At 67.2% G+C, this 50,466-nt stretch carries 61 protein-coding genes (1 of these 61 only partly in view); 31 read left to right on the top strand and 30 right to left on the bottom strand.

Going from position 1 to position 50,466, the window contains the following annotated elements; all coding sequences use genetic code 11:
• The 3 genes from D3261_RS06785 to D3261_RS06775 form a co-directional block, all read right to left on the bottom strand.
• Positions 1-230: DUF6691 family protein (locus tag D3261_RS06785; RefSeq protein WP_342764743.1), on the bottom strand; the 230-nt coding region annotated here is incomplete at its 3' end.
• Positions 227-733, bottom strand: coding sequence for a YeeE/YedE family protein (locus D3261_RS06780; RefSeq protein ID WP_120070621.1), 507 nt, complete (start codon positions 731-733; stop codon positions 227-229). The genes D3261_RS06780 and D3261_RS06785, both read right to left, overlap by 4 nt.
• Positions 734-736: 3 nt before the next feature.
• Positions 737-1,924 carry an MBL fold metallo-hydrolase gene (locus tag D3261_RS06775; RefSeq protein WP_120070619.1) on the bottom strand — a complete coding sequence of 396 codons (1,188 nt, stop codon included), beginning with the start codon at positions 1,922-1,924 and terminating at the stop codon, positions 737-739.
• A gap of 204 nt (positions 1,925-2,128) precedes the next feature.
• On the opposite strand from D3261_RS06775, the gene D3261_RS06770 reads away from it, so the two are divergent.
• The 6 genes from D3261_RS06770 (at position 2,129) to D3261_RS06745 (ending at position 6,063) form a co-directional block, all read left to right on the top strand.
• On the top strand, positions 2,129-2,374 hold the full coding sequence (locus D3261_RS06770) for a sulfurtransferase TusA family protein (RefSeq protein WP_120070616.1): 246 nt from the start codon (positions 2,129-2,131) through the stop codon (positions 2,372-2,374).
• A gap of 19 nt (positions 2,375-2,393) precedes the next feature.
• Complete coding sequence (locus D3261_RS06765; protein ID WP_120070614.1) at positions 2,394-2,960, top strand: DsrE/DsrF/DrsH-like family protein; 567 nt, start codon at positions 2,394-2,396, stop codon at positions 2,958-2,960.
• Positions 2,961-3,042: 82 nt separating this feature from the next.
• Complete coding sequence (locus tag D3261_RS06760) at positions 3,043-3,480, top strand: DUF302 domain-containing protein (RefSeq protein ID WP_120070611.1); 438 nt, start codon at positions 3,043-3,045, stop codon at positions 3,478-3,480.
• Between the two features lie 140 nt (positions 3,481-3,620).
• On the top strand, positions 3,621-4,772 hold the full coding sequence (locus D3261_RS06755) for a rhodanese-like domain-containing protein (protein ID WP_120070608.1): 1,152 nt from the start codon (positions 3,621-3,623) through the stop codon (positions 4,770-4,772).
• A gap of 94 nt (positions 4,773-4,866) precedes the next feature.
• Positions 4,867-5,505 (top strand): NAD(P)-dependent oxidoreductase, encoded by a 639-nt coding sequence (locus tag D3261_RS06750; protein ID WP_120070606.1) that lies wholly within the window; start codon positions 4,867-4,869, stop codon positions 5,503-5,505.
• 69 nt (positions 5,506-5,574) lie between these two features.
• Positions 5,575-6,063, top strand: coding sequence for a DUF6653 family protein (locus tag D3261_RS06745; RefSeq protein ID WP_233553916.1), 489 nt, complete (start codon positions 5,575-5,577; stop codon positions 6,061-6,063).
• A gap of 117 nt (positions 6,064-6,180) precedes the next feature.
• Here D3261_RS06745 and D3261_RS06740 read toward each other — a convergent pair whose 3' ends face one another.
• From D3261_RS06740 to D3261_RS06685, 13 genes are all read right to left on the bottom strand, one after another.
• Positions 6,181-6,639 (bottom strand): universal stress protein, encoded by a 459-nt coding sequence (locus D3261_RS06740; protein WP_120070603.1) that lies wholly within the window; start codon positions 6,637-6,639, stop codon positions 6,181-6,183.
• A 55-nt stretch (positions 6,640-6,694) separates the two neighbouring features.
• Complete coding sequence (locus tag D3261_RS06735) at positions 6,695-7,924, bottom strand: putative manganese transporter (protein ID WP_120070600.1); 1,230 nt, start codon at positions 7,922-7,924, stop codon at positions 6,695-6,697.
• A 234-nt stretch (positions 7,925-8,158) separates the two neighbouring features.
• On the bottom strand, positions 8,159-9,379 hold the full coding sequence (locus D3261_RS06730; protein ID WP_233553915.1) for a hypothetical protein: 1,221 nt from the start codon (positions 9,377-9,379) through the stop codon (positions 8,159-8,161).
• Between the two features lie 6 nt (positions 9,380-9,385).
• Positions 9,386-9,922 carry a hypothetical protein gene (locus D3261_RS20660; protein WP_233553914.1) on the bottom strand — a complete coding sequence of 179 codons (537 nt, stop codon included), beginning with the start codon at positions 9,920-9,922 and terminating at the stop codon, positions 9,386-9,388.
• Positions 9,915-10,676: an ABC transporter ATP-binding protein gene (locus tag D3261_RS06725; protein WP_120070598.1), complete on the bottom strand. Its 762-nt coding sequence runs from the start codon at positions 10,674-10,676 to the stop codon at positions 9,915-9,917. Before D3261_RS06725 ends, D3261_RS20660 begins: the two co-directional genes overlap by 8 nt.
• A 249-nt stretch (positions 10,677-10,925) precedes the next feature.
• The gene (locus tag D3261_RS06720) at positions 10,926-11,510 is read right to left on the bottom strand and encodes an NAD(P)/FAD-dependent oxidoreductase (RefSeq protein WP_120070595.1); all 585 of its coding nucleotides are present in this window, start codon (positions 11,508-11,510) and stop codon (positions 10,926-10,928) included.
• Between the two features lie 133 nt (positions 11,511-11,643).
• Positions 11,644-12,645, bottom strand: a complete 1,002-nt coding sequence (locus D3261_RS06715; protein WP_120070594.1) for a TatD family hydrolase — start codon at positions 12,643-12,645, stop codon at positions 11,644-11,646.
• 108 nt (positions 12,646-12,753) lie between these two features.
• A complete protein-coding gene (locus D3261_RS06710) occupies positions 12,754-13,701 on the bottom strand; it encodes a VOC family protein (RefSeq protein WP_120070591.1) in 948 nt (315 codons plus the stop codon).
• Between the two features lie 93 nt (positions 13,702-13,794).
• Positions 13,795-14,679 carry a fumarylacetoacetate hydrolase family protein gene (locus D3261_RS06705; RefSeq protein ID WP_120070588.1) on the bottom strand — a complete coding sequence of 295 codons (885 nt, stop codon included), beginning with the start codon at positions 14,677-14,679 and terminating at the stop codon, positions 13,795-13,797.
• A 259-nt stretch (positions 14,680-14,938) separates the two neighbouring features.
• A complete protein-coding gene (locus D3261_RS06700; protein WP_394337574.1) occupies positions 14,939-15,598 on the bottom strand; it encodes a TetR/AcrR family transcriptional regulator in 660 nt (219 codons plus the stop codon).
• A 128-nt stretch (positions 15,599-15,726) separates the two neighbouring features.
• Positions 15,727-16,479: a pirin family protein gene (locus D3261_RS06695; protein ID WP_120070585.1), complete on the bottom strand. Its 753-nt coding sequence runs from the start codon at positions 16,477-16,479 to the stop codon at positions 15,727-15,729.
• Positions 16,480-16,562: 83 nt separating this feature from the next.
• On the bottom strand, positions 16,563-16,784 hold the full coding sequence (locus tag D3261_RS06690; protein ID WP_120070582.1) for a hypothetical protein: 222 nt from the start codon (positions 16,782-16,784) through the stop codon (positions 16,563-16,565).
• Positions 16,785-16,815: 31 nt separating this feature from the next.
• Positions 16,816-17,250, bottom strand: coding sequence for a hypothetical protein (locus D3261_RS06685; protein WP_120070579.1), 435 nt, complete (start codon positions 17,248-17,250; stop codon positions 16,816-16,818).
• 302 nt (positions 17,251-17,552) lie between these two features.
• On the opposite strand from D3261_RS06685, the gene D3261_RS06680 reads away from it, so the two are divergent.
• The 3 genes from D3261_RS06680 to D3261_RS06670 all read left to right on the top strand — a co-directional run bounded on the left by D3261_RS06680 (position 17,553) and on the right by D3261_RS06670 (position 20,889).
• The gene (locus tag D3261_RS06680; protein ID WP_233553913.1) at positions 17,553-18,857 is read left to right on the top strand and encodes a hypothetical protein; all 1,305 of its coding nucleotides are present in this window, start codon (positions 17,553-17,555) and stop codon (positions 18,855-18,857) included.
• Positions 18,858-18,869: 12 nt separating this feature from the next.
• Positions 18,870-19,646, top strand: coding sequence for a hypothetical protein (locus D3261_RS06675; RefSeq protein WP_120070576.1), 777 nt, complete (start codon positions 18,870-18,872; stop codon positions 19,644-19,646).
• 199 nt (positions 19,647-19,845) lie between these two features.
• Positions 19,846-20,889 carry a ferritin-like domain-containing protein gene (locus D3261_RS06670; RefSeq protein ID WP_199693939.1) on the top strand — a complete coding sequence of 348 codons (1,044 nt, stop codon included), beginning with the start codon at positions 19,846-19,848 and terminating at the stop codon, positions 20,887-20,889.
• A 95-nt stretch (positions 20,890-20,984) separates the two neighbouring features.
• On the opposite strand, the gene D3261_RS06665 is transcribed toward D3261_RS06670, so the two are convergent.
• Entirely contained in the window at positions 20,985-22,250 is a 1,266-nt protein-coding gene (locus tag D3261_RS06665; protein ID WP_120070573.1) for a hypothetical protein, read from the bottom strand.
• Between the two features lie 179 nt (positions 22,251-22,429).
• Here D3261_RS06665 and D3261_RS06660 point away from each other — a divergent pair, with 179 nt between their 5' ends.
• From D3261_RS06660 to D3261_RS06645, 4 genes are all read left to right on the top strand, one after another.
• Positions 22,430-23,707: a Dyp-type peroxidase domain-containing protein gene (locus tag D3261_RS06660; protein WP_120070570.1), complete on the top strand. Its 1,278-nt coding sequence runs from the start codon at positions 22,430-22,432 to the stop codon at positions 23,705-23,707.
• A 202-nt stretch (positions 23,708-23,909) separates the two neighbouring features.
• Positions 23,910-24,509, top strand: a complete 600-nt coding sequence (locus tag D3261_RS06655; protein ID WP_120070567.1) for an AsnC family transcriptional regulator — start codon at positions 23,910-23,912, stop codon at positions 24,507-24,509.
• A 160-nt stretch (positions 24,510-24,669) separates the two neighbouring features.
• The gene (locus D3261_RS06650; RefSeq protein WP_120070564.1) at positions 24,670-27,285 is read left to right on the top strand and encodes a heavy metal translocating P-type ATPase; all 2,616 of its coding nucleotides are present in this window, start codon (positions 24,670-24,672) and stop codon (positions 27,283-27,285) included.
• Between the two features lie 76 nt (positions 27,286-27,361).
• Positions 27,362-27,694, top strand: coding sequence for a multidrug efflux SMR transporter (locus D3261_RS06645; RefSeq protein WP_120070561.1), 333 nt, complete (start codon positions 27,362-27,364; stop codon positions 27,692-27,694).
• Positions 27,695-27,795: 101 nt separating this feature from the next.
• Here the strand turns inward: D3261_RS06645 and cydB are convergent, their stop codons facing one another.
• The 3 genes from cydB to D3261_RS06630 form a co-directional block, all read right to left on the bottom strand.
• A complete protein-coding gene (gene cydB, locus D3261_RS06640; RefSeq protein ID WP_120070558.1) occupies positions 27,796-28,800 on the bottom strand; it encodes a cytochrome d ubiquinol oxidase subunit II in 1,005 nt (334 codons plus the stop codon).
• Positions 28,793-30,190, bottom strand: a complete 1,398-nt coding sequence (locus tag D3261_RS06635; RefSeq protein ID WP_120070555.1) for a cytochrome ubiquinol oxidase subunit I — start codon at positions 30,188-30,190, stop codon at positions 28,793-28,795. Before D3261_RS06635 ends, cydB begins: the two co-directional genes overlap by 8 nt.
• Positions 30,191-30,333: 143 nt before the next feature.
• Positions 30,334-30,789, bottom strand: a complete 456-nt coding sequence (locus D3261_RS06630; RefSeq protein ID WP_120070552.1) for a universal stress protein — start codon at positions 30,787-30,789, stop codon at positions 30,334-30,336.
• A 218-nt stretch (positions 30,790-31,007) separates the two neighbouring features.
• Here D3261_RS06630 and D3261_RS20320 point away from each other — a divergent pair, with 218 nt between their 5' ends.
• From D3261_RS20320 to D3261_RS06610, 5 genes are all read left to right on the top strand, one after another.
• Positions 31,008-31,178, top strand: coding sequence for a hypothetical protein (locus tag D3261_RS20320; RefSeq protein ID WP_199693937.1), 171 nt, complete (start codon positions 31,008-31,010; stop codon positions 31,176-31,178).
• 152 nt (positions 31,179-31,330) lie between these two features.
• Positions 31,331-31,792: a pyridoxamine 5'-phosphate oxidase family protein gene (locus D3261_RS06625; protein ID WP_120070549.1), complete on the top strand. Its 462-nt coding sequence runs from the start codon at positions 31,331-31,333 to the stop codon at positions 31,790-31,792.
• Positions 31,793-31,858: 66 nt separating this feature from the next.
• Positions 31,859-32,494, top strand: a complete 636-nt coding sequence (locus tag D3261_RS06620) for a helix-turn-helix domain-containing protein (RefSeq protein WP_120070637.1) — start codon at positions 31,859-31,861, stop codon at positions 32,492-32,494.
• A gap of 86 nt (positions 32,495-32,580) precedes the next feature.
• Positions 32,581-32,988, top strand: coding sequence for a helix-turn-helix domain-containing protein (locus D3261_RS06615; protein WP_120070547.1), 408 nt, complete (start codon positions 32,581-32,583; stop codon positions 32,986-32,988).
• A 53-nt stretch (positions 32,989-33,041) separates the two neighbouring features.
• Entirely contained in the window at positions 33,042-33,488 is a 447-nt protein-coding gene (locus tag D3261_RS06610) for a pyridoxamine 5'-phosphate oxidase family protein (RefSeq protein ID WP_199693935.1), read from the top strand.
• A gap of 61 nt (positions 33,489-33,549) precedes the next feature.
• Here D3261_RS06610 and D3261_RS06605 read toward each other — a convergent pair whose 3' ends face one another.
• A complete protein-coding gene (locus tag D3261_RS06605) occupies positions 33,550-33,945 on the bottom strand; it encodes a universal stress protein (protein ID WP_120070542.1) in 396 nt (131 codons plus the stop codon).
• A 122-nt stretch (positions 33,946-34,067) separates the two neighbouring features.
• Between D3261_RS06605 and D3261_RS06600 the strand changes: the two genes are divergently transcribed.
• Positions 34,068-34,637: a diadenylate cyclase gene (locus D3261_RS06600; protein ID WP_120070539.1), complete on the top strand. Its 570-nt coding sequence runs from the start codon at positions 34,068-34,070 to the stop codon at positions 34,635-34,637.
• Positions 34,638-34,673: 36 nt separating this feature from the next.
• Here D3261_RS06600 and D3261_RS06595 read toward each other — a convergent pair whose 3' ends face one another.
• On the bottom strand, positions 34,674-35,117 hold the full coding sequence (locus D3261_RS06595; protein ID WP_120070536.1) for a pyridoxamine 5'-phosphate oxidase family protein: 444 nt from the start codon (positions 35,115-35,117) through the stop codon (positions 34,674-34,676).
• A gap of 149 nt (positions 35,118-35,266) precedes the next feature.
• On the opposite strand from D3261_RS06595, the gene D3261_RS06590 reads away from it, so the two are divergent.
• A complete protein-coding gene (locus tag D3261_RS06590) occupies positions 35,267-35,899 on the top strand; it encodes a metal-dependent hydrolase (protein WP_120070534.1) in 633 nt (210 codons plus the stop codon).
• Between the two features lie 71 nt (positions 35,900-35,970).
• On the top strand, positions 35,971-36,543 hold the full coding sequence (locus D3261_RS06585; protein WP_120070531.1) for a hypothetical protein: 573 nt from the start codon (positions 35,971-35,973) through the stop codon (positions 36,541-36,543).
• 67 nt (positions 36,544-36,610) lie between these two features.
• Here the strand turns inward: D3261_RS06585 and D3261_RS06580 are convergent, their stop codons facing one another.
• Positions 36,611-37,039 (bottom strand): universal stress protein, encoded by a 429-nt coding sequence (locus D3261_RS06580; RefSeq protein WP_120070528.1) that lies wholly within the window; start codon positions 37,037-37,039, stop codon positions 36,611-36,613.
• A 150-nt stretch (positions 37,040-37,189) separates the two neighbouring features.
• Between D3261_RS06580 and D3261_RS06575 the strand changes: the two genes are divergently transcribed.
• Together D3261_RS06575 and D3261_RS06570 are read left to right on the top strand one after the other, a co-directional pair.
• Positions 37,190-37,636 carry a universal stress protein gene (locus D3261_RS06575; RefSeq protein WP_120070526.1) on the top strand — a complete coding sequence of 149 codons (447 nt, stop codon included), beginning with the start codon at positions 37,190-37,192 and terminating at the stop codon, positions 37,634-37,636.
• A gap of 92 nt (positions 37,637-37,728) precedes the next feature.
• Positions 37,729-38,664: a universal stress protein gene (locus tag D3261_RS06570; RefSeq protein WP_233553911.1), complete on the top strand. Its 936-nt coding sequence runs from the start codon at positions 37,729-37,731 to the stop codon at positions 38,662-38,664.
• Positions 38,665-38,693: 29 nt separating this feature from the next.
• Here the strand turns inward: D3261_RS06570 and D3261_RS06565 are convergent, their stop codons facing one another.
• A complete protein-coding gene (locus tag D3261_RS06565; RefSeq protein WP_120070521.1) occupies positions 38,694-38,897 on the bottom strand; it encodes a hypothetical protein in 204 nt (67 codons plus the stop codon).
• 305 nt (positions 38,898-39,202) lie between these two features.
• On the opposite strand from D3261_RS06565, the gene D3261_RS06560 reads away from it, so the two are divergent.
• Positions 39,203-39,622 (top strand): hypothetical protein, encoded by a 420-nt coding sequence (locus tag D3261_RS06560; RefSeq protein ID WP_120070518.1) that lies wholly within the window; start codon positions 39,203-39,205, stop codon positions 39,620-39,622.
• Between the two features lie 18 nt (positions 39,623-39,640).
• On the opposite strand, the gene D3261_RS06555 is transcribed toward D3261_RS06560, so the two are convergent.
• A complete protein-coding gene (locus tag D3261_RS06555) occupies positions 39,641-39,832 on the bottom strand; it encodes a multidrug transporter (protein ID WP_120070515.1) in 192 nt (63 codons plus the stop codon).
• An 85-nt stretch (positions 39,833-39,917) separates the two neighbouring features.
• Between D3261_RS06555 and D3261_RS06550 the strand changes: the two genes are divergently transcribed.
• Both D3261_RS06550 and D3261_RS06545 read left to right on the top strand, forming a co-directional pair.
• Positions 39,918-40,169, top strand: a complete 252-nt coding sequence (locus D3261_RS06550; RefSeq protein ID WP_120070512.1) for a hypothetical protein — start codon at positions 39,918-39,920, stop codon at positions 40,167-40,169.
• 165 nt (positions 40,170-40,334) lie between these two features.
• Positions 40,335-41,471 (top strand): acyltransferase, encoded by a 1,137-nt coding sequence (locus D3261_RS06545; protein ID WP_120070509.1) that lies wholly within the window; start codon positions 40,335-40,337, stop codon positions 41,469-41,471.
• 72 nt (positions 41,472-41,543) lie between these two features.
• Here D3261_RS06545 and D3261_RS06540 read toward each other — a convergent pair whose 3' ends face one another.
• Together D3261_RS06540 and D3261_RS06535 are read right to left on the bottom strand one after the other, a co-directional pair.
• Positions 41,544-41,906 carry a hypothetical protein gene (locus tag D3261_RS06540; protein ID WP_120070506.1) on the bottom strand — a complete coding sequence of 121 codons (363 nt, stop codon included), beginning with the start codon at positions 41,904-41,906 and terminating at the stop codon, positions 41,544-41,546.
• A gap of 193 nt (positions 41,907-42,099) precedes the next feature.
• Positions 42,100-42,708, bottom strand: a complete 609-nt coding sequence (locus D3261_RS06535) for a YqaA family protein (protein WP_120070504.1) — start codon at positions 42,706-42,708, stop codon at positions 42,100-42,102.
• A gap of 102 nt (positions 42,709-42,810) precedes the next feature.
• On the opposite strand from D3261_RS06535, the gene ddh reads away from it, so the two are divergent.
• On the top strand, positions 42,811-43,740 hold the full coding sequence (ddh, locus tag D3261_RS06530) for a D-2-hydroxyacid dehydrogenase (protein ID WP_120070634.1): 930 nt from the start codon (positions 42,811-42,813) through the stop codon (positions 43,738-43,740).
• Positions 43,741-43,911: 171 nt separating this feature from the next.
• Here ddh and D3261_RS06525 read toward each other — a convergent pair whose 3' ends face one another.
• Complete coding sequence (locus D3261_RS06525) at positions 43,912-44,355, bottom strand: hypothetical protein (protein ID WP_120070501.1); 444 nt, start codon at positions 44,353-44,355, stop codon at positions 43,912-43,914.
• Between the two features lie 177 nt (positions 44,356-44,532).
• Between D3261_RS06525 and D3261_RS06520 the strand changes: the two genes are divergently transcribed.
• Genes D3261_RS06520 through D3261_RS06505 form a run of 4 tightly spaced genes read left to right on the top strand, consistent with a single transcriptional unit; the run spans position 44,533 to position 48,725 of the window.
• Positions 44,533-45,024 (top strand): hypothetical protein, encoded by a 492-nt coding sequence (locus tag D3261_RS06520; RefSeq protein ID WP_120070498.1) that lies wholly within the window; start codon positions 44,533-44,535, stop codon positions 45,022-45,024.
• Positions 45,021-46,577 (top strand): sodium/proline symporter, encoded by a 1,557-nt coding sequence (locus D3261_RS06515; RefSeq protein WP_120070495.1) that lies wholly within the window; start codon positions 45,021-45,023, stop codon positions 46,575-46,577. Before D3261_RS06520 ends, D3261_RS06515 begins: the two co-directional genes overlap by 4 nt.
• 1 nt (position 46,578) lies before the next feature.
• The gene (locus D3261_RS06510) at positions 46,579-47,013 is read left to right on the top strand and encodes a hypothetical protein (RefSeq protein ID WP_120070493.1); all 435 of its coding nucleotides are present in this window, start codon (positions 46,579-46,581) and stop codon (positions 47,011-47,013) included.
• A 41-nt stretch (positions 47,014-47,054) separates the two neighbouring features.
• Positions 47,055-48,725 (top strand): AMP-binding protein, encoded by a 1,671-nt coding sequence (locus tag D3261_RS06505; RefSeq protein WP_120070491.1) that lies wholly within the window; start codon positions 47,055-47,057, stop codon positions 48,723-48,725.
• 42 nt (positions 48,726-48,767) lie between these two features.
• Here the strand turns inward: D3261_RS06505 and D3261_RS06500 are convergent, their stop codons facing one another.
• Positions 48,768-49,487 carry a hypothetical protein gene (locus D3261_RS06500; protein WP_120070488.1) on the bottom strand — a complete coding sequence of 240 codons (720 nt, stop codon included), beginning with the start codon at positions 49,485-49,487 and terminating at the stop codon, positions 48,768-48,770.
• Positions 49,484-50,466, bottom strand: the 3' portion of a protein-coding gene (locus D3261_RS06495; RefSeq protein WP_120070485.1) for a DUF58 domain-containing protein. It continues 304 nt past the right edge of the window; 983 of the gene's 1,287 nt are visible here — the last part of the coding sequence; its start codon lies beyond the right edge, outside the window; its stop codon occupies positions 49,484-49,486. The genes D3261_RS06500 and D3261_RS06495 overlap by 4 nt, the downstream gene beginning before the upstream one ends.

Here is a 50,466-nt window from a genome sequence, read left to right as displayed (position 1 = left end):
CCGGTGACCGGCGCGCGGTCGAGGAACCGCGTCGCGAACGCGATCGCGACCGCCGTGACGCCCGCCGCCCCGCCCATCACGAACACGAGGCCGAGGTCCTGCAGTTGCAGGAAGTCGAGCACGACCTCCGGACGAGCCATCTCGCTGTAGGCGAGCCCGAAGCCGAAGAGCAGCCCGCCGAGGGCGACCAGCGGCACGAACAGCGGATGCCGGTCCGCGGATCGGGTCACGGCGTCACCCCGAGGGCTTGCATCGCCAGCGCGACGCCGACCGCGACGGACATGAACGTCGCGACGCTCGCGAGCGAGGTCTTCGAGCGCGACGCGAGCCCGTTGATGCCGTGGCCGGATGTACAGCCCTTCCCGATCCGGGTGCCGGCCCCGACGAGGACGCCGCCGACCAGCAGCCGCCACGCCTGGACGTCGGTCGTCCAGCCACCCCCACCGAGGAGGAGCGCGTAGACGGCCGCGCCGGCGACCATGCTCAGCGTGAAGACGACTCGCCAATCGCGCGAGGCGAGGTAGGTCGCCCGGTTGAACCGGGGGAGCGCCGAGACGTACGACAGCGTCGACTCGAAGAACGTGCTCGCGCCCGGCGCGATCGCCGTTCCGAGGTAGATGGTCGAGACCCCCAGCCCGATCAGCACGCCGCCGACGGCGTACTGACCGATACCGCGCGGGAAGAGCCCCGCGAGCGACACCTCGGCGAGGACCTGGAGAACGTATCCGGTCATCGTTCAGTCGCCCGTCAGTGCGTCCTGGCTCGCCGCACAGTTGTTCGGCCCCTGTTCGAGTTCGAACGCCTCCCGGTCGTCCGCGTCGCGCTCGCCGAGGTTGATCGCGACGATCGTCTCGTGGTTGCTCGGCCGCGGCGGCATGTCCGACCGGACGAACGCCACGAACGCTTCCCTCTCCATCGAGAGCGCCGCCATCCGGGCTTCGAGGTCGCTGAGCCGCGCGACGTGGGCCCCCTCGACGGTCTCGGTGTTCCCGCTGAAGTGGCCCGGCGCGACGACGGTGTCCGCGGGGAGCGGGAGGATCGTGTCCCGCAGCGTCTCGTGGAGGTCGGCCGCGGCCTCGGCCGCACCCTCGGCACCCGCTTCGAGGTCGGGGCGGGCGACGCTCTCGGTGAAGAGGCTGTCGCCGGTGAAGAGGACGTCACCGACGCGGTAGGCGGTCATCCCCGTCGTGTGGCCCGGTGCGTGGATAGCCTCGATCTCGGTCCCACCGACGGAGACGGTCTCCCCGTCCTCGACCGTCGTGTAGGGCGTCTCGAAGTCGATGCCGCGCTCGGCGGCGGCCTGGGGGACGACGGCTTCGGCGTCGTTTTCGGCCGCAACCCGACGAACGCCGCTCACGTGGTCGGCGTGGACGTGGGTGTCGAGCGCGTGGGTGATCTCGGCTCCGAGCGCACGCGCGTCCTGTCGATACGTGTCGGTGAACGCCCGGAGGGGGTCGACCACGGCCGCCTCGTCGCCGCTGACGACGAGATAGGCGAGACAGCCGCTGGAGGGGCGCTGGTACTGGGCGACCGTGACGTCAGTACCCGTATCGAGTTCGTGGTACTCGTAGAGCTCCGCCCAGCCGTTCATGCCGCGGGCGAGGTGAGAGACCTCGTAGCCGCGTTCCCGGAGCGTTCCGGCGACGTACTCGCTCGAATCGCCCTTCGCACAGAGCACCGTCACTGGACGGTCGTCGGGGATCCCGTCGAGGCGCTCCTCGGGAACGTCGTCGAACAGGAACTCGAAGTAGGGGACGTTGTGCGTCGTGACGTTCGGGCCGTCGATGTGCCACGCCTCGAACGCGTCGGACGCACGGGTATCGAGGAGGAACACCTCCTCGCCGCGGTCGATCCGCTCCTTCAGTTCGTCCGGCTCGATCGATTCGACCTCGACGTCGGGTTCGGGGACTGCGTCCTCGCTCATCGCCCCGACCTACTCGGCTCGGCCACATAAGCGTTCGTATAGAATAGTGATTTCTGTGCAATACAGTATCGCGATATCGTGCGGAGAGCGACGCTACACAACCGTTACCGTACGATACAGGGTGAGAGGATGAATGGCTGTTCGTCCCTCTCACAAGACTTTTGAACGAGGATGCAATGTTGTGGTGTAGAGGCAAGACAGCACATGAGCGCAGAACACGACGTGGTCGAAACGCTCGACGTACAGGGAGAGAACTGCCCCATGCCGGTCGTCAAGACCAAGCAGGCCGTCGACGGACTGGGAGCGGACGAGGTCCTCGAAGTGCTCGCGACGGACGCCGGCAGTATGAGCGACATCAAGGGGTGGGCCGGTTCGACCGCCGACGTCGAACTGGTCGACCAGGTCGCGGAGGCGGACGTCTACCGACACTACGTCCGGAGAGTCGAATGACGCGGTTCGTGGGGCATCGATGAGTACCGACACGCCACCCCCGGAGGCCGACGTGGACCCCGCGGCCCTCGAAGCCCGCATCGAGGAGCTCGAATCGGAACTCGACGCGGTTCGAGCCCAGGAGGACGGCCAGCGGATGGTGATCATCGCCACGAAGGGCACCCTCGACATGGCGTATCCGCCGCTGATACTCGCCTCGACGGCCGCGGCGTTCGGCTGGGATGTGACTGTATTTCACACCTTCTGGGGGCTCGAACTCCTCCACGAGGACCACTCGAAGGCGCTCCAGTTGAGCTCGGTCGGGAACCCGAACCTGCCGATCCCGAACGCGGTGGCCGCCCTCCCCGGCATGGACCGGGCGACCTCGAAGTTCATGGCGAAACGCATCGCCGACAACGACGTCGCGAGCGTCGAGGAACTCGTTCGAACCGCCCTCGACAGCGGGGTCGACCTCCAGGCCTGCCAGATGACGATCGACCTCCTGGACTACGACGAGGACGACTTCTACGACGGGGTCGAGACCGGTGTCGGTGCGGCGAGCGCCTTCCAGCGCATGGCTGACTCCGAGATCCAGCTCCTGGTCTGAGTCGACCGACCTCCCGCCGGACCCGCCCTCGTGGGCGGGGACCCGAACGCTTTTCGCTATCAACACAATACTCTACACTACAGTGTTACCCATCGATCCCTCGCAGGTCGACCCGGCGGCCATCGGCACGAAACGAACGACCCTCGAAATGGACCACGAGGAGGCCATCGAGCACGTTCGAGCTGTCTTCACCGGCGCCGGGTTCGGTATCCCCGTCGAGTTCTCGCCGTCGGATCTGCTCAACGAGAAGGTCGACGCCGACCGCGACCCCTACTACGTCCTCGGGGCCTGCAACCCGGCCGTCGCCGACCGCGCGCTCGACGCCTCGGCGAACCGACTCGGGGGGCTGTTCCCCTGCAACGTGGTCGTCTGGGAGGAAGAACCGGGCGTGCAGACCGTCTACCACGTGAGCATCATGCGGATCGCCCGGTTGGTCGGGATGGCCCCGGACGACGAGGCGATGGCCGGGATCATCGAGGACACCGGCGAGCTCGCCGACGAAGCCTTCTCGAACCTCTGATCGGCTGTATCGCCCACCACGAGCGGACGGGCGGAGAGGAGGGCGGAGGGTATCGCTTGGTACACTGGCATCGTCGGTGTATCGACGTCGTCGAGCGACCGGTGGAAATGTTTAACCAACCCAATACCGTACATGGCTCTATGTTCGAGACGATCAGCGCCAGGGAGCTCGCCGACCGGCAGGACTCCGGCCGGGACGACTACGTGCTGGTCGACACCCGTCCCCGGGAGAGCTACGAGGCGTGGCGCGTCGAGGGAGCCGAGAACGTTCCGTTCGGGCCAGCAGAGACGCTGAGCCGGGAACAGCGGACCACGATCGAGCGGCTTGCCGATGGGCGGGAGGTCCTCGTCATCTGTGGAAAGGGGGCCACGTCGACGAGGCTCGCCACCGAACTGGACGCGAACGGGTTCGACGACGTGGCGGTCGTCGGCGGTGGGATGCGCGCGTGGAACGCGCTCTACGAGTCGGTCCCCGTCGAGACGACGCGGGACGACCTCGTCCTCGTCCAGTTCCAGCGCCGCGCGAAGGGCTGTCTCAGCCACCTCGTCGGGTCGAAGACCGACGGGACGGCCGCCGTCGTCGACCCGACCCGACACGTCGACCAGTACATCACGACCGCCGCCGCGGCGGGGCTCGCGATCACACGCGTTCTCGACACCCACGTCCACGCCGACCACATCTCCGGCGGACGGGAGCTCGCGGCGAAGCTCGACGTTCCCTATCACCTGAGCGAGCGCGCCGCCGAACGCGACGTCGAGGGCGAGTTCGAGCCGGTGGCCGACGGGGAGACGATAGCGGTCGGTGGGATCGATATCGAGGCCCTGTCCGCGCCCGGACACACGACGGAGATGCTTGCCTATCGGGTGGCCGACGAGGCTCTCCTCACCGGGGATAGCCTCTTCCTCGACTCGGTCGGGCGAACGGAGCTCGAGTTCGGCGACGACGGAGCCGAACACGGCGCGAGGATGCAGTACGAGACGCTTCACGAGACGTTGCTGGCGCTCCCGGACGGGTTGCTGGTGCTGCCGGGCCACGTCACGGTGAACGACGACGGCACCTACGCGAACGCCGCGCCGGGAACGCTCGTCGGTGCACCGCTGGCCGAGGTCGAATCCCGGCTCGACCTCGTGGAACTCGACGAGGACGCCTTCGTGAACCGACTGGTCGAGGACGTACCCGAGAAGCCCGACAACTACGAGGCGATCATCGGTCTCAATCTCGGGCGGGAGGACGTGGAGAGCGACCGCGACGCCACGATGCTCGAAACGGGGGCGAACAACTGCGCGGCCTGACCGCCACGATCCGTTCGTTTCATTCAGTCAGTCGAAGTCGCTATAGAAAGGTATACAGCGAATCAACGACAACAGGATTGTGAGACGGGACACCATGAACGTACTACTGCTCGGAGCAAGCGGGCGGATCGGGCATCGAACGGCGAGCGAGCTGTTGCACCGGGGACACACGGTCACCGGCGTCTCCCGAAGCGGGGAGGTGAGCGACGTCGAGAGCGAGGCCCTCACGGTCGTTGAGGGTGACGCGACGGACCCGGAAGCGGTCGCACGGCTCGTGGCGGGTCACGACGCGGTCGTCTCCACGCTCGGACCGAGCGACGACGAATCGCCGGAAACCCTCTCGGAGATGTTGCGTGCGGTCATCGAGGGAATGCGTCGCGGTGAGGTCGACCGCCTCGTCTGGACCGGCGGCGCGGGGATCCTCCACGTCGACCCCGAGACACGGCTCATCGAGACCGAGGCGTTCCCCGAGGAGTGGAAACCGGTCTCGCAGGCCGCGATCGACGCTTACGAGCTCTTGGAAGACGTCGACGACCTCCGCTGGACCTACCTCGCGCCCGCCGGGCTGATAGAGCCCGGTGAACGAACAGGGGAGTACCGGACGGCCGAAGGCGAGCTGGTCGTCGACGAGGACGGCGACAGCTACGTATCCATGGAGGACTTCGCCGTCGCGCTCGTCGACCGGCTCGAAGCCGACGACGCGGTGCACACCCAGCTCGGCGTCGGCTACTGACCGCGGAACGGTCGACCCGGTCCGGAAGTTGACCCACCACTACTTACCCCGGGAGGGTGAATCGAACCCATGAAGACGACCTCCCGGGAGACGCTCGGCGACTTCTTCTGGAACCGCCACGCCAACCCGAAGAGCGGCTGGTCGCGGACGGTCGTCCTCCCCCTCCTGGTGTACGCCGTCGGCGAGCGCCGGTGGCGGCTCGTCGTCGCGACCCTGGTCTTCGCGGTCGTCAACCCCGTTCTGTTCGCCCCGCCCGAGAACACCGAGGCCTGGATGACGAAGGTCGTGCTCGCCGAGCGGTACTGGCGAACCCACGACGCCGACGTCGGTTCCTTGAACGTTCTCAACCTGGTGAACGTGCCGGTGACGCTGTACGCGCTCGTCGCCGCCTACCGACGGGATACCGGCGGGGCGACCGTCGCGACCTCGCTGTCGATGACGCTCAAGCTCGCGTTCGTCGCCGGCCTCGTTCGACGCTTCGAGGACGACCTCCCTGAGCTGGACTTCCCACCGACAACGGACCTCCCATCGACCGAGGGGACCCCACGACGTCGATAGGGAGCGGAGGAGCGGGGAGTTCGTGCCGAACGGGAGTCAGCCGTTGCATCGACTGCCGCGACCGCCCGGTCTCGCACTATCCCTTCCGGTCGCTACGAACGTGTCGACACCCGTCGCTCAGTCGGACCGTTCGGTGGCGTCGCTCACCGTCATCACCGGCACGTCAGCGTTGCCGGCCACTTTCTGCGTTACGCTGCCGAGGAGCCGACGCTCGATCTCCGGGTGGCCGTGTGTTCCCATGACGACGAGGTCGACGTCGTTCTCCGCGGCGTAGGCGAGGATGGCCGCCGCGGGCGTTCCTTCGAGGACCTCGGTCACGAGGTCGACGCCGGCGTCCGCAGCCGCGGTTTCGACCCCCTGAAGCGCCTGCTCGCTGGCCTTCCGGCCGACCTCCCAGAGGGTGTCGTGGACCTCCGATTTGGAGACCGTCAACCAGCTCGTCGAGGTGTCGATGACGAAGACCGCGTGGACGGTCGCGTCGTACGTCTCGGCGAGGCCGACGGCGTGTCGAACCGCGTTCGTCGAGGGACCGCGCCCGTCCGTCGGAACGAGGATGCGTTCGTACACGGGAGTCATCGTTCCCCGTCCCTGGTTCGCGCTCCGATGTCCCGTCGGGCGACGGGAACCGACGTCATCCTATCACCCCGAAACCGAACTGGGCGTACGGCCAGAAGTAGTGGACCGCGACGCCGACGATGGCGGCCGGTATCGTGGTGTAGATCGTCGCGATGATCGCGGCCTTCATGTCGATCGCCATGAGGGGGAAGAGCGCGTCGCCGTCCTGGCTGATCGCGTTCCCGACGAGCGCCGAGAAGGGGATCGCGCCCTCGGCGTAGAGCCCCGCGAACACGATCTGTGGTGCGCAGCCGGGGATCAGCCCCAGCGCCGCCCCGGCTAGCGGCGCGAGAACGCCCGCCGCCGCAGCGAGCGCGGCGATGTCGATCGAGAGCAGCGCCATGCCGTACTCGTAGATCAGGTAGGCACCGATCACCCAGACCGTGACCATGCTGGTCTCCATCGCGGCGTGCTGGAAGGTGTCGTAGGCGTCCGCGTACGTCTCCCGGATACGTCCCGCGTCGCCCTCGCCGATGAACCGACGGCCGAAGAAGTGGAGGTAGAAGGAGAGGGTCGTTCCCACCAGACCCGCGACGGTGAACAGCCCGAAGAACGTGGGTCCGTACTCGAACGGCACCTCGGGCGCGCCGCGGGCGAGATACAGCACGCCGGCGGTGAGACCGGCGAGCGCCACCACCCACCAGACGACGTGGACGCCGTGGGTGAACTTCGCCATGAACCCCGAGGTGTTCCGTGCGTGGTCGTGGCCGCCGTCGTCCATCTCGAAGCCGGCGATGCTCGGCCCGCCAGCGGCGACGCTCGTGGTCGCGAACCCGCCGTCGGTCATCGGCCGACTGATCCGCTCGACGGCGCGGTCGACGCGCCCGACCCCGAGGCCCCAGAAGTCGATCGCGTAGCCGAACAACACGCCCGAGACGAACGCCAGCACGTACGCGTAGAGCGCGGCTTCGGGGGCGAGCGCGAGGATCACGAACGCCGAGTCCCCGGCGGTGGCCGCGAGCGTCGCCACGACCGTCCCGAAGCTGATCGTCCCGCGGATGTACAGCGGCATCGCGATGATGGCACCGCCGCAGCCGGGGGTGAGCCCCAACAGGCCACCGGCGAGCGGCTGGAGGTGTTCGTTGTTCTCCAGGAACTGAACCACCCGTCCACCCGTTCTGTACTGGAGATAGCCGAATATCAGGACGGTGACCGCGACGAACGCCGAAACTTGGACGAAGCCGTCACGCACGGAGCCGAGGAGGATGTCGATCGCGCCCTGTGCGGTGAGTTCCAGGGGGATCATCGTTCCGTGGGTCTCGAATCCTTGCTCGGACGGCTAGAACGGCGGAGAGCCCTTCCATCCGAACGTCGATCGTCGTTCATGCTTGTGCGGAGGTGAGATGGCGAACGGTATAATTCTTTTTCCCCAATCAAATTGTTAGTCTCGTCTAATCCTCCTCGCGTGATTCGGAGATAGCGGTGAGTAGAGCGGGTACAGCGCCGTTCGGTAGCCGGCAGAGACGTCACCGCGAGGGTATCAAGGCGGCGAGAAACGGTCGAACCGAGAGACAGCGTTCCGGTAGAGCGAGCATGCGACGGCGAGACCGGCGACGAGGAGCACCGTGCTGGTGACAATTTGAAGCTGGAGGAGGTCGAGCGCGCGGATCGCGTTCCCCAGCCCGTCGAACCAGTCCGCAGCCATCGAGACCGGGCCACCGGGGGACCCCGCCAGCAGTCCGAGCAGCAACGCCGGCAACGAGCCGAACGACGCACCGAGGAGCCCTCGTGTGAGCCCCGGAACGACCGTGAGCAGTACCAGCAGACCGCCGGGGACGACGACCGCCACTAGGTGGACGAACACGGCGGTCATCCGTGGTGGAAGCACGTCGTCGCTTCGCCCGACGCTGATGGCACTGAATCGCGGGAAGGCCATGCCGACCGCGGGCGCGATGGCGACCGCTATCACGGTCAGCGATCCGCTGAGGGCGACCGTCTCGACACGTTGGACGAGTGTGTAGGGCGAGAACACGCTCGCGACGGCCGTCACGACGAGGACGGCCGGGAGACCGAGGAGCAAGCCGGGCGTCATGAGTCCCCGAACGTACTGCCGGCCGGGGACCGTCGTGAGCGTCATCGGCAACACTCGTCCCTCGTCGCCGAGGGGGTTCAGGGCGAACAGCGCGCCGGCGAGCCACGGCAGCATCACCGCACACAGCGGCGCTGCGATGGCCGTGATCGACCCCGACTGGTAGCTCGAACCCACGAGCGAACCCCCGACGGCGAAGACGGGCACCAGCAGGAACGTGGTTCGGTTCGGGTCGCGCCGGGTGCGGAGCAGCGTCCACTCGGCGACGCGCCTCGTCGGTGTCGAGAGGAGGTCCGGGACGACGAGCGGGCTCACGGCGGCAGCGAGCGCGCCGCGATGCGAGGATCTAGTTGCCCCCGAATCCACCGTTTCACGGGTCGCGCCGTCATCCGGATTCACCGGTTCGGTGAACCAGAGCGCGACCGCCTCACGTTCGACGAGCGCCCCGGCCACCACGACGACGAGGGCGCTACCGAAGAGCGCCCCGACCGCCCGAATCGACGAGCCCGCGAACGGCGACCCGGCCGTCGCGAGGTCGGCGAACCACGCCATCGGCAGCCACGCGAGCGACGTCGGGCTCACGACACCGAGCGGGGAGTAGATGAAGAGGAAGTACGCGCCCATCAGCACCAACGCCGCGACGGTGCCGAGAACCGTCTTGTGGCGCGCCACGAACGGTTAGCGCGCGATCAGCCACGCGATCGCGTATCCACACGCGGTCGCCGCGACGACCGCGGTGGCGATGAACAGCACGGTCGTCACCGGAACGAGGACCAGACTCGCGAGCGACCCCAACAGCAAGACCGCGGCGGCGGTCCCTACGACGGTGTACAGTCCGACGTAGGTGAGCGCACGGAGCGTCTCGGCGACGACCAGCCCGCCCGCGACCGTCCGGGCCGAGACGCTCGTGAGCACCATCGACTCGGCCTCGATGTGCGTGTGGGCCGAAACGACGCGTTGCCCGACGATGAACACCATGAACAACCAGAACAGGGCGATCGTGCCCCTGATCCCGTTCGGGACGGCGAGCGGTCCGATACCCCGGAGCTCGCTTGCGAACACCGCGAGAAGCGCGGTCAGGATCGCCGGCGGCCCCACCACGGGGAGAGCCGTCATCCCGAGCCGGGCTTTGTCGCGCCGGATCGCGCGCACCGAGCGCCGAAACTCGAACAGCCCGATACCGAGCGCGTGGCGCGCCCACCCCGACTCAGCCATCGGTGGCCTCCCGGCCTCGGGCGGGTGTATCGGTGGTGAGGTCGAGGAAGGCGTCCTCGAGGCTGCCGGTTTCGTCGGCTTCGGCACGGTTCGTCAGGGCGTCCGGCGTGTCCTCGGCGACGAGCCGGCCGTCGTAGAGAATGCCCACCGTATCGGCGACCGCCTCGACGACCGGCAGGATGTGTGTCGAGAGGAAGACCGTCGTTCCGCCGTCGGCGAGGTCGGCGATCATCTCGCGGAGCGTCCGGGCGGCACGTGGGTCCAGCCCCGACGTGGGTTCGTCGAGGAACACCACGTCGGGGTCGTGGAGGACGGCCTGGATGTAGGCGACCTTCTGGCGCATCCCCTTCGAGTACTCCGAGATGCGCGTGCCGGCGTCGGCCGCGAGATCGAGGTCCGCGAGGAGGCGATCGATCCGTTCGTGTGCCGCGTCGGTGGGGAGGTCGCGGAGCCCGGCGACGTAGTCGAGCTGCTCCTCGGCGGTCGCCTCCTCGTAGAGCGGCGGCTCCTCGGGGAGATAGCCGATGTGGGGGCGGAGCCGGTCGCGGTCGGCGATCGGGGCGGCCGCGATGGTCCCGGTCCCGCTGGAGGGGCGCGTGAGCCCCGTGAGCATCCGCATCGTGGTGGTCTTCCCCGCCCCGTTCGGACCGAGGAACCCGTAGACGGTTCCCGCCGGTACCGAGAGCGAGAGGGAGTCGACGGCGAGCGTGCTTCCGTAGCGTTTCGTCAGGTCGGTGGTATCGATCGCTGTCATTGTAGTTTGGATGAAGTCATCGACGGCCGTTGAGAAACACGGAGAGCGTTCGTGTAATAAAGGTGATGCCAGGGGAGAGGGGGTTCTCCCTGAGAGAGCCCCGATGGGGGGGTCGGAGGCTCTACGCAGGTAGTGACTCGGACGGGCAAAATCGGTTTCCCGGGTTTTCAGCGTCTGAAAATCGGCTCGAAGTCGGAGTTCGATCGGAAGCCACGCCGACGTTCCACCGTCGTGGCCGCGGTCGCCGTCTCAGTCGTCGTCGGCCATCGCGCCGAAGACCTCCTCGGCGTCGGCGGGCACGTTGAAGTCGTGGTAGTGCTCGCCCTTCTCCTTCGTGAGGATGTTGAGCGCCGCCGCGGCACCGTCGCCAGCGGCGATGACCGCCTGCCACTCCTCGGCACGGACCATCGCGCCCGTCGCGTAGGCGTCCTCAACGCTCGTTTCGGTCGTCACGTCCACGTCCACCGCGCCCTCGTCGGTGAACGCACAGCCCAGATCCTCGGCGAGGTCGCGCTTCGCGCCCGTCGCGAGGATCACGTAGTTCGCCTCGTACTCCTCGTCGGCCGTGACCGTGAAGCCGTCGTCGGTCGATTCGACGGCGGTGACCTCGGCTCCCTGGTGGCGCTCGACACCGAAGTCGTCGACCTGGGTCCGGAGGACCTCCATGTAGTCCGTCCCGTCGATGGAGCCGACACCGGGGTAGTTGAACAGGTGGGCCTTGTGCATCCACGTCTGGTCGGTATCGAAGACGGCGGTTTCGAGGCCGTTCTTCTGGGCGAACAGTGCTGCGCTGAGGCCGGCGGGACCGCCACCGACGATTGCGACGTCTACCATACTACCCTTTATTTTACTGCTCAGTAAAAGCGTTCTGATCCGGCGGGAACCCCGTTCGATCCGGACCACCGGTCGACGAGAAAACCCCTCAGAAACTCGTCATCCTCGACGGTCGAGACCGACCCCGACCGTGTCAGCTCAGCACGCGACGGGGGTTCTCGTAGACGACCTCGCGGATCGTCTCGACCTCGATGCCCAGCCGATAGAGGTCGAAGATCGCCCGTCTGAACGAGAAGACGTCGCTTCGGAGGATGCCCGCGCTGTCGGTCTCCATCATGACACGGTCCGGCCCGTACTCCTCGATGACGGCCGCGACGTCCCGCGCAGTGACCCCGAGCAGCCAGGGATAGCTGATCGTGAAGCTCAGGTACGCGTCGGTGTTCTCGAGCACGAACGGGGCGATGTCACGGTCGGCGTGGGAGAGCACCAGCTGCTCGTCGGGGAGCCCCGCCTCCTCGGCGAGCTCGACGTCCAGCTCCGTCGCGGCGCGTTTCGTGTCCGCGGCTTCGATGACCGACTCCTGCTGGAGGTCGCTGTTCAGTTCGTAGCCGGGGATCGGCCCCCGCTCCCGGTAGGGGACGTCCACATTGTCGAGGTTCGGCGGCGTGTGGACGATGGCCGGGAGGTCGTGATCGGCGGCGAGTTTCAACTGTTCGCGCATCACCGTTCGCTGTGCGTCGAGCTCCCACCGACTCACGTGCTGTGACCCGGTGATGCCGATCTCGCCGACGGCCCGGACCGCGTCGTGGTCGAGGTAGTCGGGCATCACGTCGAGCAGTTCCTCGACGTTCTCGACGCGCGCACCGGTGTGGATCCCGATACCCAGACTCGCATCGAAGACGTGTGACCGGCGGATCGGGTCGAGCCGATTGAGCGCGTCGTCCCAGAGGTAGCGAACGTCCTCGGGCGCGACCGGCTTGTACGGTGTCCAGTAGTACGCCGCGGCCATCATCACCATCTCGTGACAGCCGCTCAGCGCGAACCGCTCCCGGTCGTTCCACGAGAGGGTGTGTGCGTGGTTGTGGACGTCGATCCACGGGAGCGTCGTCAGCTCGGCGGGTAACTCGTCGTCCGGTTCGGTCGTGTAGTCGGCGTCGGTGGGTCGTTTCGTCGGGGAGGCTCGTTCTGGTTCCATCGTCGTTCTCCGTCGAATCGGCGTTGCAGAGTAGCTGTTCGTGCTGGCGACCGCGTAGGCTGTGTCGGACCGGCCGGGTCGGGAAACGGTCCGGCTCCGTCGCCTCGGTCAGTCCGTCGTGAGGTCGGGGAGCTGTTCGTCGATCTCGCTCACGTCGACGTCGAGCCAGTCCGGCACCTTGAGCTCCGACCCGAGCGCGTCGACGCTCTCGTCGAGCGTCACGCCCGGGCCCTCGGTCGCGAACTCGAAGGTCGCACCGCCGGGCTCGGTGAAGTACATCGACCAGAAGTAGTCGCGGTCCTTCCGCGAGGTCGTGATCAGGCCCGCCTCGCGGAAACGCTCGCTCCACTCCTTTTGCTCCCACTTCTCGCCGGTGTCGAAGGCGACGTGCAGGAAGGTTCCCGTTCCTTGGACTCCCTGTGGCGCGTTCGGGCGAACGAGCACGTCGACGTAGTTCGCGCCCTCCCTGTCGCCGGGGGCCTGATACCGGACGTGGTCGCCGGCCTGTGGGTAGTCGGCCCGACCGACCCGACTCCAGTCCATCGTTTCGAGCGCCCGGAAGGTCCCCGCCGGGTCGTTCGAGTGTATCGTGACGCTATGGAGCCCTCGAACGCCGTGTTCCGCGGGGACCGGGCCGCCGTCCCACGGGTCGATGTCGGACTCGCCGGTGACGAGTTCGAACGGTGTTCCGTCGGGGTCGGTGAAGCCGATCGCGGTCTCGCCGAACCGCTCCTCGACGGTGTGTTCGACGTCGTGCTCCTCGAAGCGGTCGATCCAGTACTCGACCGAGTCCTCGGGGATGACGAGGCCGGCCGCGCTGATCTGTCCCTTCCCGACGAGGCCCTCGTTCATGTCCGTGACCGGGAAGTAGGTCACGATCGAACCGGCCGTTCCGGACTCGTCCCCGTAGTAGAGGTGGTAGATCTCCTCGGGGATGTCGAATCGAACCGTTCGCTTGATGAACCGCAGCCCGATCACTTCCGTGAAGAAGTCCAGGTTCCGTTGCGGGTCGCTCGCGAACGCCGTTACGTGGTGTAGTCGGCTTATTTCTCCCATCGTACTTCACCGTTTACCATGCAGTAAAAGGATATACCGTTCGGGTTAGCGGCCGATTTTACTGGTTGGTAAACGGCCACGTCGAGAGGGGCCTCACTGGTCGGAATGGCAGTGGTTGTGGAGTTCGCCGACCCCTTCGACGCCGACGGTGACCGAATCGCCGTCCTCGAGCAAGACCTGGGGGTCCCTGAAGTAGCCGACGCCGTCGGGCGTCCCGGTGTAGATCACGTCGCCGGGTTCGAGGGTGAAGGCCCGCGAGCAGAACGAGACCAGTTCGTCGATCCCGAAGATGAGGTGACGGGTGTTCGACGCTTGAAGCCGCTCGCCGTTGACCTCGGTCCAGACGTCGAGATCCCCGAGGTCGGGGATCTCGTCGGGGGTGACGATGTCGGGACCGATCGGGCCGAACGTGTCGAGGCTCTTGCCGCGAACCCACTGCTCGTCGGCCATCTGGAGGTCGCGCGCGGAGACGTCGTTGCCCACCGTGTAGCCGGCGACGTGGTCGAGCGCGTTCTCTGGATCGACGTTCCGGGCTCGGTCCCCGATGACGGCGACGAGTTCGCCCTCGTAGTCGACCGCCTCCGTGAGCGTCGGGTCCCACTCGATCGCCGTCCCCGGTCCGGTGAGCGCCGTGGGGAACTTCGAGAACAACACCGGCGCGTCGGGTGCTTCGAACCCGCCCTCGTCGGCGTGGTCGGCGTAGTTCAACCCGACGCAGATCACCTTCGCCGGGTTCGTGACCGGGGCGTGTCGGTCGAGCGATTCGAGGTCGTAGGTCGCCTCGCCCGTCTCCGCAGCGTATTCGACGGCGAGTTCGACCTTCTCTCGCCAGCCCCACGTCGCGAGGAGGTCGACGGTTCCCCCGGGGAGGTCGACACCGATCTCGGCTGCCGCCTCCGGGACGTTGTAAACCGTCTCGCCGTCGACCACGCCCACCCACGCCGGGTCGTCGTCGGCCCCGAACCGTCCGATCCTCATCGGTGCGCGGGGCCCTCGTCGGCTCGCTGGTCGGTGCTGTCGGCCGGTCGTGAGTCGGTCATGGTGCTCCTCGTCCGTTGTCGACCCGTTCCATTAAGTTTACCGATCGGTAAAATTCGAGGGTCGGATTCGAGCGGGCGGTATCCGGTCGGTGTTCCTTCCGACCGAGGTGGCTCTATGATTGAACACCGGAGGCAGAACGAGGGAGGCGACCCCCGAGAAGGGAATCGACTCGTGGCTGTCGAGCCGTCGTGGACGGTCAGTTTCGGGCGGTCGAACGGGCGCGCTTGAACTCGGGCTCCTCGCCCGGCGGGGCGAGCGAGGAGATGACGAACTCGTCCAGCGCGCGGCGTATCTGTTCCGGCGCTTCGTCGTGGCCGAGCGAGATCCGCCGTCCGCGTGCGGCGTGTATCGCGTCGGTGATGAACTGCGCCGTGTTCTCGGGGTCGACGTCCCGGAAGACGCCCTGTTCGATCCCGCGTTCGATGACGCGGGTGATGCTGCGACGGATCTTGGTGTAGTGGCGGTTGAATATCTCGCGGTGCTGGTCGTCGTTCTGGGCCTGCGAGAACAGCTCGTGGTAGACGCGCATCCGGTCCCAGTGGTCGAAGTCGCTGGCGAACTCGGGGCCGAAGAGACACTGGTCGATCCGGGCGTCCAGCTCCGCCCAGAGGTCGTCGCTCTCGTCGACCGCGACGCTGCCCTCGTACTGCTCGATCACGTACTCGAGGAACGCCGAGATGAGGTCATGCTTGCCGTCGTAGTAGTAGTGGATCAACTGGCGGGTCATCTCGAACTCGTCGCCGATATCGCGCAGCCGGAGGTCGACGTAGCCGTGCTTGCTGAGCGCCCGAAAGGTCGCCTCCATGATCGCCCGCTCGGTGTCCGTAGCGGTTCCTCGTTCGCTGTCCGGGGTCATATATACCGTCGATAGGGTGGAGCGACGTATTAGATTCGTGGTTGCACCGCCCGTCGTCCCGACCGCTCACCGTTCTACGAGATGGATCCGCGACACGTACGGCAGAAAACGTTCGTCGGGAAGCCCGGCTACTGGACGTACGGCCCTCGCTGGCGGATCGGCTCCTCGTGTGGCGACCCGGCGACGGCGACCGCGCGGAACGCCTCCGCCCCGTCGCGTTCGAGAGTGACCTCCCGTGCGCTCGTGACCGGGAGGACGTCTCCCTCCGCGAACCGCTCCCCGTCGACCGTTCCGTGGCCGGCGACGCCGTAGAGGAAGCCCGACCAGCCGTCCGGTATCGTCCACGTCCAGCGGTCGGTGACCGCGACGTCGAGGTACTCCGTTCGCGTGTGGAGTTCGATCGGTGACCCGTCGCCGACGACGGTCGTCACGGTGGCACCGTCCTCCACCTCCGTCGGGAGCTCGTCGCCGGTCGCGTCGTCGTAGCTGGGGTCGATCCCCTTGGCCTCGCGCGGGAGGTTCACCCAGAGCTGGAGCCCACTACACGCGGCCCCGTCGGCGGGGAATTCGGAGTGTTGGATCCCGCTCCCGGCGGTGATCCGCATCACGTCGCCCTCGGTGGCCGTGTGCGTGACGCCGAGGGAGTCCCCGTGGTCCATCCCGCCGTCGATCATGTACGAGACGATCTCGAACCCCCCGTGTTCGTGCATCGGAAACCCCCGCTCGGGCTCGATGAAGAACCGCTCGAAGAGGACGAACGGGTCGAGGTGTTCGGGGTAGGTGTTCGTCGGGAAGGCGCGGTTCGAGTCCACACCGGTCCCGTGCCGAACCATCTCCCCGCCGATGGGGCCGACATCGGGTCGCGCTGGCTCGTTTGACATTCTGGTAAAATTCTGGTTCCGGACGTGATAAGCATCTCGAATCCGGAACCCGAACGTGCGTCGTCGGCCGTTCCGCGACGCGGTCACTCGGTTCGTGTGCCGCTGGAGACGGCCTCGGTGTGGAGGGTTCGGAGGACGATACCGAGGGTGACGAGCAGTATCACGACCGCGACCAGGACGAGCCAGTCGACACCGAACAGCCGGGGTGTCGCGGGTTCGGGATCCGCGATCCGCTCGTAGAGCAGGAGCACCATCGCGATGGCGGTCGATCCCTGTCCCAACAGGATTCGTTGCTTCGTGTTCATCTGAGCGTATCGAGTGCCGTATCGTCGGTCGTCAGTCCCGTTTCCCCGTTCCCGAGGCGAGTATCGGCCCTGGTTCGAAGACCGAGAGGTCGAAGTGGTGTCCCCCGCGGACCCAGTCGGCACCGATGAAGACGATCGAGCCCCCGCCGACGACGGCGAATACGACGAGAGCGACCAGCGTACTGCTGTCGTACGCCGTCGTCCCAGTGAGAACCGGTATCAACTGGCCGAGAGCCAACGAGACCCCGACCAGGACGTTGCCGACCCCGACGAACTGGTACCACTCGACACCGCCGAGGCGGCGGTCGAACCCACCGAGGACGAACGAGCACCCGGCGAGGGTCATCCCGCCGAGCAGGAGGGCGGTGGCCGGGTCGGCGGGTGACGGGAACCCGAAGGCGACGAGGATCGCCGACTGGAGCGCGATGACGAGGAGACCGACCAGCACGAACCACCGACGTTTCATATCGCCGCTTCGTGTCGTAGAACAATAAGGATACCTCCGCGCGGCGAACGCGAGCGACCGGGATTCTACGTCTACGCATTTCGTCGAGGTGTCCTGCACGTCGAGGGCTGGTACTGCTTCGAGGGGTCTCTCCGGCTCCCGAGGACGGCTTTCGAGAGGTGCACCAGAACACTATTTCGAGTCCTCCCCCTCCCGTCGGAGGATGGACGATGACTCCGGGTCGGGTCCGTTTTTCTCGGCGTCCGGGACGACCCCCGTCGGACTAATAGCGAAGACAACACACTCTTCTCCGGTAGTATCCAATGGCTTCGCACGACACGATGAATAGAGGGTCTGGTCTATCGTCGGATCTTGGGCTGCTGGCTCGTGGCGGTCTCCGGGCGGCGATACTCGTCGGTGCGCTCCAACTCGTCCCGCTCGCGTCGGCCCACGGCGGGACGGTCAGGATCGTCCAGTGGGCGTCGCTGCTCCCGCTCGTCACCGGGCTCGTCGTCGTCGCCGCCAGCATCTACCTCGGTCGGACCCTCGGCGCGGGTCGGGACCGATACGCCGTCTACGGGGTCTTCGCCGGGTTGGTGCTCGTCGCGGCCGGCGGCGTCGGGCTGGTACAGCTCTCGCAGATCCAGTCGTTCTCGGTCTCACAGTCGCCGATCCCGGAGGCGGCCTTCTACCCGGCGACCCTCCTCGTCGGCGCGCTCGTGCTGACCGGCAGCTTCGTCGCGGTCCAGCTTCGATGGCCCTCGCGCCCCCGGTACGCGATCCTCGGCATCGTCCTCGGGCTCTGGATCTCCTACTCGGCGGTCATGGACGCGCTCGGGGTCTACGGCCCGACCAACCCGGTGGGTTATCTCCTCGAACTCGCGCTGCCGGTGACGGTGGGCTACATCCTCTGGCGTGACTGTCGCCACCTGCTGGCCGACCTCCGGAATGACCGTCTCGCACGCCGTTTCGGGGCCGGGATCGCGCTCCTCGCCGCCGTCTTCTTCCTCTTCTCCTCGGGAATGTTGAGCTTCGCCATCGACGACGGCGTCGGGCTCTCGTGGACCCGGATCGACCTGGAGATATTCCCGATCCTCGCGCCGCTGGCGACCTGGCCCGCGCTCGAACTCTTCGTTCCCAGGCTCCCGTTCGTCACACCCGTCCTCGAAGCCGTCCTGCCGCCGGACCTGTTCGCGACGCCGCCGTACGTGCCGTTCCGGGCGGCGCTCTCGCCCGGCGTGGTCCTCTTCGTCGGGGTGCTCGGTGGGCTGGTCGGACTGAACGGGGCGGCCATCGCCCACTTCTGGAAGGGCGACGGAGCCGACGCCGGGGAGAACGATACGACGACGAACGCCATCACGGGAGCGCTCGCGCTGTCGGCCCCGAACGCGTGCTGTTGTTGTGGCCCCGTGCTCGCGGAGTTCGCGGTCGTCCTCCTCGGTCCCTCCACCGCGATGCCGCTCTACTGGCTGTTCATCGACCTCGCCTCCCCGGTGGGGATGATCTTCTTCGGCGTCACGATACTCGCGCTCACGGGGAACCTCGTTCGGGCCGACCGGATGAGCCAGGAGCCGAGGTCCTGCGTCGTTCGGGTCGACACGCCGTCCGCGAAGGCGTCGGGCGATTGAGGCACTCCACCGATGAGATTCCCCAACGGACTCGGCGTCGACACCGACCGATGGGGGATTCGGGTGGGTGCATCGTCGCTCGTCGGGGTCGCCGCGCTCGGCGCGATACCGTTCCTCGCCGCGGGGCACGTCCCGTCCACGGAGGCCACCGTCGGCTTTCGCTTCCCGATCCTCGTACTCGGGTCGGCCCTCGTGGGCTCGCTCGGTGGGGTCGGAGTGGTCGTCGCCCGAGCCCGACATCCACCGAGCCGGTTCGGCGGGAAGGGATTCTCCGGCGCGCTCGGGGTCGGGCTGACCCTCGTCGGTGTCCTCGTGTTGCTTCCGCTCGGGTCATCGAACCCCGAACTCACGCTACTGACCGGTGTGATGGGGGTCGTCGGCGCGATAGGACTCTCGCGGCGGATGCGTACCGGCGACAGAACGGTCGCGCTCTCGACCACCGGCGCGTTGACGCTTCACCAGTTCGTCGAGGGCATGGCGCTCGCCGGCGCGTACATCGCGGGTGGCGTGGTCGGGGTGACCGCAGCGGTGTTGCTGACGCTTCACACCGTCGCCGAGACCGCCGTCGTGGCGGGAACCCACGTCAGCGCTGCCGATACCTCCGGCGCGGTCGTCGCGGTCGGGCTGATGCAGACCGTCTACGTCGTCGCGGCCGGTGTCACCTTCGCGGTCGCGTGGTCGATACCCCTGTTCGTGCAGGACCTCGCCGCGGCGGGCGCGGCGGCCGTCCTGCTCGCCGTCGGGCTCCGCGAATGCTGGTCGGTCGTGGCCGATCGGTCGCCCTCCTGACGAGGTAGTCGGTGGGTCGCTTCGAACGAAGGAGCCACACCGCCGTCGTATCGAGGGCGCGAGTCAGCAACGTACCAGATATCGTACTGTCGATGTCACGTCGCCTTACTGGTGTTTCGTTTCGACGTTCAAGCCAGAAAGCACGACCTCGCTTCGCTCGAACCCTCGATCGATCCCTGGGATGGGGTCCGAAACGACCATGAACCTGCCACCATCGCTCCGACCGTCGTCGGCGCACACCGACCGTCGTCAGTTCGTCAAGCTCGCCCTCGGAACGGCCGCAACCGCCGTCGCGCTCCCCACGATGAGCGGCGTCGCCGCGGCTCACTTCCCGGACCAACTCGACATCGACGTCGAACCCGGATCGGAACGAAATCGGGTCGGGACCGGCGAGGACGGTCGAACGACGGTCGCGGTTCGCGCGACCACGTTCACGGACGAGGATGGAGAGCGCGTGACGTTCGACCCGACCGAGCGTGCCGTCAGATACCGATTCGGGACCGCGGACCTGCTCGCGAACGGCGGCGGTGCACGACCGGTCGATGATGGAACCGTCGAGGGCGACGATCTCGTTCTGACGTTTCCGACCGACGGAACCGGGTTCACGGGCGACGAGACGAGCGCGACCCTCTACTGGGAGCGGAGCGAGTCCGGCGAGCACGGCTACGCGGGGTCGGATACCGTCGAACTGCCGACCGACCTCTCGCCGAGCGATATCGACGTGTTGAACTACGCGCTCTCGCTCGAACACCTCGAACACGCGTTCTACCGGGACGCGCTGGCGTCGAGCGGCGGACGCTTCTCCGAACGCGAGGTCGAACGCTCCGAGGTCGCGCAGTACTTCGCGCGACCGACGCTCCGCTACTCGACGTACCAGCAGTTCGAGAACGTCCGTGACCACGAGAAGGCGCACGTCGAGGCGCTGACCACGACGATCGACGACCTCGGCGGCACTCCCGTTCGGGAAGCGGAGTACGAGTTCGGATACGGGACCGTTCCCGAGTTCGTCGCGACCGCGGCCCGTCTCGAGGACATCGGCGTGTCGGCGTACGCGGGTGCCGCCCCGTATCTCTCCGACCCGGACGTCCTCTCGGCCGCGCTGAGCATTCACTCGGTCGAGGCACGACACGCGAGCTACTTCGACACGCTGAACCTCCGTCGAGCGGCACCCGACGCGTTCGATACGGCGCGCTCGATGGCGCAGGTCGTCTCCCTCGCGAAGCAGTTCGTCGCTTCGGAGTAGCACTCGTTCGAGGGCGTTCTCCGTTCTCGATTTCGGTTCGGGTGCCCGTCATCGGGACGGTACCCGTCGACCCGTGGCGCACTGCCCTCGATTCGCTACTCGACGGTGATCCGAGTCGTGGCCGTCTGCAGGAATGCGGTTTCGTAGCCCTCATGTCGGGCGACCTGTGGCGGGGTTTCGACGGACAGTTCGAGGACGTCACCCGCCTGCACGGTATCGACCCCCGTGCCGTAGTGGTAGTCGAGTTCCGGATCGAGCGTTGGCGTAAGCGGGCCGTTGAACACTCGCCGTCCATCGCGTGTGAGCGTACCGGACAGCGACATCGCCGGCAGAACGAACCGGTTGTACGGCGTCCGTGCCGAGACGGCGAGATACGTGCTCCTGTCGATGTCGAAGTCAGTGGCATCCGGTATCACGGTGGCGACGAACACGATGTCGTCGGCCGTCTTCGTTCGGCCGAGCGTCCGGCCCGGAAGCGAACCGGCAGCGGGTGCGGTGGAGAGGGGCATCGTGTCCATTTTCATCGGGCTGATCGCCTGCCGGTTCCCCTTCCGGTCGTCGAGGCGTTGGAACGAGATGTTCTCGAGTGCCTCCCGACTGTAGTCGAACTCGAACTCGAAGGTCCGCGGTTCGGCGAACTGCCCGGCGAAACCCCGGAGTCGGCGGGTCGTCACGGTGGGGACGTCCACGGTCGCGGAGTAAGTGCCTTCCTCGGGGAGGGAGACGTTGTCGCCTGCATGAAAGCCCATGTTCTGGGAGATCATCGTCCAGGGGGTGTTCGTCGTGACCTCCTCGCCGTCCTGGGAGACCGTTATCGTCGGGCCGGTGTCCATCACGTACATCCCCGTCGCGGCGTCCCAGACGCTGACCATGAGGTGGAGCGTGTCGTCGGACGCTATCGAGACCTTCTCGGTATCACCTCCGGTGACGGTCCAGAACCGATGTGGATAGCTGTAGGTCAGCGCACATCGAAGCGTCCCCGGCTGGCCCTTCGTTCCGGACATCCCGGACATGCTGGAGTTGTTCTCCATCCCACTCATCCCGGACATCCCAGACATGCTGGAGTTGTTTTCCGTCCCGCTCATCCCGGACATCCCGTTCATCGAGGAGTTGTTGTCCGTCTCGTTCATCCCGGACATGCCGCCCATCGAGGAATTGTTGTCCGTCCCGTTCATCCCACTCATGCCAGCCATCTCCATCCCCTCCTTGTGCGAGGGAATGTAGACCCCATCCGGTCGGTTCTCGACCATCGGTGGTGCGTACTGGGACCCCGTGGTGAACAGTTGGGTACAGCCGGCGAGTCCACTGGACCCGAGAGTCGCAAAGACCGCTCCGGAGCGCAAGAACCTACGGCGATTCATCAGTACTGGGTCTCACAGCGGTGTCCCCCTATCCGTTCTGGTGCGGTTCTCGAAATCCCGGCGGTCGGGGTTCGACGGTCCCTCCCGAGCGTGGCCCACCGGTCGTACATATCGCGGGACGGCAGCGCGTTCGATGGACGAACCAGAACGCGCTTTTGGCTCGAACCCCACGTGATCGTATGCTTCCTCGCACGGACCGTGGCGTCTCGCGACGTGCGTTCGTGAAGGCCGCGGTCGCTATCGGCGGCGGGTCGGCGCTCGCGGCATGTACGGCACGTGAGGACACCCCCGACCTCCCGACGGGCCCGGACGACCTCTCCGGGTTCCCCGCGCGCCAGCACGCCTGGAACGACGTTCTCGACCTGGACGACGCCGACAACCACCTCGGGCCGCGCCACCGGGTGCTGCTGTACCTCGACTACGCCGGCGACGGCACACCCACCGATGCCGACCGCCGGACCGTCGAACGGGCGCTTCGGGGGCTCGAACACGCGTACCCCCGCTCGAACGACGGCCTGCTCTTCACGGTGAGTTACTCGTCGGCGTACTTCGACCGGTTCGGCGACTCGCTTCCGAAGTCGGTGGACCTCACGGCACCGAAGGCCCTCACCCCGTTCGAGGAGCCGACGCTCGATACCCCCGACGCGGTCGTCCACCTCGCGAGCGACTACGGGAGCGTCGTGCTCGGGGCCGAACAGGCGCTTCTCGGTGAGCAGGACGAACTCAACGGGGTAGCCATCGAGACGGACCTCGGGGGCGTGCTCGAACGAACCGACCGCCGGACGGGGTTCGTCGGCGAGGGACTGCCCGCCGACAACCAGGACGTCGACGGGATCCCCGACTCCGAGCCCGTGCCGGACGACGCACCGCTCTACATGGGGTTCAAATCGGGATTCGACAAGAATCAGGCGACGGAGGACCGCGTGACGATCCGGTCGGGTCCGTTCGCCGAGGGGAGCGTGCAGCAGATCTCGAAGATCCAGCTCCACCTCGACCAGTGGTACGACCAGGACAGCCGGTCACAGCGGGTCAGCAAGATGTTCTGTCCCGCACACGCCGAGTCGGGAGCGGTCGAGGGCGTCGGCGCGAATCTCGGCCGGTCGAGCGGGATGGACGACTGTGCGCCGGCGGCGACGGCGGCACGCGAGTCCGGTGTCGTCGGCCACTCCCAGAAGGTGATGCGGACACGCGAGAACGACCGCCCGATCATCCTCAGACGGGACTTCGATTCGACCGACGGCGGCGATGCCGGGCTCCACTTCCTCTCGCTCCAGCGGACGACCGAGGACTTCACCCGAACACGGGACGCGATGAACGGGACCGACCTCGCGTCCGAGTCCGCGCTCGGGCAGAAGAACAACAACGGGATCCTCCAGTACATGAGCGTCACCAACCGCGGGAACTACCTCGTGCCGCCACGCGCACACCGGGCACTTCCGGTGCCACAGCCGACGTAGCTCCGGTGCCACAGCCGACGTAGCTCCGGTGTCACAGCCGACGTAGCGCTCGCTCCTCGTTCCCATCGCGAAGACGAATCACTGAGAGTGGTTTGGATCTGGCAGCGTTGTCCGAGGATCGGCTATCGACGGAAGGCGGGTCGGGAGTACGCCTTAGAAAACAAGGCGAAACCGGTTTCGGGTTCCGGATCCTACTTCGAATGTGCGAACCATCGACGAGACCGACGCCGAGATCCTCCGACTGCTGACCGAGGACGCCCGCCGTCCGTACCGTGAGATCGCCGACGCCGTCGGTCTCAGTTCCCCGTCGGTCTCCGACCGCGTGAGCCGGCTCGAGGAGCTCGGGATCATCCGTCGGTTCACCCTCGACCTCGACCGCTCGAAGCTCCGGGGCGGCACACCCGTTCTGGTCGAGCTCTCGGTGCGACCGGATGCAGTCGAGGCGGTCCGTGAGACGCTCACGCGTGCCGATGGGGTCGAACACGTGTTCACGGCGGCCGACCCGCGGGTCTTCTTCCAGTCCCGCCTCCAGGACGCGAACGTTCGTGCGTTCCTCTCGGATACGTTCGACGAAGACGGACTGGACGCGATAACCGACTACGAGGTCGTCGTCCTCACGGACGCCGACTGGACGCCGCAGGTCGGCGGGACCGACCTCGCGATAACCTGTGCCGAGTGCGGCAACGAGGTCGGCGAGGAGGGCGAGACCCTCCGTGTCGACGGCGACCTCTACTATCTCTGTTGTCCATCGTGTCTAGAGCAGTTCGAGGCCCGGTACGAACAGTTCAGCGCCGGTGCCTGATCGGGACGAACGACGGTGCTGCTGTATCGTCCCGAGCGGGATACCGGAGAAACCCGCGGTCCGGAGCCATCGATCGCCTTCGGATCGTAGGTCGAGGTCGTTCGATGCCTACGTATCTGAAGAAGAGAGGCATTGAACGAGGACCCCGTATGTACTATCGATGAGTGAGCGAAACGTGCGACTCGACATTCGGGGCATGAGCTGTGCGACGTGCGCCGAGTCGATAACGGAGTCGCTGGACGGCCTCGCGGGGGTGAACGAGGCGACGGTCAACTACGCGACCGACGAGGCGACCGTCGAGTACGACCCCGAGGAAGCGTCGTTGGCGGGCATCTATGCGGCGATCGACGACGCCGGCTACGAGGCGGTGAGCACCTCGGTCACCATCGCCATCACGGACATGACGTGTGCGAACTGCGCCGAGACGAACGAGGAGGCGCTCGAACGCGTGCCGGGCGTGATCTCGGCGGCGGTCAACTACGCGACCGATGAGGCGACCGTCGAGTACGACCCCGCCGAGACCGACCACGAACGGCTCTACGAGGCGATCGAGGACGCCGGCTACTCCCCGGTGCGCGACGACGGGAGCGACGGTTCCGAATCGGAGCAGCGCGACACCGCGCACGAGAACGAGATCCGCCGTCAGCGGCGGCTCACGCTGTTCGGCGCGGCACTGTCCCTGCCGCTGATCGCGTTCATGGTCGAGAAACTGTTACTGGGTGGCGGTGCGCTCCCCGAGACGGTCTTCGGGCTGGAGCTCGATTGGGTGGAGTTCCTGCTCGCGACGCCGGTCCAGCTCGTGCTCGGGCGGCCGTTCTACGCCAACGCCTACAAGGCGCTCGTGAAGAACCGCCGCGCCAACATGGACGTGCTGATCGCTCTCGGCTCCTCGACGGCCTACCTCTACTCGGTGGTCGTCCTGCTGGGCGTGTTAGCGGGGAGCATGTACTTCGATACGGCCGCGCTGATCCTCGTGTTCATCACGCTCGGCAACTACCTCGAAGCCCGTTCGAAGGGTCGGGCCGGCGCGGCGCTCCAGCAGCTCCTCGAACTGGAGGCCGACACCGCGATCGTCGTCGATGGGGACGGCAACGAAACGGAGGTCCCGCTCGACGAGGTCGCCGTCGGCGACCGGCTGAAGGTCCGGCCGGGCGAACGGGTCCCGACCGACGGCGTCGTCGTCGACGGGCGGTCGGCGGTCGACGAGTCGATGGTCACCGGCGAGTCGGTGCCCGTCGAGAAGAGCGAGGGCGACGAGGTGGTCGGATCGACCATCAACGAGAACGGCGTCCTCACGGTCGAGGCGACCAAGGTCGGTTCGGAGACGGCGCTCCAGCAGATCGTGCAAACGGTCAAGGAGGCGCAGTCGCGCCAGCCGGACATCCAGAACCTCGCCGACCGTATCTCGGCGTACTTCGTCCCCATCGTGATCGCGAACGCGGTGCTCTGGGGGGTCGTCTGGTATCTCTTCCCCGAGGCGCTCGCGGGGTTCGTCGGCTGGCTGCCGGTGTGGAGCCTCGTCGCGGGCGGGCCGGCGGCCGCCGGCGGGGCGGTCTCGGTCTTCGAGTTCGCGGTCGTGGTGTTCGCCTCGGCCGTGCTGATCGCCTGTCCCTGCGCGCTCGGGCTCGCGACCCCGGCGGCGACGATGGTCGGGACCTCGATCGGCGCGAAGAACGGCATCCTGTTCAAGGGCGGTGACGTCCTCGAACGCGCCAAGGACGTCGACACGGTCGTGTTCGACAAGACCGGGACGCTCACCGAGGGCGAGATGGAACTGACCGACGTCGTTCCCCTCGATGCCGCTTCCGCACCGGACAGCTCCGAGACGGCGACCGACGGCGGTACGCGAGCGGTCGGCGGCGCGGAGGCCACGACGAACCGGACCGACGAGGCGATGGTGCTCCACGCCGCCGCGAGCGCCGAGTCCGGGAGCGAACACCCGCTCGCGCGGGCCATCGTCGACGGAGCCGAAGAGCGCGGCATCGAACGCACCGACCCCGAAGACTTCGAGAACGTACCGGGGCAGGGGATCCGGGCGACGGTCGGCGGGGAGGCGGTGCTCGTCGGCAACCGCCCGTTCGTCCGCGAGAACGGTGTCGACCCCTCGGCCGCCGCCGAAGCGCTCGACCGGCTCGAAGGCGAGGGCAAGACCGCGTTGTTAGTCGTGCGGGGGGACACGTTGCTCGGGCTCGTCGCCACCGCCGACACGGTCAAGAGGAGCGCCGAGGAGGCCGTCACGGCGCTCCACGAGCGCGGTGTCTCGGTCCACATGATCACCGGCGACAACGAGCGGACGGCCGAAGCGGTCGCCGAGGCGGTCGGCATCGACCCCGCGAACGTCCGAGCGGGGGTTCTCCCCGAGGACAAGTCGGCTGCCATCGACGACATCCAGCGGGACGGTCGAAGCGCGATGATGGTCGGCGACGGGGTCAACGACGCGCCGGCGCTCGCGACCGCCGCCGTCGGGACCGCGATCGGCTCCGGGACCGACGTCGCCATCGAGGCCGCCGACGTCACCCTGCTGCGCGACGACCCGTTCGACGTGGTGAAGGCGATCCGGATCAGCGACGGCACGCTCCGGAAGATCGAACAGAACCTCTTCTGGGCGCTCGGCTACAACACCGCGATGATCCCGCTGGCCTCGCTGGGCCTGCTCCAGCCCGCGCTGGCCGCGGCCGCGATGGCGTTCTCGTCGGTCTCGGTGCTCTCGAACAGCCTGCTGTTCCGCCGGTACACCCCCGACCACGACTACGAGCTGCTCGGGTTCCTCCGGTAACGGGCATCGTCGTGTGCGACCCCGGCAGCCCGAACGTATCGAACGAACTATACGATCGGTCTGGGCAGATCCGACGATGAATCCCTATCCCCTCCTCGGGCTGGCGATCGTCATCGAGGTCGTCGCGACGACGGCGCTCCAGTATTCGGCGGGGTTCACGAACCCGGTTCCGACCGCGGTCGTCGTCGTTGGCTATCTCGCGTCGTTCTACCTCCTGAGTCTGATCCTGAGCCAGCTCCCGATCGGGCTCGTCTACGCGACGTGGTCGGCGGGCGCGATCGTGCTCATCGCGGCCATCGGCACCGTGTTCCTCGGACAGCGGATCGACCCCGCCGGCGTCGTCGGTATCGGCCTCATCGTCGCGGGCGTCTACCTGCTCAACGTGGTCTCCGACGTCTCCGTTCACTAGCGCCGTGCCGCCGGGTCCCGTCGAGAACCGGTAGAAAAAGAGAGAGAAAGGAGCCGTCGTCGGCCCCGTTTTCGTTCGGCCGGTGAACCGTCCCTCGTCGGTCAGTAGGTCTCCTCGGGCTCTATCGGGCCGCTGAAGACCGAGTACAGCACCGCGAAGTAGGCGAGGATGATGGGGAGCAGGACACCCGCCATGATCGTCATCAGGTTGAGCGAGAGGAGCGGGACGACCGCCGCCCCGACGGTCAGGTCGGCCGCCGGGTCGATCGTCGGATAGAGGAGGGTCGCGACGAGCGCGACCAGACCGAACGCCAGCCCGCCCGACGCACAGAACGCCGCCAGGTCGGCCTCCCGTCGATGGGCGACGACCACGCCCGCGACGAGGAGGACCGTGAGCACCACGAGCGCGAGCGGGAGCGGGGCGAGCAGGGCATCGCGGAGACGCGGCGTCATCACGAGGAGCCAGCCCAGCGTGACCACGACCAACACCAGATACGCGACGGCGGCGCGCGTTCCGTACCGGCGCATCTCCGTCGGGAGCGCCCCGCGGGTTTTGAGCACGAGGAAACCGCTGCCCTCGACGATGGTGAGGGCGACGACGGCGAGCCCGACCACGACGCCGGGGATCGTCACCAGCTGTGTCGAGCCGAGGAGCCAGTTCGCGGCGAACATCCCGAGCGTGAACGGCGCGGCGACGCTACCGACGACGAACGCCCAGCCCCACGCCCGACGCCACTCGCGGTCCTCGCGCTGCTCGTAGAACTCGGGGGCGAGTCCTCGGAGCCCCAGCGCGAACAGCAGCGCGAACAGCAGGAGGTAGTTGCGGCTGAACAGGTTGGCGTAGACCGCCGGGAACGCCGCGAACATCGCCCCGCCGAACACCACCAGCCAGACCTCGTTGCCGTCCCAGAACGGGCCGACCGCGGCGAGCAACTGGTGGCGGTCCTCCTCGTCGTTCCGGGTGGCGAACAGCGCGCCGATACCGAAATCGAACCCGTCGAGGAACAGGAACATCGCGAGGAAGAAGAAGAGGACGACGAACCAGACCGCTTCGAGCGGGAGGCCGAACAACGGGGCCGAATCGAGCGAGAGCACCGACTCAATCATCCGTCGACACCCCCTGGTCGCCCGGATGCCGGTCGGGACCGTCCTGGATCGCCGGCGGGCCACGGCGAACGAGTCGGACGAGAACGTAGACGACGAGGACGAGCAGGCCGAAGTAGCCGACGGCGAACCCCGCGAAGGTGAGGAGGGCGTCGGATCCCGAGAGACCTGGCGAGACCGCCTCGGAGGTCCGCATCACGCCCTGGATGATCCACGGTTGGCGACCGATCTCGGCCACCATCCAGCCGAACTCCACCGCGATGAACCCGAGCACCGAGGAGGCCATCAGCGCCTTGTGGAGCAGCCGGTCCTCGAAGAGCTCGCCGGTCCGCCAGCGGTAGCCACCCCAGAACGCGAGCACGATGAACCAGAAACCGAGTGCGACCATGATCCGGAACGACCAGAAGACGACCGCGATCGGCGGCGTGCCGACGTTCGCGAACTCGCTGAGCCCGGTGATCGGGGCGTTCGGGTTCCCGCCGCTCGCCAGCCAGCTCGCCATGCCGGGGATCCCGATCCCCACGAGCTCCTTGGCCCGCGGGTCGAAGATCTGGCTGAGCGTGGTCGGGAACGCGATGATGTACTCCGGAACGTAGCGGGCGGTCTCCCAGACCGCCTCCATCGCGGCGAACTTCTCGGGCTGGGTGTTCGCGATGTGGCGCGCGTAGGCGTCGCCGTGGATGACTTGGAAGGGGGCCGAGACCACCATCACCGCGAGCGCGGACTTCAGCGAGCGCTCCCAGAACGCCGTCGCCCGACCCGACCAGACGTAGTACGCCGAGATCCCCGCGATCAACAGCGCCACCGAGAGCACCGCCGAGTTCTGCATGTGGACGAACTCCCAGAAGAACCGGGGGTTCGCGTACGCGGCGATCGGGTCGGTGAGCGTGATGACCGTCTCGCCGTTCCGCGTGACCAGCTGGTACCCCCGTGGGTGCTGCATCCAGGAGTTGACGATGAGGATCCACGTCGCCGAGAGCCACGACCCGAGCCCGGTCAGGAAGGCCGACGCGAAGTAGGTGCGGTCGGAGACCCGGTCGCGGCCGAAGAGGAACACCCCGAGGAAGACGGCTTCGAGGAAGAACGCCATCATCCCCTCGGTGGCGAGCGGGCCCGCGATGACGGCCCCGGCGGCCCGCGAGAACTCCGACCAGTTGGTGCCGAACTCGAACTCGAGGACGATCCCGGTCACGGTCCCGGTCACGAAACTGATCGCGAATATCCGGGCCCAGAACCGACGGAGCTGTTCGTAGACCGGCTCGTGGGTCCGTATCTCCTTCCACGTGAAGTAGACCAGAAAGGGCGCGAGTCCCATGCTCAGCACGGGAAACACGATGTGGACGATGACCGTCAGCGCGAACTGGGCCCGACTCAGGACGACGGGATCAACCATACGCTCTCGTCCGACCGGGACAGGATTGAGTTTCGAACCCCAGCATCGGGGGTCCTTTATCCGTGTGCCGGCGAACGGCCGTGCTCGGGCCGACGACGGACCCTTTGCGTGCCGCTCCAGTTCCTGAAAGACGGCCTCGCGCCTCAGCGCTCGCTTCCGGTCTCGGTTTTCATCACGAGCGCCGGTCGCGCCGTCAACCTGAGCACCCGGTCGGTGACGCTACCGAGGAGCGCCCGGTACTCGGCCGAGCGGCGTTTCGTGCCGAGAACCATCAGATCCACGTCCTGTTCGTCGCCGTAGTCGAGGATCGTCTCGACCGGGTCGCCGTACCTGAGCACCTCGACGACGTCGACGCCGCGGTCGGTCGCGGCGGCGTGGATCCCGTCGAGCGTCTCCTCCCCGTGTTCGGCGAGCCCGTGCTCCGGTCCCTCCGCCTCGTCGACGTACTCGTCGCCGCTGTAGGCCGTGTAGACGCTCTCGTCGACGACGTAGAGCGCGTGGAGGTCCGCGTCGTGGGTCGCCGCGAGGTCGATGGCGTGGGCTTCGGCGTTCTCGGACGCGGTCGTTCCGTCGGTCGCCAGTAAGATCCGGTCGTACATTCACCCGAGGTTCCCGCCCACCGACCAAGAGACCCGCGTCGATTACCACCGTCTGGGATCCGTCGTTCCGTGACGTCCAGTGGACCGATCCCTTCCACCGATTCCGCCCGCACACGTCGTGGATCCGTTCTCATCCGTTCGAAGCGAGGACCAGCACTTATTATGCGGACAAACGATACCGAAGACGATGACGAACAGCTGTCGCAGCCGGCACCACGATGAGTGACGTCGTCGGGGACGGTTATCGCTTCGACTGTCCAGCGTGTGGTGAGTCCCTGGAGGTGAACGACTCGATGAAACTGGCGCTCGTCGAGCAGGGCTGTGTCGTCTGTGGGGCGTCCGTGACCGCCGCCGCGTTCACGGAGCTCCCGGCCACCGACCGCCCGTAACCGGTCGTCGGGTGCGTCATTCTCCGTTTCGTCGTCGAGGCACCGTGGAGCGGCGTTTCGGTGTGTCACTGTCCGGTTTCGGAGGGCGGGATCCGCTGGTCGGGATATGAGCAACGCTTAATGCGGATCTCCGACAACGGCTCGACGAGAGGATGGCCCTGGATCAACAGACCGCGTTGTCGGACGCGAAGACGGACACGATTCTCGGCCGCCACGAGACCGGCGTGTTGTCGCTCGCCCGCGAGGACGAGCCCTACGCCATCCCGATCTCCTACGGCTACGACGCGGACCAGCGCCGTTTCTACCTCCGACTGGTCTCGACGCCCGAGAGCGAGAAGCGGCGGTTCCTGGCGTCGGCCCCTCGGGCGCGGATCGTCGTCTACGAGGAGGACGCCGACGTGTATCGCAGCGTCGTCGCGGTCGGGACCCTCCAGACGGTCCCGAAGGATGAGCTCACCGTCGAACACATCGAACAGTACGGCGAGGCGAAACGGCCGCTGTTCGAGATCTGGGGCGACGCGAAACCCGACCTCGACATCGAACTGTATCGACTCACCCCGGACTCAGTGAGCGGCCGCGTGATCGAGGTCGACCGGGAGCATGACCCGTCCTAGCGGCACCGACGAGACGAGGGTCGCGCCGTGCGCTCGGTCGAGCCCGACCGAACGCCGCTCGTAGCCATGTCGGAGGGGATCCGAGCCACGATCGAGTTCGCGAGCCCGGAGGGCTGCCCGCTCGCCGACCTCTCGGCGAGCGAGGAGGCCACGATCGACTCGGTCAGGGTGAGCGTCTGTCCCGCCGACTGTGAGGCCTGTGTCACCGAGTTCTCGATGGACACGGCGTGTGACCCCGGAACCGACGTCTCGCGGATCTTCTCGCACGGCTCCACGCACCGATACCGGTTCACCCACGGCGAGGGGGTGAGCTGTCCGTGTGAGTGTCTCGGCCGGTTCGGCTGTCCGGTCGACCGATACGTCGCCCGGGACGGAATAGTAACGATCGCCTTCTACGCCGCCGACTACGACCAGCTTCGAAGCGTCGTCGGGGCGCTCCGCGAGCGCTTTCCGGAAATGGACATCGAGCGGTTGATCCGCTCGCCGGCCGGCGAGCATCCCCAGGACGGGGTCTTCGTCGAACGGGGCAAGCTCACCCCTCGGCAGCTCGAAGTCCTCGAGACCGCCTACGAGATGGGCTACTTCGAACGGCCGCGACGCGCGAACGCGACGGAGGTCGCCGCGGCGCTCGACATCAACCCGTCGACCTTCGGCGAGCACCTGGCGGCGGCCGAGACAAAGATCTTCGAGGACGTCTTCTGAGCCGTCGTCGAGTCGCGCCACCGCATATAAACGTCCCCGAGTATTGGGGTCCCACGCTATTCCCCGTCGGTCGCGTCGGTGTAGCTATGAGCCAGTCAGGGACGGCGGCTGCGTTCGTCGACCGAGCCGACCCGTCGACCGACGCGACGACCGTCGTCAGCACCGAGGACACCATCCAGAGCCTGCTCAACGCGGTTCACACCCCCGACTGTCGGGCGATCCTCGCGGCGACGGACGACGACGCCCTGTCCGCGAGCGAGATCGCCGCGCGATGTGACCTCCCGCCGTCGAGCGTCTACCGGAAGCTCGGGCTCCTCACCGAGACGGGGCTGCTTGAGGAACGGACTCGGGTTCGGTCTTCCGGCCACCACACCAGCGAGTACGTTCGAGTCGGCGGGGACCTCGTCGTCTCGATCGCGCGCGACGGTGCGATCGAGCTGACCGTCCGACACCCACGTCCCGAACGTCGGTCGTCGATCGCCACCGAGGCCTGACCATCCCGGTGATGGAGTTTCACCGGACACCGTCGTAGAGAGAAGGGAGAGATATGGCAGATACCGACACTCAGCGGATGAACGCGGACGAACGGGCGGCGTTTCTCGGGACCGGCGGCACCGGCGTGCTGTCGGTCTCGACGGACCAGCCAGCACCGTATTCGAGACCGGTCTCGTACGGCTACGACGCGACCGACGGGGTCTTCTACTTCCGGCTGGCGCTCGGCTCGGACCGCGAGCGATCCGACCTCGCCGGTCGCACCGTCTCGTTCGTCACGTACGACCACACCGACGCGGGTTGGTGCAGCGCCATCGCGACGGGGCCGCTAGAGGAGACAACCGAGGAATCGATCGCCATCGAGACGCTGCAGGGGCTCGAACGAACCCACATCCCGCTCGTCGACATCTTCGGCACACCCCCGAAGGAGGTCTCGTTCGGCTTCTATCGGCTCGTCCCGACGGATCTCACGACCCGCACGGAAGGCAGAACCGAGGTTTGAGGTCGTATCGTTCGCGCTCGACGTCCGGGTTCGACCGGTCGTCGCCGAAACGCGTGACGAACTACGGAATTATCGTCACGGGGATCTCGGCCGCACGGACGACCGTCTCGGCCGCGCTCCCGAGGATAGCCCGCCCGATCCGGCCCTCCCCGTAGTGGCCCATCACGATGTGGTCGCACTCCTCCTCGGCGGCGATCCGGAGGATGTCCCGACCGATCCGGTCGGACGCCCTCGGTCGGTGCAGGGTCAAGTTCATGACCACTTCCGGGTCCTCCTCGATCCCCTCCTCGTCCAGCACCGCCCGCGCCTTGTCGAGGAGCTCCTCGGTGTGGCTCCCACGCACGTCGGTGATGTGAACGGCGTGGAGTTCGCCGCCGAACGCCCGCACCATCCCCGCGGCGAACCGGAGGGCTTCGCGGCTCCGCTCGGAGCTATCGACCGGGGCGAGTATCTTCATGATCGAGCGACGGCGCGCCGTCCCATAAACAACTAGTCCGGTTCTCGTCGCCGTAGACCCCATCCGTCGACGCGGCTGCCGCCCCGAGAACGTATTTGTCCGTCCCGAGCGAAGGCCGGTGGATGACCGACCCCCACCCGCTCGCTATCGATTACGGACATCACCCGCCGGTACGGGAGCTCCTCGACGTCGTGCGCTACTGTCTGGAGGACCTGAGCCTCGGGTTCGACCGCTGGGACGAACCCGCCGCTCACGGACCGGGCGCGTATTTCGCGGTCGTCTCGGGCCGCTCGCTTCGCAATTATGCCGACGCGATGGGCGAGAACGTCTGGCCGACCGAGGAGTGCTGGCGCGTCCACGGGGCGGATCCGAGTTTCTACGAGACGGTGCGGGACGTCTCGCGGTCGCGCGACGGGGCGGTCGTCGTCGGCGTCGACAACGTCATCCAGCGCCAGATGGTTCGGTTCAGGGATCTGTCGGGGATCGATGCCGCCGGGCCCGACGAACGGACCGGGGTCGAGTACGCGGAGTGGATGGGGTCGCGCCACATGAGCGCGCTCGAAACCTCGGCCCGAGACGAGGTGGTCGCGACGGTCACCCTCAGTGCCGAGGACGGACGCGTGACCGTCTTCCGGGACGGCACGTTCGACGCGCGAACGCGCGACGAGCTGGCGTCGGAGTGGCGCGGCTGACCGGTCCGAACCGGCCGGCGAGGGGGAACGACTCGGCTACGACCGGACTTCCTTCCGACCGGTCACGCGTTCGGCGTCGAGACGGAACGCCCGAAACGTCACGTCGTCCGGGGGCTCCTCGAAGATGTCCACGAGCGGGATGTCGACGCCCCAGCGCTCCTGGAGAGCGTCGGCCTCGTAGGGGAGCTCCGTGAGGTCGTCGAGTTCGCCGGTCGCGACGACGCTGCGCCACCCGTCGTCCGTGTGGTCGTGGACGACGAACGAGACGGGTCGGTCGAGATACCGTTCCTTCGAGCTGTCCTCCGGGACCGCGAGCCGGTAGTGGAAGTGGCCGGTGTCCCCGAGGTAGCCGTACGAGACCGGCAGCGAGAACGGCGGTTCGTCGTGTCCGGCCGAAAACGAGAGGACGCCGGTGCCGCCGTCCCCGAGGAACTCGTCTAGTTCTTCCTCCGACAGCTGCAACCAGCGGAGTCCGCTCATGGGGGCCAGAACGCGTCTGCAACTATTAAAACCGCGGGGTGGATCCAGAACGATTGCGGAGTACGTTCCGGAACGCGACCCCGAGCTCGCACGGGTGGAGCGTGACCCACCGACGGACTCAAACGGCTGTATCCCCTGTTTATTCCTCGATGATGCTCCCCACGCACGCGCTGGTCGGTCTGGCGCTTGCGACACCCGTCGCCCTCGTGGTCCCCGAACTCGCCCCCGCTGCGCTCCTAGGCGGGCTGATCGGCGGTATCCTTCCGGACCTCGACCTCTACGTCGGGCATCGACGGACGCTCCACTATCCCGAGTACTTCTCGATGGCGGCCATCGGAGCGGTCACGCTCGGGGTGGTCGCCCCGACGGCACCCACGGTCGCCGCGGCCTGCCTCCTGCTCGCCGCGGCCGTCCACAGCGTCATGGACGTCTTCGGCGGCGGGCTGGAGCTGCGCCCGTGGGAGGCGACCTCCGAGCGCGCCGTCTACGACCACCGTCGTGGCGAGTGGCTGGCTCCCCGTCGGTGGGTGCGGTACGACGGCGCGCCCGAGGACCTCCTCCTCTCGGTCGTGGTCGCCGCTCCGCTCTTGCTTGCGCTCGACGGCGTGTTCCGATGGACGGTCGTCTCGGCACTGGTCGTCGCGGCCGCCTACACCGTCGTTCGCCGCCTCCTCCCGTCGGTCGCGACCTGGCTCGTGGATCACTCGCTCGTCCAGGCGCTTCCGGACCGACTGCTGGCGCGCGTTCCCGCACGCTACTCGGGCGGACACGGACTCTCGTAGCGACCCCGTTCGAAGGGCCCGGCTCCCGACCAGTATCTTGATTTCCCGAGGCGACGTAGCCCTCGAAAGGTATGCTGCGCTCCGTGAAACGAGCGGCCGAACGCGGGCTCCAAGCCGGTATCCTCACCGTCTTCGCCGTCGGGCTTCGTCGACGGAGTCCGGGTGCGGTCGTCAACGCCGTCTGTGCGCTCTTCGTCACCGCCCTTCCGCGCCGTCTCGAACGTCGGTACGACCTCGAACTTCGGGCTTGGCAGCGCCTCTACGTGGACACCGGGATGCTGACCCACGCGGTCGGGATGCTCGGCCCGTACGACGACGTCTGGTGGTGGGACAACGTCACACACACGTGCTCCGCGACGCTTCTCGGCGGGGTGGTCTTCGCGGCCGCTCGTCGGCGGGACCGCGACCCCCGCCCGCGGGTCGTCGCGGTCGTGGTCTGTCTCGGGGTCCTCTGGGAGGTCTTCGAGTACGTCATCCACGCGGTCGCCAGACGCTTGGGGGTCGAACCGATCCTCGTTTCCTACGGGAGCGCCGACGTGGCCGCCGACCTCGCGTTCGACCTCCTCGGCGCGCTCCTCGTGCTCGCTTTCGGCGACCGCCTCCTCGGCAACCTCGTGGCGACGGACGAACACGACGGGCGGTGAATCGAGAGATCACGCCCGTCGACCACCGAACCGCTCGTGTCCGTGATGAGCGGTCCGACCGGTGGTTTCAGGCGGAGGCGAGCTGGCGGACGGTGAGGACCGGGACGGGACACGAGTCGACGACCGCTTCCGCGACGCTGCCGAGGAGGAACCGATACTCGCCGTGTCGTCCCCGGGTTCCCATGGCGACCACGTCGGCGTCGCTCTCGTCGGCGTAGGTGCAGATCACATCCGCGGGACGCCCCACGCGGACCTCGGTGACGACCTCGCGGCCCGCACGCTCGCGGACCGCTGCGAGGGAGTCGTCACCACGGTCCGTGAGCGCTTCTCGGGCCTCCTCGCGTTGGTCCGCCGCTTCCTCGGCGATGTCGTCCTCGTCGACGACGTAGAGGGCGTGTACCGTGGCCTCGAATCGGTCAGCGAGGTCGAGCGCCACCGACACCGCCCGTTCGACGCTCGCGGAGCCGTCCGTCGCGACGACGACCGTCTCGATCATGGGTCGGGATCGGGGATCGAGCCATAAAGCTCTATACGATCCGCCGGTCGCCGGTCGTTGGTCGGCTCACGACCGGGCTCGGACCGGCGTCGTCGATCGAGCCCGAGGTCGCTCGATGAACTTTTACTGTCCCCCCGTTCAGGGTCGTCCATGGGTGAGCCCATCGTCGTCGAAACCGTCCTCGCGCCGGTCGACGGGAGCGAGGACTCGGAGCGGGCCGCCGAGTACGCGCTCGCCATCGCCGAGCGCTACGAGGCCCGTGTTCACGTTCTGTACGTCCTCAACGAGATACTGGGACAGCGCGTCGCGTTGGACGGCGCGGAGGCCGATGCGGCCGTCGAGCGGAGCGAATCGTTCATGGCGACGATCGAGGCGCGCGCCGAGGACGTTCCGGTCTCCCATTCGACGGCCTTCGGGTTCTCGCCGACGATGAAGAGCCTCCATCCCGGGAAGGCGGTCCTCGACGCCGCCGACGACGCCGAGATCGACTTCATCGTGCTGCCGCGGGTGTCCGTCAGCGGCACCCCCGAGACCTCGCTCGAGAAGGCGGCCGGCTTCGTCGTCGACTACGCGACACAGCCCGTACTCTCCGTCTGAACGGCTCTCGGGGAACGATACTCCGACGGAAGGCGATTCCTCCTCGGTGGGAATCGGCGGTCCAGCTATGCCGTCCGCCACGCTAGCTACACGTGAGGGCACGACACGACCACGACGACCACGACGTGAGGAGTCGCGTTCCCCTCATGGATCCCACCATGTACGACACACTTCTCGTCCCGACCGATGGAAGCGATGCCGCCGAGGCGGCGGCCGAATCGGCGCTCGTGCTCGCCCGCCAGTTCGACGCCTCGATCCACGCCATCCACGTTCTCGAACGCGGCGACCTCCCGGCGGACGTCGAGTCCGAGGCCGCGGCCGAACTGACCGACGCGGCCGAAGCCACGCTGTCGACGGTCGCCGACCTGGCCGCCGATAGCGGCGTCGCCGTGACGACGCAGGTCCTCGAAACGACGGCCCCGGTCCACGACGCGATCGTCGATTACGCCATCGACAACACGATCGACGGGATCGTGATGGGGACGCACGGCCGCACCGGCATCGGTCGCTTCGTCGTCGGGAGCGTCACCGAGCGGACGCTCCGGGTCTCGCCGATACCCGTTCTCACCGTTCACGAGAACACGCCCCTCGACCGGGAGATCGAAACCATCCTCCTCCCCACCGACGGGAGCCCCACGGCGGAGATCGCCGCGGACCGCGCGGTCGCACTCGCCGCGGCGACCGGCGCGGCGCTGCACGTCGTTCACGTGGTCGACCTCACCGTGGCCTGGGGCGAGGGCAGTCCGCTCGTCATCGACGCGCTACGGGAGGAGGGTCGACAGGCGGTCGACGACGCCGTCGCTCGGGCCGACGACGCCGGCGTCCGGCCGGTCGAAGCGTCCGTCCTCAACGGAACCCCGGTGCGGGCGCTCCTCGATTACGCCGACGACCACGCCATCGACCTCGTCGTGATGGGCACCCACGGTCGGACCGGGCTCAACAGGTACCTGCTCGGAAGCGTCACCGAACGCGTCGTCCGTCTCGGGGACGGTCCGGTACTCGCCGTCTCGATGCCGGACGACCAGTAGTCAGGGGCGGGAGCGAAGCCACCTCTGGTTCACTCGGGGATATCAGCGTAGAAGCGTGTCAGCCCACACTCGGGGCAGAGCAACGCGGTGAGCGGTGTCCGCGACCCGACGCCGAGCCGTTTGAGGATGCCGTCCTCGCGCTCGGTTTCGACGTAGATATCGCCCACGCCCTCGGCGGTCGCGGTCGTCGTTTCCATCTCGACGTCGCAGTCCGGGCAACGACGATCGGACACGCCGGCCTATCGGACGGCCCGCATATGAGTCCCCGGTCGCAACGGGTGGGGCCAGGGACTTATCAAATACGTCGGCGCAGTGTTCTACAGACCACTCGCAGAAGGGACTCGGCTCACGATGGTGAAGACGAGCCATCGGCATCGTCGCGCTTGTCGGTTGTACGGTGTCTTCGGTGGCGACAGTCAGTCGACCGGCAGCAACGGTTCGACCGTGACGGCCGCCGACGTCCCGACCGGTCCACCGAACCCGTGAACGGCTACCAACGACCACTGGGTTACATGGGGTCTCGCTCTCTACCGGGGGCATGGTCTGCCGACGAATCAAGGCCATCTTCGAGTTCGCTCTCGGTGTGTTCGTGCTGCGGTTCGTGCTTCGGACGCGGAAGTCCCTCGCCGAGTACGCCGACGAAGTTGACGAGGACGGACCCGCGCCGTTGTCGCCGAGCGGGATCGCTATCGGCGCGGTGATGTCGCTGGTCACGACGTGGCTCTCCGACCTGGACGTGCTCGCAGTTCGCACGAATCGACGCCGCCGAATCCTGTTCGAACTCGTCAGAAGCGGACAGGGTGGGGTGTTCGCTCGGTTCACGTCGACCCCGGAATCGTTCGAGGTGAGTTACGGCCTCGGAAGCGTGTGCGGGCTCGTCGTCTATCGGCTGTGGTTCGGGCTTCTCCACCCGCTACCCGGTCCCGAGTCCGAAACGCACGAGCCCGCTACCGAGTGAGGACATCCCCATAATCGTTCAGCGACAGAACCGCCGATAGGCCAGCACGCCAGCGGCTACGACCGCCGCAACCCCGATCACGGCCGGGACGAACTGGCCGGAGCCCCACTCCCAGCCGAGGAACTGCGAGCCGAGTACGGCGACGAGACAGACCGCGAGTCCGACTGCCGTGCCGACCGTCGATCGATCGCGTTCGAGCAACGACGCCATGGGAGTAGCTACGAACCCCCATGTCATAAATCCCGAAGTTCTTTTCAGGAGAAAACTTATAATTCCGGAGGTGGAAGGCGTGGATATGGCATACCGTTCGGCCGGCGGGCGGGTGGTGCCGGAGACGACTTGGTTCACGCTCAGCGACGTCACCCTGAGAGCGGTGCTGGCGGTCACGTTGGCGACGGTCGCGGCGTCGTTGTTCCTCGCGTCGTCGGGGATGCACGAACTCTCCGTACCGCCGGTGGCGCTCATGGGCGCGGTGGTCGTGCTCGGCTACGCGCTCGTCACGCTCTTTCAGCGCTTCGAGGTCGAGGGGCTCCCCCTCATCGAGTAGGTCGGCGAGCTATCGCCGAGAGACGGTTTTCTGGGGATCTGATCGTCAGCGGATGCGGTGGGACGCCCGCTCGAGGATCGACCCGCGACCCCAATGCCGAACGCAGGGGAACGACGTCGGCGCTAAAAGGAAGACTCATACGAACCCGTCCGCGAACCTCGGCGGATGGGCAAGCGCATCGCCAGCATCGATTGTCTGCGTGCAGTCGCCGTGTTCTTCGTCGTGCTCGCCCACGTTCGGCCCTTCGTCGGGTACGGAGCCGACGGGAACTACCTCTACGTCGTTCTCGATACGATCGGGCAGTTCGACGTGCCGTTCTTCTTCGTCACGGCCGGCTACTTCTTCGCGCCGAAGCTCGAACCCGGCAAGGTCGGGTCGTACGTGAAGCACTCGTTCCGAAAACTGGGCTCGCTCTACGGGTTCGGGATACTGACCTATCTCTCGGCGGTAGTGTTCTCGATCGGCGTCGCAGCGCTCTCCGGCCGCCGGCTGGCGGCACCGCTCGTCAACCGTCTAGTGGAGGGCCTCTCACCGCTCGACCTGATCTACTACGGCGACGCGGTCGCCCCGCCGTTCTGGTTCCTGACCGCGCTGTTCTTCTCGATCTGTGCGATATCGCTGTTCGTCGTCGCTGAGAAGGGTCGATATCTCCTCCCGGTCGCCGCGGGCGTCCACCTCGTCGGACTGGTCGTCCAGAACTATCCGGCGCTCGTCTCGGTCTCGTTCCCGACCCGTGATGCGCTCTTCTTCGGGTTCTTCTACACCGCGCTGGGTTTTCAGCTACGGACGGTCGACTGGAGCCCGAGTCGGGACCGGAGCCGGCTCTATCTCGGCGCGTTCGGCCTGGCGGTGGTTGCACAACTGCTCGAACAGTACTTCGTCAACTTCCTCAGCCGCGGCGTCACGATACCCGAGGCGACGTACACGACGGAGTACACCGTCGCGACCGTGTTTCTCGTGCTCTCCCTCTTCGGCTACGCGCTCTCGAACCCAGACTGGGGTCGCGGCACCGTCCTCGAAAAGCTGGGCCCGTACGCGGTGGGGGTCTATCTGGTCCACTTCCCGGTGTTTCGGGCGCTCGTGGTCCTCAAACGACTCCTCCAGGTCGAGACCGGGATCGACCTCTCGGCGACGCTCGCCTGGCAGCTCCTCGTGACGCCGGTCGTGTACGTCCTCGCGCTGGGTATCTACGTCCTCGCGGCGAGGGTCGGTCTCGTCGAGGTCGGCGGGAGCCACCTCCCGCGTCTCTCGCGTATCCGCGACCGAGTGAGGCGGAGCGACGTGAGCATCCCACGACTGTAGCCGTGACCGGAGAGCCGCCAAAGAACGCGGTCCCGACGAACAGCTTGTGTCCCCCCTCGCAACGTCGACCGTTTACTGTTCGGTATCAGTTTCGGTATCCGTATCGGCGTCCCGGTCTCCGTCCTCGGTTCGCTCTTCGGTTTGGGATCGAACCTCCTCGATGTCGACGTCGGTTCCGAGTTCGTCCTCGTCGATCGCGGATTCGAGGGTCTCCCGGTTCGTGACCGCACCGAGCCCGTCCTCGTCGACGGCCGATTTGATCCGGTGGGTGTCGATCGCGGCGTCGACGTTTTCCTCGCCGGTACTCGACTTGAGACCGCGTTTGACGAGGACGTACCCCGCTGCCGCGGCGCTCCCCGTGGCGATCGCCCCGGGGATCCCGGCCCGTTTGTAGCCGAATTTCAGCGCTTTCTTGCCCAGTGTGAGTCCGAACATCGTACTATCCGTTCGTCGTCCCAGAGCGGTGAAAGGGAACTGCTTGCGACGGCGGGCCGTATCGGTCGACGGATGAAACCCGTAGTCCGACCGCCGTTCGGTTGGTGCTGTCCGTCTCTCAAGGGCCGACCACGTCTCCAATGTATGGTCGTGGAGGGGTGTTTGCGGGTGTTTCGAACGAAGCCCGTCTCACTCACCTCGATTCCAGCCAGGACGCGGGGAGCCACCACCCTCGAAGGAGATAGCCACAGACCGCCAGCAGCGACACGACACCGACGGCGGTGTAGAGTTCGACCTCCGTCAGCGAGCGGGCGGCGTCCCCGACCACGACGACGAGGAGCGCTTCGAGGAGGTATCGTCCGCCCCGTCCGAGGATCGACGCCAGGAGGTACGACCGGAGTCGGAGGTCGGAGACACCCGCCGCGACCGAGAGCAGTTCGTACCCCTCCGGGATGGGCGCGAACGCGCCAAAGGTCAGGACGGTGAACCCGTACTTCTCGACGTACGCTTCGGACTGCTCGACACGGGCCGCCGAGAACCGGGATTCGAGCACCGGTCGACCGCCCTTTCGACCGACGGTGTAGCCGATCACTCCCGCCGACACCGATCCCACGGTCGCGACGGCCGCATAGAGGGGGCCGAGCTCCGGTCGCACGACCGTGAGCGGAACGAGCACCAGGTCGGGCGGCACGGGGAGCAAGAAGAACTCCAGGAACGCGACGGCGAGCAGCCCCGGGGCTCCGAGCGAGACGAAGAACTCGCGTGAGAGTTCGATGGAATCCAGTAGCGCTGAGCCGGCCATCGTCCTCGGTAACGACGGGCGGTAGTAGAACCTGACGTCGTGTTCACGAGCATCGAGGCTACCGAGGGTATTTCGAGCTCGGGGGTCGAGGGACGGACGAACATGGTCTCACAGGTCGGTATCCACCCCTCGATCGAGCGACTCTTCCCGCCCACCGTCCTCCGGGACGCGCTCTCGGACGTCGATGCGGCGGTCCGGATCGTCGGTACCGAGACCGCACTCGGGGAGTGTGACGGGCTCGTCACGTTCGAGTACGACGAGGCGTTCCTCTCGGCCGGCCTCGATTGGATCCACTCGATCCAGTCGGGTGTCGACCGGTTCCCGTTCGACGAACTCGAAGACCACGGTGTTCGGCTCACGAACAGTGCGGGTATCCACGGCGACACGGTTGGGGATACCGTCGCGGGCTACATGCTGCAGTTCGCCCGAGGGCTGCACCATCACCGGACGAACCAGACCGAGGGAGAGTGGTCCTACCCGGAGTGGGACTCGGCGTTCACGCTTCGTGGGAGCACGCTCTGTGTGGTCGGGCTCGGAACCCTCGGACGCGGGATAGCGATGCGGGCGGACGCCCTCGGGATGGACGTCGTCGGTGTGAAACGAACGCCGACGCCCGTCGACCACGTCGACACCGTCTACCCGACGACGGAGCTCCACGAGGCGATCGAGGACGCACGGTTCGTCGCGCTCGCGGTGCCGCTCACCGACCGGACGAGGGGGCTGATGGCCGAATCCGAGTTCGAAGCGCTCCGTGACGACGCCTATCTGATCAACGTCGCCCGCGGTGCGGTCGTCGACCAGTCGGCGCTCGTCGCCGCGTTGCGGTCGGAAGCGCTCGCCGGGGCGGCCCTTGACGTCTTCGAGACGGAACCGCTCCCAGCAGCCTCGCCGCTCTGGGGGATGGAGAACGTGGTCGTCACTCCACACACCGCGGCGGCGACCCACGAGTACCATCGGCGGATAGCGGCGCTCGTCCGGGAGAACGTCCGCCGGCTGAACGGCGAGGAGGAGCTCGCGAATCGGGTCGTATAGCGGGAGTCGGTCGGCTGCCGCGTCGTGAACGCTTCCGTTCGTCCACCGCTGGCGTCCGTTGAAGGGATCGATGGTGACGACGCCGTATCGCGTAGCCGATCGAGATCGACGGAGGCCGCAGTCCGCGAACTAGCGCCTCCGCTGTGAATCTCGGGATAACTGGTGGGGACGCTAGAGCGGTGCGAGCCCGTTCAGCACGGTTCGAACCGTCCGCACGACGAGAAAGGTCGCCGACCCGCTGGCGCACGCACACCCGGAGAGAACGGTCACCGTGCTGGCCGCCGCCGCACCGAAGAGTATCGAGGCCGGCACGCGCCACCACCCCCGGAGGACCGGGAGCACGATCCCGACACAGAACAAGAGGAGGGGCAGACCGGTGAGGTAGAGCCGCTCGATACCGACACCGAGGTAGGCGAGCACGACCACTCTGTCCGCACCGGCCATCCGCAATGCGATTGACCCGATCGCCGGGGAGACCGAGAGGAGCGGACCGCGCGTTCCGAGCCAGACGAGGAGTGCCCCCGCCCCGAGCAGTCCGCTCCCGGCCAACAGCGTTCCCAGAGCGACGTCGCGGTAGACCGTTCGTCGCCGGAATGATCGAAAAAATCGGTTCACCGATCGTTCGTTTCGCCCTGCCCCATATCGGTGCTTCGGCTTCGTCTGGGCGTTCAGGAGGGGGACCGGGACGTCGATGCACGACCCGAAGCGACCGCGACGGCAGTCCGGCGGTCGCGACGTCGTTCCCGCCGACCTGAGAAACAGTTATGATTCTTCGGGGTACCGATCCTTGGGATGGCACGAAACCGAATCGCCCTGGCCGTCGGTATCCTCTCGGTCGCCGCGTTGCTCGTCGCCGCGCTCGGCCTCTATCGCGTGTTCTCGTACCTCGCCGGTGCGCTCATCGTCGCGGTACTCCCGCTGGCGGCCGTCGAGCGGGGCGACCGGGAGCTCGATATCGCCCCGTACACCGGGCTCGTCGCGGGCCTGGGGCTGCTGTTCGCGGTCGGGCTGACCGGGATCTGGCTGCTCTGGGAGCCCGGCACCGCGAGCGAAACGTACGTCCTCGGGGTCCCACAGTCGACGTTCGTCTACATCCTGTTCCTCTGGCTACTGCCGCTTCTCGCGCCCGTCTACTACGCGGTCTCGGTGTTCTCCGACACCGCCAACGAGGATCTCGTCGCCGACGTGATGGACGACGCACGGCAGGCACAGCGTGAAGGCGACTTCCCGCTCGCACCGTCGCAATCGCCGGGCGTCGACTCCGAGAGCGGGGGCGAGCGATGAAACCCCTCCAGGCGATCCCGGTCGCCGACGACCCGTTCGTGCTCCTGTTCGGCGGGCTCTATCTCCTGATCGTCCTCGCGATCGGCGTCTGGGGCTACCTCAACACCGATAGCACGAGCGACTTCCTGATCACGGGGAAATCCGTGGGGACGTGGGTGCTCGCGCTGACCGCGTTCTCGGTGATCCAGTCGGGGTTCGGGTTCGTCGGCGGCCCGGAACTCGTCTACTCCTACGGGATGACCGGGATGTGGATCTTCTTCACCGCGCCGCTCGGCTTCCTCATCGCGTGGGTGCTCCTCGCCCGTCGGATGCGGATCCTCGCCGACATCAGGAACGTCCTCACGCTCGCCGACGGGATGTACGTCCGCTACGAGAGCGCGTGGGTCAGGGGCCTCACCGCGTTCGCGGTCATCGTGGGCGTGATCGCCTACCTCGCGACCAACCTCGCCGCGCTCCAGTTCGTGATGCGGGCGATATTCGGGATCCCCGTGGTCTGGGGGCTGTTCGGCGGCGCGGCGATCCTGCTCGCCTACAGCGTCCTCGGCGGGATGATCGCCGGCGTCTGGACCGACTTCGTCCAGTCGATCACGATGATCGTCGGCGCGGTGTTCGTCTTCTACTTCGCGCTGGAGTTCGGCGGCGGTATGGGCACCATCACCCGGAACCTCGCGAGCGTCGACCCCGCGCTCGTCTCGCCGTTCGGTGCGATCGGCGTGCCCGCCGCGAGCGCCTTCACCGCCCTCGCGTGGTGGATCCTCTTCTCGATCGGGTCGGCGGGCCAGCCCCACCTCATCACGAAGTTCTACATGAGCCGCGACCTCACGATCCTCCGCTGGGGCGCGCCGATCGCCGCGATATCCTACGGGATCTCCAGCATGATCGCCTTCTCGGCGGGTCTCTCGATGCGCGCGGCGGTCGAAGGCGGGACGATCCCCGAGCTCCGAAGCGCGTCGATCGCCGCGCCGGTGTTCGTGCTGAACCAGACGCCCGGCGTGGTCGCCGGACTCGTGCTCGCCGCGCTGCTCGCGGCGATCATGTCCACCAGCGACTCGTTCCTCAACATCGGTGCCGCCGCGGTCTCGCGCGACCTCCCGCGGGCGTTCGGGCGACCGATAGACGACGAGACGACCGAGCTTCGGGTGACACAGATCGCGCTCGCGGGACTCACGGTTCTCTCGACGCTCGTGGTGTTCTTCTCCGACGCGCTCGTGGGGATCCTCGGCACGATCGGTTGGGGGTTCTTCGCGGCGGCCTTCTTCCCGGTCGCCGTCTTCGGGCTGAACTGGAAGGGCGCGACGAAGGAGGGGGCGGTCGCGGGGATCGTCGGCGGCCTCGTCGTCAACCTGTTCTACAGCGCGGTCCCGCGGATCGCCGAGGCGGCCGGTACACCGGGCGTGAGCGAGACGATACTCTCGCTCTACCCCTTCGCCGAGGGGTTCCCGGTGGGGACCGTCGCCCTGCTGGTCTCGATCGCGCTCACAGTGGGGGTCTCGGTGCTCACCCAGCGCGGCCGGAGCGTGCCCGCCGACCTGGTCACCCTGCTGGAGCGATAGGATGGCCGCGACGGAGTCGGTCGTCGGGCGATTCAGCGGCTGGTATCGACGGACACCGGTCTCGCTCGAGTTCTGGGAGGGCGTGCTCACCGACGAACGCCTGATCTGGTGTTTCGTTGGTGAGTCGTTCAGATCGCTGCTCCTCCGTGCCGACATGGGGACCACCGCCCGCGAGGAGATCGCTTCCCTCGCGCCCGACGCGGTGGCGGCGTTCGACGACCGGAACCGGGTGGTCGCGCTCGACGATCTCGATTCGATCCGGCTCTCGCCCGGCTCGCGCCTCCGGCGCTCGTCGTTGGTCGTCGCGTGGAACGACGAGCAGTTCGACCTCGAAGCGACCAGCGCGAGCGACTCCCACGAGACGTTCGTCGAAGCGCTCGCCGACGACGATCGGTTCGCACACGTCGAGATAGCCGTCGAGCGCACGTTTCTGTAGCCGGCGAAGCTATTTGTAGAGCCGTTTCGAAGCTCGACGGTATGCCGTGGCACGTTTCACTCGACGGGGAGACCTACGAGGACGCGCGCGAGTCGTTCCAGTGGGACCTCCCGGCGGACTACAACCTCGGGCGGGACCTCCTCCGAAAACACGACCGGCCCGGGGAACGGGTCGCGCTCTACCAGGCCTATCCCGACGGTCGTCGTGAGACCTACACGTTCGACGACCTCGACCGGCTCTCGAACCGCGTGGCGAACGCCTTCGAGAGCGCGGGAGTCGAGTGCGGCGACCGAGTGGGCGTGGTCGTCCCGCAGAAACCCGCGAACCCGCTCACCCACCTCGCGTGCTGGAAGATGGGTGCGATATCGCTCCCGCTGTCGCCGCTCTTCGGCGACGAGTCGCTCCGGCACCGCCTCGCGGACAGCGAGGCGAAAGCCGTGGTCGCCGACGCGGACGTGGTTGAGACCGTCGCGAGCGCGGCCGCCGAGTGCCCGGCGCTCGAAACCGTCGTCGAGGTCACGGACGACGATACGGGAACGGATTCCGCCTCGACGACGTTCTCGGGGCTGATCGAGAACGAACCCGAGGAGTACGGGATCGCCGAAACGACGGCCGAGACGCCCGCGATCGTGATGTACACCAGCGGGTCGACGGGGCCACCGAAGGGGGCGCTGCACGGTCACGGCGTCTGGGTCGGCCACTGCCCGGCGTTCTCGATGTACTTCGAGCGCCGGGTCGACGAGGGCGTCTACTGGACGCCGGCCGACTGGGCGTGGATCGGGGCGCTCGGCGACCTGCTCTACCCAGCGTGGCACTACGGCCGACCTGTCGTCGGCTACCCGATGGGCAAGTTCGACCCCGAGGGGTCGTTCGCTCTCATGGAGGAGTTCGACGTGACGAACGCCTTCTTCCCGCCGACGGCCATCCGGATGTTGATGGGGGTCGAGAATCCGCTCGAAACCTACGACCTCTCGCTCCGGGCGGTGTGTTCGGGCGGCGAACCGCTCACCCCGGAGATCCTGGAGTGGGCCGAGACGGAACTCGCCGGCGTCGCGGTGAACGAACTCTACGGCCAGACGGAGGCCAACCTCCTCGTCACCAACTGCCGGGAGTGGTTCCCGGCCAAACCGGGCTGTATGGGCAAACCCGTCCCCGGCCACGACGTCGCCGTCGTCGACCCCGAGACCGGCAACGAGCGGCCAACCGGCGAGGTCGGTGAGATCGCCGTCAAGCGGGGCGACGACCCCGTTGTCTTCGACGGCTACTGGAACGACGACGAGAAGACGGCGGGCGCGACGGTCGGCGAGTGGCATCTGACCGGCGACCTCGGGATGCAGGACGAATCCGGCTACTGCTGGTTCAAGTCCCGCGACGACGACCTCATCCTCACCAGCGGCTACCGAGTCGGCCCCGGCGAGGTCGAGCGCGCGATCCTCGAACATCCGGCCGTCGAGCAGGTCGGCGTCATCGGGGTCGCCGACGAGACCCGTGGGGAGATAATCAAGGCCTTCGTCCAGCCGACGTCGGGCACCGACACGACCGAGAACGGGGACGAACTGCGTGAGGCGATCCGTGACCGTGTTCGGGACCGACTCGCGAAGTACGAGTATCCACGAGCGATCGAGTTCGTCGAACGCCTCCCCCAGACGACGACCGGGAAGATCCAACGCCGAAAGCTCCGGGAAGAGGAACACGCCTCGAACGGGGAATGAGTGGACGGCAATCGGTCGTTCCGTCCGTGGAATGACTACGAGTCACGTACTGGAGGGCCAGTCGCTGTCCCCGAGAAAGAGCACGAGCAACAACAGCAGGCTCGCACCCAACAGCAGTGCGAACGCGGCGATCGGGATCGCCGGGAGCCGGACCCCGCCGACGACCAGCGCGATCACACCTGCGGCGACCCCGACCCCGAGGGTGCCGGCGAGATGGGTGAGCACTACCGGGTAGGTCCGGGCGCTCCGCCCGACGTCGGCCCCGAGCGTGGTCGCGTACTCGGCCAGATCCCACGTGAGGACCATCGAGCCGACACCGACCAGCAATCGAACCGCGTCCGGGTCCGAAACCCACGTCAGGAGGACGAGGCTATAGCCGAAGAGCGCGACCCCGATGCCGACGAGCGCGCGGGTCCACGACTCCCGAAGCGGAAACACGCCGAGAACGACGACCGCCATCGCCAGCGTTCCACCGAGGAAGGCGATCCGCTCGAACAACCCACCCGTCGAGAGGAGCCCCATCCCGAGCGCCGAACAGACGAGGCCACACCCGACGAGGACGGACCCACCACCGAGCACGCGATGACCGCGACGGCGAACGAGACCGCTCCCCAACAGCAGGAGGGCACCGACCGTTTCGACACCGACGACCAGCCCCTGAGTGAACGATCCCGCCAGGACCCAGGTGACGCAGGCCGCCGAGAGCACGGCGAGCGTACTCCCCGCGTAGGTCGGTTGCGCCACGAGGGGTGCGTCCGTCATCGACGCGCCTCGCCGTCGTGACCGACGGGCCAGACCAGCGGTTCGTCGGGCGACCAGTCCGCGACCGGCACCCCCCGATTCCGCAAGCACTGGACACGGTTCGTGCGCTCGACCCCGGCGAACGCCTCGTGGACGGTCCGGTCCGTCGTCACGTTCGGGCTGACGACCGTCACTGGATACCCCCGGGCGTCCAACTGTCGCGCAGCAGTCCCTCCGAACCCATCGAGGAGCGGCGAGAACAGCACGATTTCGACCGGTTCGTGGGTTCGTGCGACCAACTGTCGAACCCGCTCCGGTGCAGCGACCGTGGTGTCGTCGTTTCCGGCCGGGCTCGGGTGGTCGTGCTCGTGGTCCGCTAGCAGCCGCTCGATCCTGGCGTCGTGCTCGCGGCCCGCGTTCGGCGCGCACCACTCGAACTCGGTACCGACGGTGGCGACGCCGACCCGTTCGCCCCGCTCTTGTAGGGCCGACCGAACCCGCTGGGCGGCGGCGACACAGTAGGCTACCGCGTGTGGCTCCGTCGATGCTGGGGCTCGAATCGCGCTCCGACGGACGTCCACACAGAGCACGACCGCCGTCCGGCGTTCGTCACGGAACGCCATCGTCGCGAGTTCGCCACTTCTGGCGTATCGCTTCCAGTCGATCCGGTGTATCGAATCGGTTCGTTGATGCTCCCGCACCCGTTGGAACTCGATCCCCGACCCACCTGTCTCCGCCGTCGTTCGTCCGGGATATCGTCCTGCCCGCCGGCGCAACCGAAACGCGTGGAGGGCGAGGGGACACTCGACGTCGTCGTGAGCGGGTCGGCGTTGGTCGGCTCCGACCTCGGTCTCGATACGCATGCTCCCGCTGATATCGTGGGCTATCGCCGTCGCAGGCTCGAAGCGGTGATTGCCGTGCTTCGCCGCGACCGTGTACTGGAAGCTCGTCGATGCGCCGGGACGGAGAGCGGCCGTGTGTCGCGGTGTCCCGTCGACGA

Origin of the sequence: Halococcus sp. IIIV-5B (genome assembly GCF_003602035.1) — an archaeon.
In the GTDB taxonomy this organism is placed as follows: Archaea; Halobacteriota; Halobacteria; order Halobacteriales; family Halococcaceae; genus Halococcus; species Halococcus salsus.
Note: the sequence above shows the minus strand (reverse complement) of the source record. Positions and strands in the feature narration are given on the sequence as shown.

What these genes read in the sequence shown, in the direction of transcription:
- D3261_RS06780 (WP_120070621.1), bottom strand. Translation starts at nt 733, where the DNA reads ATGACCGGATACGTTCTCCAGGTCCTCGCCGAGGTGTCGCTCGCGGGG.
- D3261_RS06775 (WP_120070619.1), bottom strand. Translation starts at nt 1,924, where the DNA reads ATGAGCGAGGACGCAGTCCCCGAACCCGACGTCGAGGTCGAATCGATC.
- D3261_RS06770 (WP_120070616.1), top strand. Translation starts at nt 2,129, where the DNA reads ATGAGCGCAGAACACGACGTGGTCGAAACGCTCGACGTACAGGGAGAG.
- D3261_RS06765 (WP_120070614.1), top strand. Translation starts at nt 2,394, where the DNA reads ATGAGTACCGACACGCCACCCCCGGAGGCCGACGTGGACCCCGCGGCC.
- D3261_RS06755 (WP_120070608.1), top strand. Translation starts at nt 3,621, where the DNA reads ATGTTCGAGACGATCAGCGCCAGGGAGCTCGCCGACCGGCAGGACTCC.
- D3261_RS06750 (WP_120070606.1), top strand. Translation starts at nt 4,867, where the DNA reads ATGAACGTACTACTGCTCGGAGCAAGCGGGCGGATCGGGCATCGAACG.
- D3261_RS06745 (WP_233553916.1), top strand. Translation starts at nt 5,575, where the DNA reads ATGAAGACGACCTCCCGGGAGACGCTCGGCGACTTCTTCTGGAACCGC.
- D3261_RS06740 (WP_120070603.1), bottom strand. Translation starts at nt 6,639, where the DNA reads ATGACTCCCGTGTACGAACGCATCCTCGTTCCGACGGACGGGCGCGGT.
- D3261_RS06735 (WP_120070600.1), bottom strand. Translation starts at nt 7,924, where the DNA reads ATGATCCCCCTGGAACTCACCGCACAGGGCGCGATCGACATCCTCCTC.
- D3261_RS20660 (WP_233553914.1), bottom strand. Translation starts at nt 9,922, where the DNA reads ATGGCTGAGTCGGGGTGGGCGCGCCACGCGCTCGGTATCGGGCTGTTC.
- D3261_RS06725 (WP_120070598.1), bottom strand. Translation starts at nt 10,676, where the DNA reads ATGACAGCGATCGATACCACCGACCTGACGAAACGCTACGGAAGCACG.
- D3261_RS06720 (WP_120070595.1), bottom strand. Translation starts at nt 11,510, where the DNA reads ATGGTAGACGTCGCAATCGTCGGTGGCGGTCCCGCCGGCCTCAGCGCA.
- D3261_RS06715 (WP_120070594.1), bottom strand. Translation starts at nt 12,645, where the DNA reads ATGGAACCAGAACGAGCCTCCCCGACGAAACGACCCACCGACGCCGAC.
- D3261_RS06710 (WP_120070591.1), bottom strand. Translation starts at nt 13,701, where the DNA reads ATGGGAGAAATAAGCCGACTACACCACGTAACGGCGTTCGCGAGCGAC.
- D3261_RS06705 (WP_120070588.1), bottom strand. Translation starts at nt 14,679, where the DNA reads ATGAGGATCGGACGGTTCGGGGCCGACGACGACCCGGCGTGGGTGGGC.
- D3261_RS06700 (WP_394337574.1), bottom strand. Translation starts at nt 15,598, where the DNA reads ATGACCCCGGACAGCGAACGAGGAACCGCTACGGACACCGAGCGGGCG.
- D3261_RS06695 (WP_120070585.1), bottom strand. Translation starts at nt 16,479, where the DNA reads ATGTCAAACGAGCCAGCGCGACCCGATGTCGGCCCCATCGGCGGGGAG.
- D3261_RS06690 (WP_120070582.1), bottom strand. Translation starts at nt 16,784, where the DNA reads ATGAACACGAAGCAACGAATCCTGTTGGGACAGGGATCGACCGCCATC.
- D3261_RS06685 (WP_120070579.1), bottom strand. Translation starts at nt 17,250, where the DNA reads ATGAAACGTCGGTGGTTCGTGCTGGTCGGTCTCCTCGTCATCGCGCTC.
- D3261_RS06680 (WP_233553913.1), top strand. Translation starts at nt 17,553, where the DNA reads ATGGCTTCGCACGACACGATGAATAGAGGGTCTGGTCTATCGTCGGAT.
- D3261_RS06675 (WP_120070576.1), top strand. Translation starts at nt 18,870, where the DNA reads ATGAGATTCCCCAACGGACTCGGCGTCGACACCGACCGATGGGGGATT.
- D3261_RS06670 (WP_199693939.1), top strand. Translation starts at nt 19,846, where the DNA reads ATGAACCTGCCACCATCGCTCCGACCGTCGTCGGCGCACACCGACCGT.
- D3261_RS06665 (WP_120070573.1), bottom strand. Translation starts at nt 22,250, where the DNA reads ATGAATCGCCGTAGGTTCTTGCGCTCCGGAGCGGTCTTTGCGACTCTC.
- D3261_RS06660 (WP_120070570.1), top strand. Translation starts at nt 22,430, where the DNA reads ATGCTTCCTCGCACGGACCGTGGCGTCTCGCGACGTGCGTTCGTGAAG.
- D3261_RS06650 (WP_120070564.1), top strand. Translation starts at nt 24,670, where the DNA reads ATGAGTGAGCGAAACGTGCGACTCGACATTCGGGGCATGAGCTGTGCG.
- D3261_RS06645 (WP_120070561.1), top strand. Translation starts at nt 27,362, where the DNA reads ATGAATCCCTATCCCCTCCTCGGGCTGGCGATCGTCATCGAGGTCGTC.
- cydB (WP_120070558.1), bottom strand. Translation starts at nt 28,800, where the DNA reads ATGATTGAGTCGGTGCTCTCGCTCGATTCGGCCCCGTTGTTCGGCCTC.
- D3261_RS06635 (WP_120070555.1), bottom strand. Translation starts at nt 30,190, where the DNA reads ATGGTTGATCCCGTCGTCCTGAGTCGGGCCCAGTTCGCGCTGACGGTC.
- D3261_RS06630 (WP_120070552.1), bottom strand. Translation starts at nt 30,789, where the DNA reads ATGTACGACCGGATCTTACTGGCGACCGACGGAACGACCGCGTCCGAG.
- D3261_RS20320 (WP_199693937.1), top strand. Translation starts at nt 31,008, where the DNA reads ATGAGTGACGTCGTCGGGGACGGTTATCGCTTCGACTGTCCAGCGTGT.
- D3261_RS06625 (WP_120070549.1), top strand. Translation starts at nt 31,331, where the DNA reads ATGGCCCTGGATCAACAGACCGCGTTGTCGGACGCGAAGACGGACACG.
- D3261_RS06620 (WP_120070637.1), top strand. Translation starts at nt 31,859, where the DNA reads ATGTCGGAGGGGATCCGAGCCACGATCGAGTTCGCGAGCCCGGAGGGC.
- D3261_RS06615 (WP_120070547.1), top strand. Translation starts at nt 32,581, where the DNA reads ATGAGCCAGTCAGGGACGGCGGCTGCGTTCGTCGACCGAGCCGACCCG.
- D3261_RS06610 (WP_199693935.1), top strand. Translation starts at nt 33,042, where the DNA reads ATGGCAGATACCGACACTCAGCGGATGAACGCGGACGAACGGGCGGCG.
- D3261_RS06605 (WP_120070542.1), bottom strand. Translation starts at nt 33,945, where the DNA reads ATGAAGATACTCGCCCCGGTCGATAGCTCCGAGCGGAGCCGCGAAGCC.
- D3261_RS06600 (WP_120070539.1), top strand. Translation starts at nt 34,068, where the DNA reads ATGACCGACCCCCACCCGCTCGCTATCGATTACGGACATCACCCGCCG.
- D3261_RS06595 (WP_120070536.1), bottom strand. Translation starts at nt 35,117, where the DNA reads ATGAGCGGACTCCGCTGGTTGCAGCTGTCGGAGGAAGAACTAGACGAG.
- D3261_RS06590 (WP_120070534.1), top strand. Translation starts at nt 35,267, where the DNA reads ATGATGCTCCCCACGCACGCGCTGGTCGGTCTGGCGCTTGCGACACCC.
- D3261_RS06585 (WP_120070531.1), top strand. Translation starts at nt 35,971, where the DNA reads ATGCTGCGCTCCGTGAAACGAGCGGCCGAACGCGGGCTCCAAGCCGGT.
- D3261_RS06580 (WP_120070528.1), bottom strand. Translation starts at nt 37,039, where the DNA reads ATGATCGAGACGGTCGTCGTCGCGACGGACGGCTCCGCGAGCGTCGAA.
- D3261_RS06575 (WP_120070526.1), top strand. Translation starts at nt 37,190, where the DNA reads ATGGGTGAGCCCATCGTCGTCGAAACCGTCCTCGCGCCGGTCGACGGG.
- D3261_RS06560 (WP_120070518.1), top strand. Translation starts at nt 39,203, where the DNA reads ATGGTCTGCCGACGAATCAAGGCCATCTTCGAGTTCGCTCTCGGTGTG.
- D3261_RS06555 (WP_120070515.1), bottom strand. Translation starts at nt 39,832, where the DNA reads ATGGCGTCGTTGCTCGAACGCGATCGATCGACGGTCGGCACGGCAGTC.
- D3261_RS06550 (WP_120070512.1), top strand. Translation starts at nt 39,918, where the DNA reads ATGGCATACCGTTCGGCCGGCGGGCGGGTGGTGCCGGAGACGACTTGG.
- D3261_RS06545 (WP_120070509.1), top strand. Translation starts at nt 40,335, where the DNA reads ATGGGCAAGCGCATCGCCAGCATCGATTGTCTGCGTGCAGTCGCCGTG.
- D3261_RS06540 (WP_120070506.1), bottom strand. Translation starts at nt 41,906, where the DNA reads ATGTTCGGACTCACACTGGGCAAGAAAGCGCTGAAATTCGGCTACAAA.
- D3261_RS06535 (WP_120070504.1), bottom strand. Translation starts at nt 42,708, where the DNA reads ATGGCCGGCTCAGCGCTACTGGATTCCATCGAACTCTCACGCGAGTTC.
- ddh (WP_120070634.1), top strand. Translation starts at nt 42,811, where the DNA reads ATGGTCTCACAGGTCGGTATCCACCCCTCGATCGAGCGACTCTTCCCG.
- D3261_RS06520 (WP_120070498.1), top strand. Translation starts at nt 44,533, where the DNA reads ATGGCACGAAACCGAATCGCCCTGGCCGTCGGTATCCTCTCGGTCGCC.
- D3261_RS06515 (WP_120070495.1), top strand. Translation starts at nt 45,021, where the DNA reads ATGAAACCCCTCCAGGCGATCCCGGTCGCCGACGACCCGTTCGTGCTC.
- D3261_RS06510 (WP_120070493.1), top strand. Translation starts at nt 46,579, where the DNA reads ATGGCCGCGACGGAGTCGGTCGTCGGGCGATTCAGCGGCTGGTATCGA.
- D3261_RS06505 (WP_120070491.1), top strand. Translation starts at nt 47,055, where the DNA reads ATGCCGTGGCACGTTTCACTCGACGGGGAGACCTACGAGGACGCGCGC.
- D3261_RS06500 (WP_120070488.1), bottom strand. Translation starts at nt 49,487, where the DNA reads ATGACGGACGCACCCCTCGTGGCGCAACCGACCTACGCGGGGAGTACG.